A 56153-nucleotide genomic window follows, 5' to 3' on the forward strand; every position below is an offset into this window, starting at 1 on the left:
TGTCCGCCAGGGCCGACCGGGCCGAATCCAGCGCCTCGACATGGTTGTTACGAAGTTTGCCCGCCGATTCTTGCGCCTGCATCCTGCGCAGCCCCATCACGATCTTCGGCTCCCGCTTCTGCGCGAACATCTTCTTGCCGTACCGGTTTCGTCGATCCAGTTTGATTCGGGCTTCGGTCAACTCGCGACTTTGCCGTCGTACGTTGCGACGTGCGTCGGCGACCGCCGCCTGTGCGGCTTCTTGTTCGGCGTCGATGGCTTGCTCGTAGTCGGTGAAATTCCCGCCGAACTGGCGAATCTGGCCACTGCGCAGTTCCGCGATCGTGTCCATCCGATCGAGCAGTTCCCGGTCGTGGCTGACCAGCACAAGCACGCCGGTGAACTGTTGCACCGCGTCGTACAGCCGATGACGAGCGGACCGGTCCAGGTTGTTTGTCGGTTCATCGAGCAACAACACTGCTGGTTCAGCCAGCAGCAGCGCACTCAGCGCCACCAGTACCGTTTCCCCGCCCGAGAGGGTAGCGACTGTGCGGTCGAGATCGGCTGCGCTCCCGATGATCTGGTCGAGACCCAGCTGGGCGAGTACTGCTATCGCGCGTTCCTCGACATCCCAGCGACCGCCGACAACGTCGAAGTCATTCTCGTTGGTCGACCCGGCTTCGATCCGGTGCAACGCTTTCCGGTAGGGGGCGATGCCCAGCATTTCATCGATGCGCGTTCGGGAGCGCAGAATGATTTGTTGCGGTAGGTAGCCGACGTCGCCGGAAACGGTGACCGACCCGCGTTCAGGTTGCAGCTCGCCAGCGATCAGGCGCAAGAGTGTTGATTTACCGGACCCGTTGAGACCGACCAAGCCCGTCCGGACGGCGCCGAACATGGTGTTCAGGGAGTCGAACTGTCGTGTGCCGTCGGGCCAACTGAACCCGAGATTGGAAATTGCGATATGCGGCATGCGAATTCTCCAGAGGTTGCTGCGGATACAGCGCGCGAATGCGGCTGAGTGGCATCGACCACGCCGAGCGCGCGGTCACCTCTGAAAGAGCAAGTGTCCTTCTCCCTACACCGAACAATGACTTGAGCAACGGTACGCAGTGCCGAACAGGCCGGCAATCGAATTTTCAGCGTCGTGCCGTCTGGGTCGCGAGCTGTTCGATGATCCGGCCAGCGGTATCGCGCTGTTGCTGATAGAGCAGTCCGTAGGTGAACCCGTTTTCTCCCTCGACCGTGCCCGCGCGGGTGCCGAGACGCCGCAGCAGGTCCGCGGTACTCGTGGCGAGGTCCCAGGCGGCAAGCGCTTCGTGAATGTTCTTGTGCGACTTGCGCATCTTCCGTCGATTCTTCTTGTCGACGAGCCTCGCCGTCATGTCGCTGGCGTAGCGTGCAGACAGCAGCGCTTCGTAGCCGTCCCGGATCTCGCTGTCGTCGGGTGTCGTAAGAGCAGTCACGAGGCGATCCTCAGCAGCGCGAGCGAGCCGATTGACACGCTTGCGCAGTACTTTTCCGGTGAGCGCGTGATTCACCGGGGAGCGGCGTGACCAGTTCGACAGCATCGTCAACGTGTTCTGGTATCGGGAGGACTGCATCGCTTGGTGAAGCGCCGTCCGGTGATCGCGTTCACGAGCCGCCATCTCAGAGGAGACCCGGGCTCGCACCGGTCCGAGAACCAACTGGTCCCCGAGCGTGGCAACGGCCTCATCCAGCAGCTTCGACTGGGCGCGTTGGTGCCTGACGGCCCGCAGTAGTCCGCGTAACCAGGCAAGATCGGCCACTATGGTGGCGTGATCATCAGTCTCCAGCACATGATCACCCAATTGGACTGCGGCACTGAGATATTCAACTGCGGTCAGTTGCTGGGCAAAGCCGTCGTCGTCCCGACGGATCTGCAGGTCGGCGTGGAAGAACGCTGCTATCTGCGCAGCGACCGCAGCGCCGAGGTCGCGACACGTCCTGGTTTCGGCGTGCACCGGTGACGCGGCGGTGTAGCCGAGAGCGTGTGCAAGTTTCGACGGGTCTGGGGACGGTTCGGCGCCCGCGGTGCGGAGACGCTGCTGCACGGCACGGACGACCGTCGGTGCCGCGTGTCCAAGTTCGATCTCCACCTCACGCCACGAGCGCGCAGTCGCCGTCGGACCGACGACCGTGGCAGACACGCTGTCGTCATCGAGGTCGAAGAGCACCTTTCCGTCGGTGCCGCGGTAACGATGACGCGTGCGGTGGGTGCTGATGATCGCCACCAAGGAGAGCGGCTTGCCGAGGCGCGCGCCCCACAGTGGATCGGCGAGTTCCGCTGGAACTGCGGCGGCGGCGTCGGCGTTGACATGCAGCTCTTGGCGAGCGCTGGTGGTCTCCTCGTCCGTTACCGAGTTGGGTTGCGGAATCTTTGCCTGCCATCCGGTTTCCGCCTCATCGCCGCGCCGGAACCGCAGTGTGATGCCGTGCGCCAGCAGATCATGCTCGGCGGTGTCGTAGTACGAATTCTCTAATTCGAGGGTTTCGACCTCGGGTTGCACGCCATCCGTGATGTCGTCGAATGACGGAAGGACGGCGGCCGGGGCGATCGACCATTTGGACTCACGCTCGAGGTACATGCCGGAATTCATCACCTACTCCTGTGGCTGCGGCGTACCCATTGCCTCGCCGCGACTAACCCGGGATAAGTACCTCTGATTAAGAAGCGATCGGCTTGGGTACTACCGGCGCGCTGGGCGCAACGATGATGGTCGCGGAGGCAATCATGAGCGGAATGGACAAGGCCAGGAACAAGTTCGATGAACTGACCGGCAAGGCCAAGCAGAAGTATGGCGAGGCGACCGGCAATGCCAGCGTGGAAGCCAGGGGCCGGCGTCGGCGCGTCGGCGGGAACCTCCGGCAGGCCGGCCAGAAGATCAAGGACGCCTTCAAGAGGTAGCCTGCCGGAAAAGTTCGCACATAGACCGATGAGTTTCGATGCAAGGCCGAGTCATATGTGGTGTCCTTTCCCAAAACCAGGAGGCACACCATGTCCAGCACCAAGACCGGCCTTACATCGATCAGCCTCGTTTGCGTCCCCACGCCCGACCAGGACAAGGCCGTCGCGTTCTACGAGTCGCTCGGCTTCGAGAAGCGGACCGACGAGCCATTCGGCGGAGGCTACCGTTGGATTGAGGTGTACCTGCCGGAAAGCAACACCGGAATCGCCTTGGCGCCGCCACCCCCACAGGGCGGGCCGGTCGAGCCGGCGGAGACCGGAATTACGCTGACCACCAACGACATCGACGCGACCCACGAGGCGATGAAGGAGGTCGGTGTCGACGTGGACGCACAGGTGTCGCGGATGGGGGAGCCGGTGCCGCCGATGTTCTGGTTCCGCGATCCGACGGGTCACACGCTGATGGTCGTGGAGTCCTGATCGTCGACGCAGAAGCGGGCCGCGAGTTCACCGAACTCGTCGAGCAGCACCGGGCCGAACTCCATGCACATTGCTACCGCATGCTCGGCTCGGTGCACGACGCCGAGGATGCCCTGCAGGAGACCTTTATCCGCGCGTGGCGCGGTGCGGCTGGGCTGCGAGACGCCGACTCGGGTCGATCCTGGCTCTACAAGATCGCGACGAACGTCTGCCTCACCGAACTCGAACGCCGCCGCCGACGGGTGCTGCCGCACGACTTCTCCCCGGCCGCCGAGCGCGGGACGCCACCGGGGATGCCGGTTACCGAGTCGGTCTGGCTGGACCCGTACCCCGATCAGGCGATCGGCCTGCTGGCCGGCAAGGCCGGTCCGGAGGCACACTACGAGCAACGCGAAAGCATCGAACTTGCTTTCGTTGCTGCCCTGCAACATCTTCCGGCCAATCAGCGCGCCGTGCTGATTCTTCGTGATGTGCTTGGTTTCAGCGCTAACGAGGCCGCGACGATGCTCGCTACCTCGGTTGCCTCGATCAACAGCGCGCTGCAACGGGCCCGCGCCGCGGTGTCCGAACGGGTGCCTGAGCGCACCCAGCAAGCGAACCTCCGGGCACTCGGCGATCGCGCACTCCAAGATCTCGTCGACCGGTACGTGCTGGCGTGGGAACGCTGCGACGTCTCCGCGTTCACCGCCATGCTCGTCGAGGACGCGACCTTCGCCATGCCGCCGCTGGCCACTTGGTACACCCCGCGCGACGTCATCGCCGAATGGGCGCGAACGTCACCGCTGTCCGGGGCATGGCGGTGGAAGACCGTGCGCACGCAGGCGAACGGTCAGCCAGCGCTGGGCTTCTACAGCTGGGATGATGCGGCCGGCGCGTACTTGCCGTTCGCGCTCAACGTGTTGACGCTGCGCGGCGGGCTCATCAGCGACGTCACTGCCTTCATCGTCCGCTCGACCGAGGCTACCGAGCCCGAGGCGTACCAGAACTTCCCCAACGAGCCCTTCGACGCCTCGCGCTATTCCTCCGCGTTCACGAGATTCGGGCTGCCGGAGCGGATCGGCGCCTGATCAACCCTCAGATCGGCCGGAACCCGGCGCCCACGCCACCGCGGGCATTGATGTCGCCGATGATGGAGGCGATGTTCGTCCCCACTTCCGGGCCGAGACAGGCCACGAGAAGGTAGGCATTGACCATCGCGACCAACGTGGTGCCGTTGACGACGGGCGAGCCCGAGTCGCCTTCGATGACGCACATCTGCGAGTATGTTTCGGTCCCCGCGCCGAAGACGTCGCCATAGTCCAGCCCGCAGGTGCTCCCGGTGGTCCGGCCCTGCTTGCAGACGATGTTGCCGAACTGCGGCGGTCCGCCGATACCGGTAATGGTGGTGTTACCGATGCGGTTCACCGGCACAACCGCCGACGGGTTGAAGGTGATCACTGCATAGTCCAGGTCGGAATTGGTGTAGTCGAACGTGCCAACCGTGCCTGCGGACTGATTGGACTCGGACACCACCTGTGATCCGCCGTTGCCGCAATGGCCGGCAGTGATGCCGACAAGACGCCCAGCGTTGTCGTGGCCGATTGTGGTGAGAGTGCACTCGAATTCGCCGTCGATGATAATTCCGGAGCCGCCGCCGAGGACGGCCGGAGCAGCGTGCGCGGGCCCCATTCCCACCAGCAACATAGAACACAGAGCGACGGTGAAAACTGCGAGCCTGCTGAACATTTCGCGCTCCAGGGGTCAGCGTCGTGCACTCCGCACGGATTACAGATTAGGCGTTGCGCGTATTTCTCAAACCTAATCCAGCCGGCGACTTTGCGGCCCGCGTATTTTGTCCCGATTAATATTGCTGCGGATACTGCGCCTGCGCCGGTTGCTGCTGCTGGTGATGCTGCGGAGGCTGGTTTGCCGGCACGACATACACGGCAGTTCCGTAGGCCGCGATTTCGCTCGCGGTGCCTCCGATTTCATTGCAATCGAACCGCATGGCAAGCACCGCGTTGGCGCCCTTGGCCATGGCTTCCTGACAGAGCCTGCCGAGCGCCTCCTGCCGGGATTCGGCCAGCAATTTGCTCAGCCCCTTGAGTTCGCCACCGGCCATCGCCTTGAAGCCGGCGCCCATGTTGGAGAAGGCGTTTCGGCTGCGGACGGTGAGGCCGAACACCTCGCCCATGACGTGCGTGACCCGATAGCCGGGCACGTCGTTCATTGTGGACAGCAAGATCGGAAACTGTTGCGAATTCGGTTGTCCCATCGCAGCAGAATAATCACTCGAGACCGGACAAGTCAGGACAAACGTGCCCCCCGCTTTCACTGCGCCATCTTCAGCGAGCGACCGCGTTCTCGTAATAGGCTCGGAGGTCGAAGAGTTACTCTTTTCGGCAATGCGAGCGAAAGGCGCAGACGGTGGATTGGGACATCCCGCGTACGCCGACCAGCGTGCTCGTGCTGATCCAGCTTGCCGCCGACCATGGAGTGTCGGCCGAGGTGTGCCTGCGCGGTACCGGACTACAGGTGGACCAACTCCAGCAGCCCGACTTCGAACTCACCGCGCGCCATGAGCAGACCGTCATCGCGAACCTGCTCGCGGCGCTGCCGAACACCGACGGCCTCGGATTGGAGGCGGGCAGCCGTCATCACCTCACTACCTATGGCATCTGGGGCTTCGCATTGATCAGCAGTCCCACGCTGCGAAGCGCGGCCGAGGTTGGTCTGCGCTATCTCGATCTCACGTTCGCCTTCACCCGAGTACGCGCCCGGGAGGGCGACGACGAGTTCCAATTCGTCCTGGACACCTCTGGGGTGCCCGTGCAGACGCAACGATTCGCAGTCGAACGAGACGCTGCGTCCATCCGGCTACTGGAGCGCGAACTCTTTGCCGCACCGGTTCCCGTGCAGCGTGTCTCCTTTACCTTTCCGGCCCCCGCCCGCCTGGACCTCTATACCGAAACCTTCGGCGTAGAACCAGAATTCGATGCACCGGAAAACATCATCGCCATGCCGCCGGCCTTGCTCGACCGGCCGCTGCCGCAGGCCAACGAACACACCTCGGCGCTGGCCCAAGCCCAATGCCGCGATCTGCTGCAACAACGGCACGCCCGGGCCGGACTCTCCGGTCAAGTGCGCGACCTCGTGCTCGCCAACCCAGCCCGCCCGCCAAACGCCGAGCAGGTGGCGAGGCAGCTCAACATGAGTGCTCGGACGTTGCGGCATCGACTCGCCGGCGAGGGCACCTCGTTCCGCGACCTACTCGAAGAAGTGCGGCAACGCCTGGCGGAGGAAATGTTGCTCTCCGGCAGGCTGACCGTTGCCGAAACCGCCCAACGCCTCGGTTATCTCGAACTGTCCAGCTTCTCCCAAGCGTTTCGACGCTGGAACGGGGTGGGGCCTAGGGCCTACCGCGCGGCGCATCGCGTGACGGTCGCGCGCTGAACGCCACGCGTCAGTTTCGCAAATCGGGGTGTCGGGTACCTCTCGGCCAAGAGTCCATCCAACAGGCGTCAATGAAGGAGGCCGACGTGGACGCAGACACCGACTTCGAGTTGAGCCACCAGGCTGCGGAAGATCTCGATCAGCAAAAAGGAAAGTCAGCGGAATCCGGGGACGAGAAGGACCCGGTCGAGCAGACCATCGAGGTTCCCAAAGACGGCTCCGACGAGGAGGCCGTCAAGTCCGTTCAGCAGCAGTACAAAGAGAAGTCTGGACTGGAACTCGGCGACGACGTAGCGCGCGAGATCAGCGACGAGGTCCGGGGCAAACAAGACACTGAGACACAGGATAAAGAACCGAAGGACGAAGAATCCGCGAGCGACAAGGACGACTGACTCGGCGATTCCCCCCAGCGGAGGTCGTACCCGGATAGATTGAAGATCTCCGGAGCCGACGGTGAGGAATCGAAGATGGCCGATGCGGTGACGCCCAATGACGCGATCGCGGCGATCCGGGCGACCGGTGGTGCGCAGCCGGGTTACCGTGCGCTGCATGCCAAGGGCACGCTGTATCGCGGAACTTTCACGGCGACCGCCGAAGCGGCGAGCCTGTCACGCGCGGCGCACCTGTCGGGTGAACCTGTCGAGACTCTCGTACGGTTCTCCAACGGGTCTGGCAATCCGAGGCAGCGCGACGGGCTGCCGCACGTTCGTGGGATGGCACTGAAGTTCAGCTTGCCCGATGGCTCCACCACGGACGTATCCGCACAGACCGCACGCGTGTTCACCTCCAGCACGCCCGAGGGATTCGTGGAGCTGCTCAACGCGCTTCGACCAAGCATCTCCACGCCGATCCGGCTCACGAAGTACCTGGCAGGACACCGAGGGCTGTTCAAATCCGTCCGCGCGAATGGCGCGGTGACCCGAATTCCCGCCAGCTACGCCACGCTGGAATATCATGCGCTGCATGCCTTTCGGTGGGTTGACGCGAGCGGCGGTGCGAGATTTGTTCGCTATCATTTGGTTCCGGAGGCGGGGGAGCAGTTTCTGGCCTTGCGCGATGGCCTGCGCAGAGACGCAGACTTTCTCACCGATGAGCTCAACGAACGACTTCGCGACCAACCGGTGCGCTTTCAGTACCGCGTGCAGATTGCCGGACCGGACGATTCCACGGTCGATCCGTCGCAGCCGTGGCAGAGCACGCAGACCGTCACCGCCGGCCACCTCGATATCACCGGATTGGATACCGCACGCGAACACGGCGACGATATCGTCGTGTTCGACCCGATGCGGGTCACCGACGGAATCGAGCCGTCGGATGACCCTGTCTTACGATTTCGGACCCGTGCCTACTCCGAGTCGGTGAAGTTGCGCACGGGCGTGGAACGCGGGGCCGAAGCGCCGCAACTGTGAAGCGCCGTCACTCCATCAGGTGTCGGTAGCGGCCCTGTGCCTTCGGGGTGACCACGGTCGAGAGCACAAAGCGCAATTGAGCCCGGATGTATTGATCCAGGGTGTACAGCGGCCCGAAATGCCAGTGCTTCAGCGCCCAGCCGTGCGCCAGCATCAGCATGTCGAACACGACGAGGTCGGGATTCAGGTCGTTCATGACCTTGGCGTCGACACCCGCCTCGACGGCCGCGCGTAGCGGCGCAGCGGTGCCGACTTCGAGTTCCTTGATTTGTTCGCGCCCTTGCGCATCCAGCGTTCGGCTCTCGCGGTAGGTGAGCACCACGGCGTCGAGGTTTTCGTCGACGATTTCGACGTAACGGCGAAACCCCGCCGCCAGGCGCTCCACCGGATCAGTGCCGGCTGCGTCCATGGCAGGTTCGAGTTGATTGCGAAACGCGTCGAGGATGTCGACGATGGTCGCGAGCAGCACCTCTTCCTTGCCGCCGAAATATTTGTAAATGAGGCCCACGCTCACCTCGGCTTCGTCGGCAAGCGCCTGCATGGACATCTGATGAAACCCGGTGCGCTGCATGACAGTTACGGCGGCGTCGAGGACCTGGCGGCGACGCGAACTCGCACGGACCGCCCGCACGGCCTCCTCGAGCTCGATCGGTGTGCTGCTTCGTGCCATTGTTCCTCCACGGCGGTGAATGCCTGTTCGCTGCAACTGTAAAGGACGTCTACAGACCGAGGTCCTTAGCGACTATCGTTTTCATGATTTCGGTGGTGCCGCCGTAGATCGTCTGAATGCGGGCGTCGACGAATGCCCGCGAGACCGGGTACTCGCGCATGTAGCCGTAGCCGCCGTGCAGCTGCAGGCAGCGGTCCGCCACTCGGACCTGAAGTTCGGTGGCCCACCACTTCAGCCGGGCCGCGCGGGCTGCGCTCAGTTGCCCGGCCAGGTGTTCTGCGATGCAGTCATCGAGGAAGGTTCGGGCGAGATCCAGTTCGGTGGCCAGTTCCGCCAACACAAATTGGGTGTTTTGGAAGCTGGCAATCGGCGACCCGAAGGCCTTGCGTTCCTTGACGTAGGCGAGGGTCTGGGCGAACACGCCTTCGGCCGCCCCGACGGCGCCGACCGACAGCGATAATCGCTCCTGCGGCAGATTGTGCACCAGTTGGTAGAAGCCTTGCCCCTCGTCGCCGAGGCGGTTGGCGACTGGGACCCGCATGTCGGTGAAACTCAACTCACTGGTGTCCTGGGCGTGCAGACCGATCTTCGCCAGGTTGCGTCCGCGGCTGAAGCCGGAGGTGTCGGCCTCGACAACCAGCAGCGTCAGTCCCTTGTGTTTGTCCGCGGAGGTGCGCACGGCGACCACGAAGAGGTCGCCGTTCTGTCCGTTGGAGATGAAGGTCTTGGCGCCGTTGACCACGTAGTGGTCGCCGTCGCGGACCGCAGTGGTTCGGATGCCGGTCAGGTCGCTGCCGGCCCCGGGTTCGGTCATGGCGATACCGAGCACGGTCTCGCCGGTGACCACACCCGGTAGCCAGCGTGCCTGCTGCTCGTCGGTGGTCAGGTCGGTGAGGTAAGGCAGGACCACGTCGTTCTGCAGCGAGAAGGCGATGCCGGCCGCGGCCGCCCCAGCCCGGGTGACCTCGTCGACCAGGATCGCGTGGTAGCGGAAGTCGTGCACACCGGGGCCGCCGAACTGTTCGGCAACTGGGAATCCGAGCAGGCCCAGCTTGCCTGCTTCGGTGAACGGCGACCGGTCCAGGCGCCCGCCGTGTTCCCATTGCTCGTGTACCGGGGTGATGGTGTCGCGGACAAAACTGCGCACTACGTCGCGGAACTGGCGGTGTTCGGAGTCGTATTCCAGCCGTGCGTTCATGAGTGGGGCATTCTTTCAGCGAAAGGCGTTCTGGCCGGTGAAGGCCTGGCCGAGGACGAGCTGATGCATTTCCGGGGTGCCCTCGTAGGTGAGGACCGATTCGAGGTTCACCATGTGCCGGATGACCGGGAACTCGAGTGAAATGCCGTTGCCGCCCAGGATGGTTCGTGCCGTGCGGCAGATCTCGATGGCTTCGCGAGTGTTGTTCAGTTTGCCGAAGCTCACCTGCTCGGGTCGCAGCCCGACGGTGTCCTTGAGCCGGCCCAGATGCAGCGAAAGGAGTTGGCCCTTGTGCAGTTCCAGCGCCATGTCGGTGAGCTTGGCCTGGGTCAGCTGGAACCCGGCGATGGGACGGCCGAATTGGGTGCGCTGCATCGAGTAGTCGCGGGCAGCCTTCCACGCGGAGCGGGCGGCGCCCATTGCGCCCCAGACTATTCCGTAGCGCGCCTCGGACAGGCTCGATAGTGGTGCCTTGACGCCTTTGCCGTTCGGCAGCAACGCGTCGGCTGGCAGTCGCACATCGTCGAGCACCAGTTCGCTGGTGACAGACGCGCGCAGCGACATCTTGTGTTTGATGGTGTGGGCGCTGAAGCCCGCAGCGTCGGTGGGCACGATGAAGCCGCGGATGTGCTTGCCGGCTCGCTCCGTCCCTTCGCTTTCGACCTGTGCCCAGATCACGGCCACATCGGCGATGGATCCGTTGGTGATCCACATTTTGCGTCCGTTCAGGATCCAGTCGCCGCCATCGCGCTTGGCGTGGGTTTTCATCGACGCGGGGTCGGAACCGGCGTCGGGCTCGGTCAGTCCGAAGCACCCGATGATCTCGCCGGCCGCCATGCCGGGCAGCCATTGCTGTTTTTGTTCCTCTGACCCGTTGTTCCAGATGGAGAACATGGCCAGCGATCCCTGCACCGAAACCAGCGAACGGATTCCGGAGTCACACGCCTCGAGTTCGAGGCAGGCTAGGCCATAGTGCACCGCGGAGGATCCGCCGCAGCCATAGCCGTGCAGGTGCATCCCCAGCAGGCCGAGTTTGCCGAATTCCCTGGCCAATTCACGCGCGCCCGGGAGATCGCCCGCCTCGAACCACTCGGCGATGTGCGGACTGACATGCTCGGCGCAGAACCCGCGCACGCTGTCGCGCACGGCCAGCTCGTCATCGGAGTACAACGTGTCGATGTTGAGCGGATCGAGCGCGTTGAACGCGGAGAGTGTCGTGGTGCTCATGCATTGTCCTTTGTGACGCAGGTGAACAGGCCCGCCGCGACATCGTCGCGCGCCGCCTCGGCGGCCTTGTAGTGCAGCTTCTTTCCGGTGGCCGACAATGGCAGCGAGTCGACGAACCGGTATGCGCGTGGGCGCTTGAATTTCGAGAGCATCGGGTGCGAGCGGCAGTGGGCGTCGAGTTCGGCCACGGACGGCCGGGGTTCGGTGGCCACGATGTAGGCGACCACCACCTGACCCCACCGCTCATCGGGAATGCCGACGACCAGCGAGTCGCTCACGCCGGGATGCTCGTTGAGCGCCTCCTCGACCTGAACGGGGTGCACGTTCTCGCCGCCGGAGAGCAGCATGTCGTCCTTGCGCCCGACGATGGTGACGAATTCTTGCTCGTCCCAGGTGGCCAGGTCGCCGATGTGCAGCCAACCGTGGTGGAACTTCTCCGCCTTCTGGGCGGGGGAGTCGAAGTAGGTGTTGGCGCCCTTGGGGGAGCGCACGATCACTTCGCCGACCTCGGTGCCGTCCTTGGCGACCGTCTCGTGCGGCTCGGCGAGGCGGTCATCGAACAGCTTCACCACCGCAACGTCGTCGTCGATGCACGCCCGGCCGGCGGTGCCTGCCATGGCTGGTAGATCGGTGGGTCGCAGGAAGGTGTTCCAAAATCCTTCGGTGCTCCCATATCCGTTGAAGATGTTGGGATTCAAAACCTTCTGGTAGCGCAGCGCTGCCTCGCGTTCCAGGGGTGCGCCCATGGTGACGATGCCGCGCAGGCTGGACAGGTCGCGCCGGTTGGCTTCTTGAGCGCGGGCCAGCATGGCCAGGTTGGTTGGCGCGCCGATGAGGAAAGTAAGCCCGTAGCGCTGCACGTAATCGAGAGTGGTGTCCGCGTCGAAGGTGCGCATCGGCACCAGCGACGATCCGAGATAGAACGTGGGGTTGGGTCCCGCGCAATACAATCCGCCGCGGTGAAACCACGGTGTCATGTTGAGCGTCTTGTCCTCCGGCGCCAATGGGAAGTGCATGATCACGTCATGCGCGCTGAAGATCTCGACGAGGCTGTTGAGCGGAACGCCCTTGGGCATGCCCGTGGTCCCGGAGGTGTAGAGCCGGGTGGTCTCGTCCCACGCGGTGCGCTGCGTCGCGATGTCGCGAGGCGATGACGCGAGCAGATCCTCGAACCGGACTGCGCCAGGTAACGGTTGTCCGTTGCCGACCGCGACCAGTACGTCGGGACGAAAGTTGCTGCGTTCCAGCGCGGCCCGCACCATGTCGGTGAGGTCGGTGTCGTAGATGTAGACCTTCGGTCGGCTTGCGCCGAGGATGTAGGCGGTTTCACCGGGGGCTAGGCGGAAATTCATCGGAGAGCCCACGGCGCCTGCGGCCTGCGTGGCCAGGTACAGCTGGGCAAATTCGGGGCCGTTGAACAATTGATAGGCCACCACGTCGCCCGATTGAACTCCGGCATCCGCGAGTCCGGTCGCGAGTTGCGCGACCTGTCGACCGAGCTCGGCGTACGTCCAGGACTGGCCGGTCGTAGGGTCCTCGAGCGCGGTCCGGGCCGCGTAGCGATGCACGTTGCGGCGAAAGCCGTTGAGATAGGTGAAGTCGTTCTCGAAGTATCGCCGGTAGGCGCCGGCGTTGTAGGCGCACATGTCGATTCGTTCCTCGGAGCTTATCCGGCCATAGTGAGTCCGCCGCTGACGCTGATCACCTGGCCGGTGATGAACGATGCGTCGGGAGAGGCGAAAAAGATGACGGGCGCGGCGACTTCGTCGGGCCGTGCCAGCCGTCGGAAGGGAATTGCCTTGATCAGTGCGGCTTTGAGCCTTTCGTCTTGGGCCTGGAACAGCGGCGTGTCCGTCGGTCCCGGGCACACGCAGTTCACGGTGATGCCGTAGCGGGCCATCTCGCGGGCCAGTGACTTGGTCAGCGCAATCACGCCGCCCTTGGCGCCCGCGTAGATAGTCTCGCCGGAACTACCTACACGACCGGCGTCACTGGCCACATTGATCACCCGGCCGCCGTTGCCGGATTCGGTCATGCCGGGCAGGAACGCGCTGCACATGTGAACGGGGCCAAGGTAGTTAATGGCGACGACCTTTTCCGCGAATTCCGGGGTGGCGTTGAGGAATTGATCGGTGCGGTCCCACCCGGCAGCGTTGACCAGGATGTTCGGCACGCCCACCTCGTCATGAACCTGCGCGCGTAGCCCGTCCACCCGCGTCCGGTCGGCGACGTCGACATCCATGGGGAAGATTCGGTCCGGATTGTGTTCGGCGGTTTGCTTGGCGGCGTCGGGGTTCACATCCGCGGCCACCACCTTGTCGCCTTGCGCGGCGAACGCCAGCGCGATTGCCCGGCCGATACCTGAACCCGCTCCGGTGACCACCACGATGTTTGGCTTGCTCACTGTGTTGCCCCCTGTAGAGTCGATTCATATTGTGCGGAAGGGAAATTCGGCGCCCGCCTCTCGCGGATGGCGGTGTAGCCCTCCTTGACGTCGGGTCCCATGAAGCAGAGCATTTCGTAGGCCGCGGACTGGTCGAAGATCGGTCCTGCCTGCTTGAGCCAGTTGTTGAGCGCTTTTTTGGTCCATCTGATGGCCAGTTGCGAACCGGTCGCCAGCTTGTGCGCGACAGCCAGTGCGTCATCGAGCACCTGCTCGCGCGGAACCGCGCTGGTGACCATCCCGATCCGTTCCGCCTCAACCCCGCCGACCATTTCGCCGGTCAGCAGGTAATAGCGCGCCTTGGCCATTCCGGACAGCAGCGGCCAGATGATCGCGGCGTGGTCACCCGCTGCCACTCCGAGCTTCACGTGCCCATCGCCGAGCTTGGCGTCCTCGGCGCAGATCGAGATGTCCGAGAGCAGGGCCACCACGAGTCCCGCGCCCACCGCCACGCCGTTGATTGCGGCCACGACGGGCTTATCGCAGTTGATCATGTTGTAGACGAGGTCGCTCATTTCGGTGAGCATGTTCGCCACCCGATCGTGGTTGCCGGCCATCCGTTCGACCATGGCGAGGTCTCCGCCCGCCGAGAATGCCTTGCCCGCGCCGGTGATGACAGCGACCCGGGTTTGCGGGTCGTTCGAAACGTCGTTCCACACCCGCGCGAGTTCGGCGTGCATCTGCTCGTCGGCGGCGTTGTACTTGTCCGGTCGGTTGATGGTGATCAGGAGTACGCCGTTCTCGCGCCTTTCGAACACGAGTTGGGAGTAAGTGGAGAAATCCATGTCGGCTATCCCTTCCGAAGAGTTGCCAGATCGGCTATGAACTTGACTTCACACGCCATGAATCGGCGTTGCACTAGAAATGAATGTACGTTCACTCGGCGCTGTGGTCAAGGGTTGCGTCGGCGCAACACGCGACCCCCGGTGGATCACGCAGCGCAGCAAACTCACAGCCACGCGACAGCCTGATCGCAGTGCGCGCGACTTCCATGAGACCCATGAACGCGGAAGTCGAACCCGGCACTCCCTTTGAGCGCATCGCTCTCGTCCTCAACGCCCAGGGCGAGAAGGGGCGAGCGCTGACCCTGGCGCTTGTCGGTCAGGGTTACCGCGTTGTCCTCACTGCCCGGCACACCCGCGACCTCGCGCCGCTGCTGGTCGGGCTTTCCGCGCGCCAGGCGTACGCCGTCGCGGTCGACATCGCCAGTGGGTGGCAGGTCCAGCGACTGCACGAGATCATCCGGTCGCGCTGCGGGGCAGCGGTGGTGATGGTGGTCGATGCGTCCGCAGCGCCGCTGCCGGTTGCGTCCGCGGCAGCGTGAGGGGAACTAGGGTCAAGGGCTGGTGCCCGTCGCCCACGCCGGGGGCAAAACCAACAGTCAAGAGATGAAGTGCGCCCACGACCACGCCGTAGCCTCAAAGCCGCTGCCGCCCTAGCGACTCTTGTATTCGTTTGGCTGCCCGGGGCTTCCGCCGACGCGCCCGCGAACGCGAAGCTGGTGGTAGGTCTCGGGGATTCGGTGGCTGCGGCGACCAACTGCCCGGGTTGCCGTTCGTTTGTGGCGTTGTTCGCCGGAGCATTGTCAGCGAAGTACCGCACTGTGGTTCGGGAGTCGGACTTGGGAGTGGACGGTGCCACAACCGCAGATCTGCTCGACAGCCTCAACCGGCCCGGTCGGGTCGCGGCGGAAACTGCCGCCGCGGATTTTGTCACGGTCACGATCGGCGCCAATGATGTGGCGGGACTGAACGATACGTTGGCCAGGGGCGGATGTCCGCAGGGCAGTTGCGTAGATGCTGCCACGCTTTCCGGCATCCGGGACAGGCTCGACGAGGTGTTGACCAGGATCGCCGCACTGCGCGGTGGTAGGCGCAGCGACGTCTTTGTCACTGGATATTGGAACGACTATCCCGATGGCCAGGTCGCCGTGCAACAGTCCGGCCGCCTGTTCGTCATGCAAAGTGCAGCGGTCACGCGGGAGGTCAACGCGGTCATCGCCCAGGCCGCGTCGGACACCGGCGCCGTCTACGTCGACCTGGTTTCCGCCTTCAAAGGCATTGACAGCAGCCGTGATCCGACGGGCTTGCTCGCCGGGGACGGCGACCATCCGAATCAAGCCGGCCATCGGGCGATAGCGCGGCAGCTAGCGGCCGCCGAAGACGATAGTGCTGCGGGGTGACTGGGCCACGCCACCGCAATAGTGCTGTGCCGCTGCCCAGTCCCGCCGCGGCGATCTCAGATGCAGAGCGGAATCGTCATCGACCCGAGGTTCAGGTTCAGACACAACGAGGCCGAGCCGTCAACCGGTGTACGCCCGGGAAGTTCGGTGGCAGCCGATGCGATTGGCGCAACGAAGGCCCCGACACCGAGGGCGATGGCGGTGGCGGCAAGGGACGTAACAACTTTTCGACGCATGATTGTCTTCCTTTGCTCGTGAAAAACGGCGCACTTCAAGACACGCCACGAGCAGTTTGGCTGTGACGCGGCGTTCAACACAAGGCGATCTGTTACCGATCCGGTACCCACTCGGTAACGGAATTGTCGCGACGTACGCACGATTTGATGGCGAATTACCGTGTGACCAGCGGGTTTTCGATTACGCTCGGCGAGCGTCGGCGCGTTGCGGTATGTCGCTTTCGGCGCTGCCGAATCGAATAGCCTTGGCCTCCTTGCCGACCGCCGTGAGCAGTGCCACCGCTAGCAGCACGGGGACAACTGTCACGGCGAGGGCAAACGGATAGCCGTGGTGGGCGGCAACGCGCTCCTGGATGGGCAAATTCAAGGATGCGAGCAGGTTTCCCAGTTGATACGTCACACCCGGGTAAAAGCCTCGAATCGCATCGGGCGACAACTCGGTGAGGTGGGCGGGGATAACACCCCAGGCACCCTGCACTGCCACCTGCATGAGGAACGAGCCTAGGCACAGCATCGCCGCCGACTGCGAGTAGGCGAACAACGGCACGATGGGCAATCCGAGTAGCGCGCAGAAGATAATTGTGTAGCGGCGACCGTAACGTTGTGAGGCAGCACCGAATACCAGGCCGCCGATGATTGCGCCGATGTTGTAGGCGACGGCAATCCATTTCGCGGTCGTCGATGACAATCCCGCTCCGCCATGCCCGGTTGTCGAGAGGAATGTCGGGTAGACATCCTGAGTCCCGTGACTCATCCAATTGAATGCCGTCATGAGAATGACCAGATAGATGAACCGTCGAACGATCAGGGGGTTCACGATGATGTCGCGAAACGAGGTCTGGGTGAGCGCAATTCGCTCACGGCTCTTTTCCCACACCTCGGATTCCTCAGTGCGGGCGCGGATTATGAAAATGATCAAGGCCGGAATTATCGACAGCGCAAACATCCACCGCCACGACAGGCCGAGCCGGTCCATCACTATCAACGAGGCAATCGAGGCGAGCAGGTAACCAACCGAGTAGCCGGCTTGCAGCAGGCCGGAAAAGAAGCCGCGGCGTTCCGGTGGGATTTTTTCCATGGCCAGCGCAGCGCCGAGTCCCCACTCGCCGCCCATGCCGATTCCGTACAGCATCCGCAGAATCAGCAGCACGGTGAAGTTGGGCGCGAACGCGCAGAGGAAACCGACCACCGAATAGAAGGCCACGTCTGCCATCAGCGGAATTCGGCGACCGATCCGGTCAGCCAGCAGCCCGAACAACAGGGCCCCGACCGGACGCATGATGAGGGTCGCCGTGGTGATGAAGGCGACTTCGGCCTTGTTCATGTGGAACGTCGCGGCGATATCGGCGTAGACGAATACCACGAGAAAATAGTCGAACGCGTCCATGGTCCAGCCAAGTTGGGCTGCGATAAAGGAACTGCGCTGGTCAGCTGTGAGGCGTTGCCGTCCTGCGGTGGCCATTTCGGTAGCCAATCACACCGCCAATCCCCAGCGCGCGGTTACGAGCGGTGTTTCGCTTTTCGCGGTGCTGGGTAGACGGGAGCGACCACAGCGCAGAGACAGGAATTGGGCAATGACGAGTGACGCGGTAACGGCGAGAACGCCCGACCCATCGATGGCCTCGCCGGTCGGGCAATTCCCTCAGGTGATCGGGCGGTCGCTCATCGCCGTCTGCCGGTCTGTCGCACCGGGAATGCTGGTGATCGTCGCTATTGCCCTCGGACTCCTGATCATGCTGATACCGACGAGGTAGCCAGTAGCGCGCTTGGAAGCCCGTTGTGACGGGCCACACCCTTGCGGGGTCGGTGTTGTTCTGGTGACCATCGTCTTCGGATCTGGTTCACATCACCATGGATAACAGAAACCGACAGAACCGTCCGAAAGGGTCCCCGTGGCCACCTTGAGCTCAAATCTTGTTGCCTCGAAAAGCGCTCATCCTGACCGCATCGCGCTGCGGTGCGACGATCTGACCTTTACCTACGCGCAATTCCACGCTGCCGCGGCACGCGTTGCCACCCTGCTGGAACGTGCCGGCGTCGAACCGGGCGACCGGGTGGGGATCATGCTGCCGAACACACCAGCCTTCGGGATCGTCTTCTACGGCATCATGCACCGCGGCGCGGTGGCGGTACCGATGAACCCGCTGCTCAAGGCACGGGAAGTGGAGTTCTATCTGTCCAACACCAGCGCCAAGGCGTTGTTCGCCACCTCTGCCTTCGCGGAGGAAGCCAACGAAGGCGCGGCGGCGGTTGGGGCGCACGCCTGGATCATCGATGACGCTGCGCTCGCGGAGCTTATTGCCGATCTGCCCGAACAAGGGGAACCGGTCGAGCGTGACGACAACGACACCGCCGTCATCCTGCACACCTCCGGCACCACCGGCAAGCCCAAGGGTGCCGAGCTCACCCACGGCGGCCTCGGCCGCAACGCCGAAGTGACCGGGCGGACCCTGGTGCACCTCGGCCCCGACGACGTGGTGATGGGATGCCTGCCGCTGTTCCACGTCTTCGGTCTGACCTGCGGACTGAACACCTCGGTGCTGGCCGGAGCCACGCTCACCCTGCTACCGAGATTCGAACCGGGCAAGGCGCTCGAGGTGATCGAACGGGACGGCGTCACCGTCTTCGAGGGCGTGCCCACCATGTATTCCGCACTGCTCAGCGTCGCCGGAACCGCCTCGCCGACCGCGACAAAGACTCTGCGTGTCTGCGTGTCCGGCGGCGCGGCGATGCCGGTGCAGGTGATCGGCGACTTCGAAAAGGCCTTTGGCTGCGTGGTTTTGGAAGGATATGGACTGTCGGAGACGTCGCCCGTCGTGTCCTTCAACCACCCGGACAAGCCCCGCAAGGCCGGATCGATCGGTACTCCGATCGAGGGCGTCGAAATGCGCGTGGTGGCCGCCGATGGCGCGGAAGTCCCCCAGGGCGAGGCCGGTGAAATCCAGGTTCGCGGGCACAACGTCATGAAGGGCTACTGGAATCTTCCCGACGCCACGCTGGCGACCATCGACTCCGACGGCTGGTTGGCTACGGGCGACATCGGTCGCGCCGACGAGGACGGCTACTACTTCATCGTCGACCGAAAGAAGGACTTGATCATCCGCGGCGGATACAACGTGTATCCCCGCGAGATCGAGGAAGTGCTCTACGAGCATCCGGCGGTGGCCGAGGCCGCGGTCGTGGGCATCGCCCATGATTCGCTCGGCGAGGAGGTGGGCGCTGCCGTTGCGCTGAAGGAAGGCGCGAAGGCAGAGGCAGCCGAACTGCGTGACTTCGTCAAGGCCCGCGTCGCCGCGTATAAGTACCCGCGGCGCGTGTGGCTGGTGGATGCGTTACCGAAGGGGCCGACCGGCAAGATCCTGCGCCGCGAGGTCACCATTCCGGCCGACGAGAACGCCAAGTAGGACTCCGACATGACCATCGAATCCGTCACCGCTCCAGCTGATTTGGCCGAGCAGGTGAATCGTGTGAAGGCTGTGTTCGCCAGCGGGCGCACCCGTAGTTATGAATGGCGGCACCGCCAGCTCGAGGCTATTGCCCGCTTGTGTGACGAGTGCGAAGACGACATTGTCGCGGCACTGGACGCCGACCTGGGCCGCCAGCGCGCCGAGGCCTGGCTGGGTGACGTCGCTTCCACCAAGGGCGAAGCGGAATTCGCCCGGAAGCACCTGCGTAAGTGGATGAAACGCCGCAAGCGTGGTGTCCCGATGGCGCAGCTACCGAGCTCGGCGTGGGTGCAGTACGAACCGCTGGGAACGGTGCTGATCATCTCGCCGTGGAACTATCCGGTCTACCTCGCGCTGGGACCGCTGGTGGCCGCAGTCGCGGCGGGCAATTGTGCGGTGATCAAGCCGTCCGAACTGGCGCCGGCAACCTCGGCGCTGCTCGCGCGGGTGGTGCCGAAGTATCTGGACCCGGAAGCGGTCGTCGTCATCGAAGGCGGCGCCGAAGCAACCCAGGAGCTGTTGTCGCTGGGCTTCGACCACGCCGTGTTCACCGGCGGCACCGCCATCGGCAGCAAGATCATGGCCGCGGCGGCGGCGACGCTGACGCCGGTCACGCTCGAACTCGGGGGCAAGAGCCCGGTGGTGGTGACCGCCGATGCCGACCTCGATGTCGCTGCGCGGCGGATCGCCTGGGGTCGGTTGCTCAACTCCGGCCAGACGTGTGTGGCGCCGGATTACGTGCTCGCGGAGAAGTCGATCAAGTCCGACCTCGTTCGGCGAATCACCGAAAACGTCACCGCTTTCCGGGCCGGCAACGACATGGGCATGCGCGTCATCAACGATCGGCAGTTCGACCGTCTTACCGGCTACCTGGAAGCGACCAAGGGCGACATCGCCATCGGCGGCGGTACCGACCGCGCCGCCCTGACAATCGAGCCGACGGTGATCGTCGACCCGGATCCCAGTGAGCCCGCAATGACCGACGAGATCTTCGGGCCGATCCTGCCCGTACTGGAGATCGAATCTGCTGAGCAGGCAATACGGTTCATCAACGGTCGGCCCAAGCCGCTTGCCCTGTATGTGTTTTCCAATTCGAAGTCAACCAGTCGCGAGATCATCGACGCCGTTCCGGCCGGTGGTGCGGTGGTCAACCACGTCGCGATGCACTTGCTGGTGCCGCAGTTGCCGTTCGGTGGCGTCGGCGCCAGCGGAATGGGTGCCTACCACGGCGAGTGGGGATTTCAGGCGCTCAGCCACCGCAAGGCGGTGCTGGCCAAGCCCGCCAAGCCGGACCTGAAAATGATCTACCCGCCCTACACCGACAAGGCGATGCGGATGCTGCGCAAGCTGCTGTAGAAAGGACGGCAGCACTGGAGAGGAGCTCGCGACGTGGCTGAGGTACCGGTGGACGCCTTCTACCTGCCCGATCCCTCCGATTCGAGTCGCTTCACCTCCACCGAGCTCACTCGCGGTCCGTGGTCGCCGGACGCGCAGCACGCCGGCCCGCCGTCGGCGCTGCTGGGTTACGCGATCGAGCGATGCGAGCCGCGGCCCAGATTCCAGGTCGGTCGTGTTGCGGTCGAGATTCTCGGTCCGGTGCCGCTCGCGCCGCTGACGGTCGACGCCAAGGTCACCCGGAGTGGAAAGAGTGTCGAGCTGATCGAGGCCGTGCTCAGCAGCGACCGGGGGCCGGTGTTGAAAGCCAACGCCTGGCGGTTCCGGCTCGCCGAGCCGCCGCTGGACATCCCGCCGCCGGCGATGCCGACAGGGACCCGTCCCGGACCGGATACTGCAATGGGCCGCAACAGCTTTCCGTCAGCACATGCCGTCGGGTTCCATACGGGCGTGGAATACCGGTTTGTCACCGGCGGGTTCGACGAGCCGGGTCCGGCGGTGTGCTGGATTCGGCTGCGCTACCCGATCGTTGCGGGGCAGACCCCGAGTCCGCTGCAGCGCGCGCTGGCTGCCGCGGACTCGGGCAATGGCGTCAGTGCGGTACTCGACTGGAGTCGATACCTGTTCATCAACACCGACCTGACGGTCACGCTCTATCGGCAGCCGGTGGGGGAGTGGGTGTGCCTCGACGCGGTGACGTACCCGCAACCGCACGGCATCGGGATGGCGGAATCGGTGCTGTTCGATGAGCAGGGACCGATCGGCCGCAGCACCCAGACCCTGTTCATGGGGCCGCGTTGACCGTTATGCGATGGCGCTCGGATGACGGGTCAGCGCATTGATCTCGACTGTCATGTACGCGAACAGCGGTAGATTCCACAGTATTTCGTGCAGCTCGTCGGCGGAGTCGACGTCGAAGATGCTGATGTTGCTGTACTTGCCGACGATCCGCCAGATATGCACCCACTTGCCTTGGCGCTGCAGCTCCTGCGAGTAGGCCTTCTCGCGCGCGATGGTGTCATCGCGCACTGCGGGATCGAGATCGTGCGGAAGGTTGACGTCCATCCGGACGTGAAAGAGTGCCATCAGTTTCGACTCCAGGTCTTTACCGCGTCGGGGTTCAATTCGACGCCTAACCCAGGCCCGTCAGGCAGGTGTACTTGTCCATCCGCGTAGCGCAGCGGCGTCGTGAGCAGTTCCTCTTCGAACAGCAACGGCCCGAACAGTTCGGAGCCGAAATCGATTCCCGGTTCGGCGCAAGCGAAGTGGATCGATGCCGCGGTGCCGATCGGGCCCTCGATGGATGTGGCGCCGTGGCAGGCGATTCCCGCTGCGCGAGCTATTGCGACCGTCTCCCGGCTGCGGCGCAGGCCGCCGAGTTTGGTGGTCTTGATGGCGATGACGTCGGCCGCCCGCTGCCGCACGACGTCGAGCGCATTGTGTGGTGACTGCACGCTCTCGTCGGCCATCACCGGAACCGGCAGTAGTTGATTGAGTTCGGCGAGCACCTCGATCTGGTCACCGGGAGTCGGCTGCTCTATCAGTTCCACGCCGCCGTCGGCCAAGCGCGGTAGATACTTCAGCGCCGTGAGGCGGTCCCACCGGGCGTTGATGTCTACCCGCACACCGGCTTTGACGTGCAACGCCTGAGCGATCTGCACGACGCGCTGGGTGTCTGTCTCCGGGTCCAGCGCCCCCATCTTCAGCTTGAAACTGAAATGCCTTCGCGTCTCCAGCAGCTCGATGGCTTCGTCGATGATCTCCGCAGCCGGCGCGGCGCCGAGCGCCCAGGTCACGTCGATACTGCGCCGAAACGCACCGCCGAGCAGGGTGTGCACCGGCACGCCGAGAGTGCGCGCCCACGCGTCGTGCAGCGCAATCTCGACCGCAGCCTTGGCGAATTGTGCTCTTGCGACGACCTTTTCGATGTCGGCCATGATCGCGGTGATGTCATTGACGCGGCGGCCGGCGAGTACCGGGGCCATGTAGCGTTCGATCAGCGCCTGCATGGTCTCCACGGACTCGCCGCCCCACCACGGCCCGCCCGGCACCACGCCCTCGCCGTGGCCCACCGTGCCCGCTGCCGTGCGGATTGCGACCAGCAGCAGGGGCTGCGCGGTCATTTCGGTGGTGGCGAACTTGTGCGCGCGGACGAGCGGAACGTCGAGAATCGTGGTCTCGACGCCGACGATTGTCAGGTCGTTGCTCACGCCGGATCCAGGGCGAAGTTGTAGGTCACGTGGTTCTTGCCGTCGTCGCCGGGCTGCGGGTCCAGGATGAGCTCCGGCTTGACCGCCGAGGCGACATCGTTTGCCACCCAGTCGCCACCCTTGAAATACAGCTGGGTGGTCACCGACTCTTTGCCCGGTGCGGAGACGATCAGGTGTAAATGCGCGGGGCGCCACGGGTGGCCGTTCTGTGCCTCGATGAACTGGCCGGTAGGGCCGTCCGTCGGAATCTGGTATGGCGCAGGCTGAATCGTAGTGATCTCATAGCGGCCCTCGTCGTCGGTGACGATAGTGCCGCGCAGGTTCCACTTGGGCAGGTGCGGGGCGAACTGGGAGTAGTAGCCCTCTTCGTCGGCGTGCCAGAGTTCGATGATGGCGCCGCCGATGCCGTTTCCGTCGAGATCGGTGACCTGGCCGGTGAACACGAGCGGTGTCGCCTTCTTGTCCTCCTCGCGCATCGGCAGCGTGCAGACCGACGGCAGCTTGGGCGCGTTGGGCACGTAATAGGGGCCCTCGATGCTGCCCTTGGTGCCCTTGCGGCTGCGTGCCAGCACTTCCTCGACAGCATGCTCGATGAATACGTCGAGGAACAGCGGCCACTCGCCACCCTCGCCGACGTCGATCAGCCACTGCTTGAACACGCGGTACTCGGGGTAGGTGACGCCGTGGTCGAGGATCACCTTGTGCAGCGCGCCCAGCGCGTCCTTCGCGATTGCGGCCAACCGTTCCGGCGATGTGTCCGCGCTGACGCGCTCCCTCTTGAACTTGTCGGTGGCGGCAGTGCCTGACCCGGCGGCGGTCGGCGATTCGATGGTCGTCATCGTGATTCTCCTGTTGCGGGCTGAAAACCTGATGTACGCTATGCGTACGTCGATAACGCAGTGCGTACATCAACCACTGTGCGCGCAGTCACAGGCCGTTGTCAACAGGCACCGTGGGAGGAATTGTGAGCGAGCAGCCGGGCGAGAACGACCGCGATTACATTCAGAGCATCGAACGGGGATTTGCAGTGTTGCTCGCGTTCGACGCGGAACATCCCAACCCGACCCTGGCCGAATTAGCAGTCAAGACAAGTCTTTCCAGGCCGGCGGTGCGCCGAATCCTACTGACGCTGCAGCGACTCGGATACGTGACCGGCAGCAACGGACGGTGGTCGCTCACGCCTCGGGTCTTGAGCATCGGCCAGCATTACTCCGCCTCCCACGCGCTGCTCGAGGCCGCGATGCCGCGGTTGGTGCGGGTGGCCGAGACGACGGGTGAATCGGCGTCGCTGGGTGTACTCGACGGCACCGACGTCGTCTACGCGGCGCGCGTGCCGGTGCGCCGAATCATGAGTATCAACGTCTCGGTCGGTACCCGCGTGCCGGCATTTGCGACATCGATGGGCCGAGCCTTGCTCGCGTGGGCACCCGCCGACGTAGTGGCGCCGGTGCTGGCTCAGGCGCCGTTCGAAAGGCTGGTGGAGGGCACCATCAGCACTGCCGACGAGCTCGAGGCCGAGCTGGCCAAGGTCCGCGAACAGGGTTACGCGTTGACCGCAGAAGAGCTGGAGCCCGGCCTGATCTCGTTGGCCGCGCCGGTCCGCGACGCCTCCGGCACGGTGGTGGGCGTGGTCGCCTGCTCCACGTCGACTGCCCGAAACACCCCGGAAGAGTTTCGCGTGCAAGCGGTTCCATGCGTGCTGGAGGCGGCGGCCGCGCTCAGTGCAGACATGGGGTATCGGGGGTAGCGACAAGACCCCCGCCCCCGGCTGTGCGTGAATTTCCACCGCCCGCGGTGAAAATTCACGCACAGGGGAGCGGGGGCGCTAGGCGGTTGGGCCAGTGGCCAGTCCTAACCAGTACTAGGCAAATGCCTAGTGTGACTGCCGCCACAGGCTGCGAACGTGGACGTCATCGCCCCTATCTCCAGGAGTTCCCGATGACCGAAACTTTGGACCGAGTCAGCGCGCAGTTGGCAAACGCGTTGGTGGAGAACGCCGATGCCGGCCGCTATCAGGTGCGGCGGTCGATCTTCACCGACGAGGAGATCTTCGAACTCGAGATGAAATACATCTTCGAGGGCAACTGGATCTACCTGGCCCACGAGAGCCAGATCCCCAACCCTGGCGACTACCTCACGACGACCATCGGCCGCCAGCCCGTCGTCATCACGCGAAGCAAGGACGGCACGCTCAACTGCCTGATCAACGCCTGTGCGCACCGCGGGGCGATGATCTGCCGCCGCAAGACCGACAACCGGATGACGCTGACCTGCCCCTTCCACGGCTGGACGTTCCGCAACGACGGCACGCTGCTCAAGGTCAAGGACCCGGACGGCGCCGGCTACCCCGAATCGTTCGACACCGCCGGTTCGCACAACATGATCAAGGTCGCGCGCTTCGACAGCTACCGCGGATTCCTCTTCGGCAGTCTCAACCCGGACGTCAGCACGCTCACCGAGCACCTCGGCGACACCACCAAGGTCATCGACATGCTCGTCGATCAATCGCCGGACGGCCTGGAGGTGCTCCGCGGTTCATCGACCTACACCTACGACGGCAACTGGAAGCTGCAGGCGGAAAACGGCGCCGACGGTTACCACGTCACCGCAACGCACTGGAACTACGCGGCCACGACGTCGCGCCGCAACACCGGCGAGTCGGCGAACGCCACCAAGACTCTCGACGCCGGCAGCTGGGGCAAATCCGGCGGCGGCTACTGGTCCTACCCCAACGGCCACCTGTGCCTGTGGACGTGGGCCGGCAACCCGCAGGACCGGCCGCTGTGGAACCGGATGGATGAACTGAAGCAAAAGTTCGGCGATGCCAAAGGCGAGTTCATGGTCAAGGGTTCGCGCAACCTGTGCCTGTACCCGAATGTCTATCTGATGGACCAGTTTTCGACGCAGATCCGCCACTTTCGGCCGATCGCGCCGGACAAGACCGAGGTCACCATTTATTGCATCGCGCCGAAGGGGGAGAGCGCGGAGTCCCGGGCCTGGCGAATCCGCCAGTACGAGGACTTCTTCAACGCTTCCGGGATGGCCACACCCGATGACCTCGAGGAGTTCCGCTCCTGCCAGCTCACCTTCCGCGCGACGGCCGCGCCCTGGAACGACATGAGTCGCGGCGCCACCCACTGGCTTACTGGGCCCGACGAGGTCGCGAAATCGCTTGGCATGGAGGGAGTTATCTCGGCGGGCGTGAAGAACGAAGACGAGGGCCTCTATCCCGTCCAGCACGGCTACTGGCGCGAGACGATGTTGGCCGCCGTGGCCCGCGAGGAGGCAGCTGCCCGCCACAACGCTGCGAACGGAGACCGGAAATGACCACCACGAATGAGACCACCGCGAGCACCCGCCTGATCACCCAGAACGCGATCGAGCAGTTCCTCTACCGCGAGGCCCGCTACCTCGACGACCGCGAATACGAGAAATGGCTCGAGTGTTACGCCGACGACGTCGTCTATTGGATGCCCTCGTGGGGCGACGACGACCTGCTCGTGCAGAACCCGCAGACCGACATCTCGCTGATCTATTACCCCAACAAGGGCGGCCTCGAGGATCGGGTGTTTCGTATCCGCACCGAGCGGTCGTCGGCGACCTCGATCCCGGAACCGCGCACGAGCCACAACATCACCAACGTGGAGGTCATCGACCGGCGCGGGGACATCGTCGACGTGCGGTTCAACTGGCACACAATGTATTTCCGGTACAAGACAATCGACCCCTACTACGGCACGTCCTTCTACACGATCGACTTCTCCGGTAAGCAACCGCTGATTCGGCGCAAGACCGTCGTGCTGAAGAACGACTACATCCACCACGTCGTGGACGTCTACCACTTCTAACGGGCGCATCGGAGCAGCAAGCCATGACTATCGAGACTGCCGCTGGCGTCACCACGCATCAGGTGGCGCTGGCCTTCGAAGACGGCGTGACCCGGTTCATCACCTGCCGCGCCGACCAGACCGTCGCCGACGCGTCGTATCGCCAACGGATCAATATCCCGCTCGACTGCCGGGACGGTGCCTGCGGCACCTGTAAGGCGTTGTGTGAGTCGGGGTCCTACGACGGTGGCACCTATATCGATGACGCATTGTCGGCAGACGAGGCCGCTCGCGGCTATGTGCTGCCGTGCAGCATGCGCCCGCAATCCGACCTCGTGCTGCAGATAGCCAGCACCTCGGAGGTGGCAAAGACCCGGGCCGCCTCCTACACGGCTACCGTGACCGATCTGCGGCGGCTGTCTGCGACCACCATGGAGTTGGCCGTAGAGATTCCGAGCCGTGGCGAGTTGTCGTTCTTGCCCGGACAGTACGTCAACATCGCCGTCCCGGGCACAGATGTGACCCGGTCCTACTCCTTCAGCAGCGCACCGCACGAGGAGCGGTTGACCTTCCTCATCAAGATCAGTTCCGGCGGTGCGATGTCGAGCTACCTCACCGAGCGTGCGAAGGTGGGCGACGAGTTGACCTTCACCGGTCCGCACGGCTCGTTCTTCCTGCGGGAGACCGAACGGCCGGTGTTGTTGCTGGCCGGCGGGACCGGGCTGGCGCCGATCCTTTCCATGCTGCGTAAGTTGCGCGCCGACGGCAGCACCCGTGCCGCGCACCTCATCTACGGCGTCAGCACCGACGAAGACCTGGTCGCGCTGGACCAGATCGAGGCGGTCGCTTCCGCGCTGCCAGGGCTCACCTGGGATCACTGCGTGTCCGACCAGGCGAGCGCCGCCGCCAACAAGGGCTACGTGATGAGCCTGATCCGGCCCGAGCATCTCTACGACGGTGATGTGGCGATCTACCTGTGCGGTCCGCCGCCGATGGTGGAGTCGGTGCGCGCGCACGTCGCCGACGCGGGGATCGAGCCCACCGGCTTCTACTACGAAAAGTTCGCGCTCGCGCGCCCAGCAGCCGACACGGATTCGCTTGCCGGAGTGGATAAACCGGTCGAGGACCTCATCACGAATGGTGACGCACGGGCGATCGCGGGCCAAACCGTCCTTCCGGCAACCGAAATCGAGCGGTGGCAGGGCGCGACACCGACAAGCGAGCCGACGGACCTGGCACGAAGAGTCGCGGGTCAGCTGATTCTGCCGGGCGACAACACATCCGGCGCTATCGACCTCGACCCGGACGGCGACGTCCTCGCCGGATCTGCGTCCCGCACGGTCGCCGGCCAGGAAATGTTCCCCGCCGCTGTGCAGTCCGAGGCCCCGCGCGACACCGACGAGCCAGAACCGCCGACCACCGCACCCGACGGCTACCAGATCGGCGAGGAGCACCCGGACGTGCGGTCTTCGGATGCTCTCTTCGAGGCTCGGGAGGCGCTGGAACTCGGAGCGCTGGAGGTGACCATCGGACGGATGTCCTCGCAGCAATTGGCCGGTTATCGGTTGCTGGCCGATGCGACGCTGCCCTATGTCGAGGGCGAGCATTTCGTCGACGCCGCTGCCTACACCGAAACCAACGCCGCGTTCCACGACTACCTTTTTGTCCAGACCCGCAATTCGCATCTGTTGCAGGCGTATCAGGCGCTCGGGGTCAAGGGTCGCATGACCGACGTGCTGCGCAACGCCACCTGGTGCCACCCCCGCTGCGCGACCGACCATGTCGAGATCGTGGAGGCATTCGCCGCTGGAGACCGCGAGGCGGCCAGGGCGTTGATCATCGCCCACGCCGAACGGTCGAAGCAGACGATGCGCCGGGCCATGGCCGATGCCACCCGCCCAAAGTTCGTGACTCCGGGCCGGTTCAGCGGCAAGGTCGTGATCGTCACCGGTTCAGCGCAGGGCATCGGTGCCCAGGTCGCGCGCCGGATCGCGGCTGAGGGTGGCAACCTCGTCCTCGCCGACCGGTCACCGCTGGTGGCCGAGATCGCCCAGGAACTTGCGCGCCACGGCTCCGACGCAATCCCGGTCGAATGTGATCTGGAAACGTTCACTGGCGCTGCATCTCTCGTGGCTGCCGCAATGGCGCGGCACGGCCGGGTCGACGTGTTGATCAACAACGTCGGCGGTGCGATCAACTTCAAGCCGTTCACCGAGTTCACCGCCGAGGAGATCCGCGCCGAGGTGGATCGCTCCCTCCTCACGACGCTGCTTGCCTGCCGGGCCGTGCTGCCCGACATGGTCGAGGCGGGGTCGGGTGTGATCGTCAACGTGTCCTCGGCGGCGACCCGAGGCATCCATCGGATCCCGTACTCCGCGGCCAAGGGCGGCATCAACGCGATCACGGCCTCGCTCGCCCTCGAGTACGCCGAACACGGTATCCGGGTGGTTGCGACCGCGCCGGGCGGCACCGAGGGGCCGCCGCGCCGGATCTCGCGGGGGACACCCGAACCCCGTACTGATCAGGAGCGCGCCTGGTATCAGGCACACATCGACCAGACCATCGCTTCCTCGTTGATGCGGCGGTACGGGACGCTCGACGAGCAGGCGGCGGCCATCACGTTCCTCGCCTCGGATGAGGCGTCGTACATCACCGGAACCGTGTTGCCCGTTGCCGGCGGCGACCAGGGCTGACGGCGTTACGGTGGGTGCATGACCGCGAGTGGCCCACTGGTCGGGCGGCGCCACGAATTGGACCGGCTCGAAGCGATGCTCGGTTCCGGTTCCGCGCTGATCGCCGTGGTGGGCGCAGCCGGAATGGGCAAAACCGCTCTCCTCGAATACTTTCGGTCCACCCACGCCGAGCTGCCCAGCGCTGCGGCGGTGGGCACCGCGTGGGAGGCCGATCATCCATTTGGGGTTATCGAGCAGCTGACTAAGCGCTCAACCGCGGGCGCGGTCGATCGGGTCGCACGGGAACTCGTCGCCGACGGGATGCCGGCCCTGATCCTCGTCGACGATGCGCATCGGGCGGATGTGGAATCGATGCAGGCGCTCGCCTCGGCGGCCTGGCTCACCGACCGGCCGCTGCTGGTCGTGGCTGCCTACGATGCGGGCGCAGCGATGCCCACTGCGCTTCGCGGGTTGTTGGACGGCGTGGCCGATCGAATCGTGTTGCCGCCGTTGACCGTGTCGGATGTGCTGGAACTAGCACACCGCACGGCGCGGATCGAGTTGTCGCCGCCGAGGGCACGTGCACTGGTTGACCACACGTCGGGAATTCCGCGCCACCTGGTGGCAATTCTTACCGAAACACCGCGGAGAGACTGGGAAGGCTGGCAATCGGCGCTGCCGGTGCCGAAAGGTGTTGCGGCAGAGATCGAGTCCGGGCTAGCGGAATGCTCCGCGCATTCGCGTGCGTTGGTGGAGGCCGCCGCGGTGCTCGGAGAGCCGGCCTCGTTGGCTGAGGTGGCGGAACTGGGCAAGCTGGACGATCCGATCGCCGCCGCCGACGAAGCTGGGCAGCATTTTCGGATCATTCTGCGCGAGCGCAACGGCGACAACGTCATCGAATTCAGAAGCCCGCTGCAGCGTGCGGCCGTGCTGGCGGCGATGGGCCCGATTCGACGCCGCGAACTGCATCTGCGCGCGGCAAAGCTCACCACTGACCACGGCGCAGAGTTGCGGCACCGGGCCGCCGCGCAGGCGCTGCCCGACGCTGCGCTCGCCGCAGAGTTCGAGCGCCATGCCGCCGAGCAGGCAGATGTCGGCGCCTGGTCCGCTGCCGCCGATGCTCTGATCACGGCCAGTCGGCTCAGCACCGATCGCGCGGACCGTGAGCGACGGCTCATTCGCGCGGTGGATGCGATAGTCGGTGCGGGAAACCTACCGCGGGCAAAGGAATTTGCGCCCGATTTGGAGAGGTTCGCTTCCGGTCCGCTGCGCGATGCTGTGCTCGGTTACTTGGCGATTCAACTCGGCCGCAATACCGAAGCGGACGCCCTGCTGCGACAAGCGTGGGCGAAATGTGATCCGGACGCCGATCCCGAGATCGCGGCGATGATCTGCCAACGCCGGGTGCTGGACGCCCTGAGTCGCTGTCACGCAACTGATCTCGTCGAGTGGAGTCGGCGTGCGATCGCGCTGGTGAAACGCGACGATCCCGCGGCGGTCGAGTCCGCCGCTATCCTCGGCTTGGGGCTGGCCGCGTCGGGCCGCGCTGACGAAGCGCGCGTGGCCTATGCGGACCTGGCTGTGGTGCGTGGCGCGCAAACCCAACGCTTCCGAATGGGTAAGGGCTGGTTGGATCTGGCCTTGGACGATCCCGAGGCGGCCCGTCATGAACTGGAGTACGCCGTGCCGACGGTCTTTCGGTCCGGATCGGTGCGCATCTCGGTGTGGGCGGGAGCGTGGTTGGCGCGCACCTACTTTGCGCTCGGCGGCTGGGACGATGCCCTGCGGACGGTCGAGCGTACCGCTCGCTTGCTCGATGACGTCGGGATGGACTTGGTTCGCCCACTTGTGCACTGGACCGGCGCACAGATCAACGCACTGCGCGGCAACTGGGATGCGGCCGATGAGCACCTACGACGGTTGTCGGCGGATCGACACGATTACCAGATCATGTTCATCCCCGCCGCAATCGCGCGTGCCCAGTGCGCCGAGGTGCAGGCGGACTACGCGGGCGTGATCCGTGCGCTCGAGCCGGTGACGCGGCTAGAAATGCGGGACGGCATCGACGAGCCCGGATTCTGGCCATGGCCGGACATTTACTGCAACGCGCTGGTGATGGTTGGCCGAGTCGACGATGCCGACCGCTTTCTGCGGCCGCACGAGGCAACAGCGCAGGCACGGCAGCATCGTTCCGCGAGCGCGCGACTCGGCTACGTGCGCGGCCGGATCCTGGGCGCGCGCAACGATATCGACCGCGCGCGAAAAGTTTTCGAAGGCTCGTTGCAGGCCATCGCCGACCTGCCGCTGCCGTACGACCGCGCGCGAATCAACTTCGCCTACGGGCAGACCCTGCGTCGGGCCGGGAAGCGTCGTGCGGCGGACGCGGTCATGCACGCAGCGCGTGACGCCTACGCGTCCCTCGGCGCGACGTCGTACGTGCAACGGTGTGACCGCGAACTCAAGGCCGGCGGTCTCAACATGAAACGCAGCGCCGACCCGCTGGCCGACCTGACTCCGCAGGAGCAAGCCGTGGCCGCTCTGGTAGCGCGGGGCGCCAGCAACAAGGAGGCCGCGGAAGAACTGTTCCTGTCGGTGAAGACGGTGCAGTATCACCTGACCCGGGTGTACGCAAAAGTCGGCGTGCGGACCCGCAGCCAGCTCGCCACGGTGTTGAACGGTTAAGTTCGCCCGCGACGCAAGGTGTCCGACGGTGATTCACCGAACTTGCGACGGTAGGCCGCGGCAAAGCGACCGGTGTGCGTGAAGCCCCAGCGCATGGCGACCTCGGCGACGGTGAATCCAGTCGCGTCGCGCAGCAGATCCTCGTGCACGCGCGAAAGACGCAAATCCACGAGGTAGTCCCGCGGGCTCACACCTACGTAGTCGCGGAAACCCTCCTGCAGGCGTCGAACGCTCACGCCGGCAACCTCGGCCATGTCTGCCGCGGTCCAGGGGCGTGCTGGATCGTCATACATCTCGTCGATAACCCGCTTGACGATGCGCGGCCGCAGCGCCGCGGGCGGCTCCTCGGGGACCGCAGCGAGCACAAACGCCGCCGTCACCGCACCGGACAACTGCTCGTCCACCAGCGGGTTCCCGAAAGACTGCCCGGCCAGCGCCTGCACCAGTCGCAGCCAATTCACTCCGTTCCCGCGCAGGTCCAGATGGTCAGGAAGGCAGGTGGGTCGGGCCAGGATTCGCGTCACTTCGCGATCGAGGTATTCGCGTTCGAACCGCACACCGACGATCCGGCAGGATTCTGTCCACCGGGTGATGCTCGCTTGGGTATCCGGCGGATAGATCGTCGCCCGTTCGGGAGTCGCGACGAGTTCGCTGCGGCCTATCCGCGACTCCAGCGTCCCCGATAGCGGAATGTTGACGGCATATCCGCCGGGATGGTCGGTGTCGACGGTAACCGGTGCGCCCCAACTGATGTGGGCGATGCGAACTGGGCCGATGCGCGCACCGTCCACCGCGACACCCGCCGCCGTCGACGGCTGCTGCGGATGCAGCTGGTGCGGAAAATACGCATCCGACACCGCGTGCGATGCCTCGTCCCAGTCAGCTGTCACCTCGATCACCTCATCCCCAGTGTGACCCCGATCTCGAGCCGCCGCGCAAAACGGATCGAAACCGCGCTCACCGGATCGACGTCGCGTTCGCGCCGTCCTACGTTCGGTTCCCACGAAATATCGAAAGGAGGCCGACCATGGTCGAGCAGCGCGAGCTCCGAAACGTCTTCGGGCAGTTCGCCAGTGGTGTCACAGTCATTACCTGTCGCAACGGCGATGGAAGCCCGCACGGCGCTACGGTGACCGCGTTCACCGCGGTGTCGATGCAACCGCGGCTGTGTCAGATCACCATGACCCGAAAATCCAAAGCCTGCACGTACCTGCGCAACGCGCCGTTCGCCGTGAACGTACTCGCCGCCGACCAGGTCGACACCGCCATGCACTTCGCGGGTCGCCCGTGCATCCCGGAACCGAGCTGGGCCGAGGGGCCCACGGCGCCGATCATCTGCGGCGCGGCGGCGACCTTCTCGTGCGAGCCGTGGGCTGAATACGACGGCGGTGACCACATCATCTTCATCGGCCACATCGTCGACGCGGTCGCCACCGGCAAGCAACCGTTGATCTTCTACCGCAGCACCTTTCACGAGCTCGGCGTGCCGTCCGCGCACGTGCCGTGGAACGGGTCGTGCGATGACCCGCTCACCGGCTGGTTCGGCGCCACCGCATCTTTCACGCCCATGTATTCGCACACCCATTGATCCAGGAAGGAAATCGACATGACCATCACCGAACCCGCACCGACCGCTGGGCGCGAGCACTACGCGAGCAGGCCGATGATCGGCGACGAATACATCGAGTCGCTGCGCGACGGTCGCGAGATCTGGCTGCAGGGCGAAAGAGTCGCCGATGTCACCACGCATCCCGCGTTTCGCAACCCGATCCGGATGACGGCGCGACTCTACGACTCGATGCACGCCGGTCCCTACGTCGACGAGGTGACCGCTCCCACCGACACTGGAAACGGCGGGGTCACTATGCCCTTCTTCAAGGCCCCGACCAGCGCGGACGACCTGCTCAAGGAGCGCGACGCCATCGCCCGCTGGGCGCGGATGACCTACGGCTGGATGGGCCGCAGCCCCGACTACAAGGCCAGCTTCCTCGGCACCCTGCACGCCAACAAGGAGCTGTACGCGCCCTTTCAGGACAACGCCGAGCGCTGGTATAGAGAGTCGCAGGAGAAGGTCCTGTACTGGAACCACGCGATCATCAACCCGCCGGTGGACAGGCAGTTGCCGCCCGACGAAGTCGGTGATGTCTACATGAAGGTGGAAAAGGAGACCGACGCCGGGCTGGTCGTCTCCGGTGCGAAGGTGGTGGCCACCGGTTCGGCGATCACCAACTACAACTTCATCGCCCATTACGGCCTGCCGATCAAGAAGAAGGAATTCGCGCTGATCTGCACCGTGCCGATGGATTCGCCGGGCATCAAGCTGATTTGCCGGTCGTCGTTCACTCAGAACGCCGCGGTCATGGGCAGCCCGTTCGACTACCCGCTGTCGAGCCGGATGGATGAGAACGACACCATCTTTGTCTTCGACAAGGTGCTGGTGCCGTGGGAAAACGTGTTCATGTATGGCGATGTGGACAAGATCAACGCGTTCTTCCCGCAGTCGGGCTTCTTGCCACGCTTCACCTTCCAGGGCTGCACACGCTTGGCGGTCAAGCTGGACTTCATCGCCGGCCTGCTGATGAAGGCCCTCGAGGCCACCGGCGCGGGTGGTTTCCGTGGCGTCCAGACCCGCGTGGGCGAGGTGATCGGCTGGCGAAACCTGTTCTGGTCGCTGTCGGAATCGATGGCCCGCGACCCGGAGCCGTGGATCGGTGACACGGTGATCCCGAAGCTCGAATACGGTCTCACCTACCGGATGTTCATGATCCAGGGCTACCCGCGGGTGAAGGAGATCATCGAGCAGGATGTCGCGTCGGGACTGATCTACCTGCCGTCGAGCTCGCTGGACTTCAAGAGCCCGCAGGTGCGGCCGTACCTGGACAAGTATGTGCGCGGCTCGGACGGCATGCCCGCTGTCGAACGCGTGAAAATCATGAAGGCGCTGTGGGATTCGGTGGGCACCGAGTTCGGTGGACGACATGAACTCTACGAGCGCAACTACTCCGGCAACCACGAGAACGTCAAGGCCGAGTTGCTTTTCGCGGCGCAGAACCGTGGCGGCGTAAGCGCGATGAAGGGGCTGGCCGAGCAATGCCTGGCCGAATACGACCTGGACGGCTGGACCGTTCCCGACCTCATCGGGAACGACGACGTCTCCTACTTCACGCGCTGACATTCTCGAAGACCGCCGCGAGGCCCTGGCCACCGCCGATGCACATGGTCTCGAGCCCGTAGCGCGCCTCGCGGCGCTGCATCTCCCGCAGCAGCGTCGCGAGGATGCGGGCACCGGTGGCCCCGACGGGGTGCCCCAGCGAGATACCGGAGCCGTTCGGGTTGACCCGGGGATCATCGGCCTCGATGCCCCAACAGCTAAGCACCGCAAGGGTTTGCGCGGCAAACGCCTCGTTGAGTTCGATCACGTCCATGTCGGTGAGTTTCAGGTTCAGCCGCGACAGTGCCCGCTCGGTGGCGGGCACAGGCCCGATCCCCATGGTGGCTGGCGGGACACCTGCGACCGCCCAGCCGGCAAGCCTCGCCAGCGGACGCAACCCGAGTTCCTTCGCGCGTTCGGGAGTGGTGACGATACATACGGCGGCACCGTCGTTCTGCCCACTGGCGTTGCCAGCGGTGACGGTGGATTCCGGGTCGATCTTGGCGCGGATCGGGCGAAGCGCCGCCAGCGACTCCAGGGTGGTGTCCGCGCGCGGATGCTCGTCGGTGCTGACGATTAATGGGTCGGATCGACGTTGGGGTACCGGCACCGGCACGATCTCCTCGCCGAACCGTCCGTCGCGTTGCGCGGCGACCGCGCGCTGATGGGATTGCAGCGCGAGCGCATCCTGGTCGGCGCGGTTGATGCCGTATTCGGCGCGCAGGTTCTCAGCGGTCTCGATCATGCCGCCCGGCACGGGAAAGTCCTTGCCGCCGGCGGTCACCCGCGCTCGGGCCAGGCGGTCGTTGAGAGCGACGCCGTCCCCCTTGACGCCCCACCGCATACCGGTGGCGTAGAACTCGACCTGACTCATCGACTCGACCCCACCGGCGAGGACGAGGTCGCTGGCGCCGGTAGCAACCTGCATGCACCCCTGCACCACGGCCTGCAGTCCAGCGCCGCAGCGCCGGTCGACCTGCATGCCTGGGACCGTCACCCCGAGGCCGGCGTTGAGCGCGGCGACCCGCCCGATCGCGGGCGCCTCGCCGTTGGGGGAGCCCTGGCCGAGAATCACATCATCGATCTGGCTGCCGTCGATCCCGGTGCGCTTGACGATCTCGGCAATCACGGTCGATGCCAGCGTCTCGGCCGGAATGTCTTTGAACACGCCGCCGAAGCGGCCTACCGGAGTGCGCAGTGGTTCACAGATGACGGCGTCAGGCATGGTCGGTCCTTGTGGAGTTGATGCGGATCAGGTCTTGGTGGATGGCTTCGACGGTGGCCAGCAGCGGCGGCAGCAGGTCTTTGCGCACCGCCGCGGCCGGGTATCGCGCCGCCTGGGTCGAGATGTTCGCGGCCGCCACGACGGTGCCGGTGTGGTCGCGGATGGGGGCGGCCAGTGAGCGCAAGCCGGCCTCGAGTTCCTGGTCGACGATGCAGTAACCGTGGTGTCGAACCCGGGAGAGCTCCTCGCGCAGCGCCTTCGGGCTGGTAATGGTGCGGCCGGTGAGGGGGCTCAGTTCGACCTTCGCGAGGTAATCGGCGAGATCCGGCGCACTGAGTCCGGCGAGCATCACTCGGCCCATCGAGGTGGCGTAGGCGGGGAAGCGGGTGCCGATGGTGATCGACACCGTCATGATCCGGCTGACCGGGACCCGAGCGACGTAGACGATGTCGGCGCCGTCGAGGATCGACACCGACGCTGACTCGTTGACCTGTTTAGTGAGCGCCTCGAGGTGCGGGCCGGCTACCTCGGGGAGGGTCAGGCTGGACAGATAGCTGTAGCCGAGGTCGAGAACCTTGGGGGTCAGCGCGAACAGGGGACCGTCGGCGCGCACGTAACCGAGCTCGGAGAGCGTGAGCAGGAATCGTCGAGCGGTCGCCCGGGTCAGCCCGGTCACTTTCGCCACGTCGCTGAGTGTCTGTTGCGGATGCTCGGCGTCGAACGCGCGGATCACCGACAGACCCCGCGCAAGCGACTGAACGTAATCCGGTGTCGGATCGGTCATCGACTGTCAGCCTCCTGGACATGCTCGGTGATGAGTTTCGAAACGTGTTCGGGCTGTTCGACATTCACAAGATGGGCACCGGGATCGAGGATATGCAGTTTTGCATTGGGGATCGCGTCGGCGATGGTGGCGAGATCCGCCGGCGTGGTGGCTGGGTCCTGCCCACCGGCGATGACCAGCGTCGGCGCCGTGATCCGCCCCAGGTCGCCGCGGCCGTCCCAAGCGGCCAACGCCTCACAGCAGCGCGCATAGCCCTCGTTGTCGGTGTCGGCGACCATGGCTCGCGACCTGGCTATCAGGTCCTGGTCGTTCGCGGCCAACCCGGCGCTGAACCACCGGTCCACCACCGCGGCTGCCAGTGCCGCGGTGCCGTTGGCGCGCACGAACGCCGCGCGGTCGAGCCAGCCCTGCGGCTCGCCGAAGCGGGCGGCCGTGCACAGTAGCGTCAGGCTCGACAGCCGGTCGGGCGTATGGCTGGCGAGCCATTGTGCAATGGCTCCGCCCAGCGACAGCCCCACCACATGGGCTGCTTCGAGCGCGAGTTCGTCGAGCAACGCGAGCACCTCGGAACCGAACGTCGCGATGGTGGAACCGACCGGGGGAAGCGGAGATTCGCCATGGCCGGGCAGGTCGATGGCAACGACATCGTGCTCGCAGGCCAGGGATTCGACCTGCGGATCCCACATAGATCGCGTCGAGCCGAGCGAGCCAATCAAGACGATCGGCGTGCCCGATCGCGGCCCGGCGCGGTGGAAGGCAAGGTAAGTCATGAAACCTCGTGTTCGCTATAAGGACTTTCATGCGCAATGCGTACAGAATAGCCGAGGATGTATGTGTTCGCTATACGAACGATAGTTCATATTACGTACGACACGAGGTATGCTTGGTTCCATGATGGACAAGGTGATCTCCTCGGCCGCTGAAGCGGTCGCCGACGTACCGCACGGTGCGTCCCTGGCGGTCGGCGGGTTCGGGCTCGTCGGGGTGCCGGAAGTGCTCATCAACGCGCTCCTTGCTCAGGGCGCCAGCGACCTCGAGGTCGTCAGCAACAACTGCGGCACCGCCGGATTCGGTCTCGGGGTCTTGCTCGATGCGCACCGGATTCGTCGCACTATCAGTTCATACGTGGGGGAGAACAAGGAGTTCGCCCGGCAGTATCTGTCGGGTGAGCTGGAGGTCGAACTCACCCCGCAGGGCACGCTGGCCGAGCGGATGCGCGCCGGGGGCGCCGGTATTCCGGCGTTCTTCACACCGGCGGGCGTCGGAACCCAGGTCGCCGACGGCGGACTGCCGCTGCGTTACGACGGTAATGGGGGAGTAGCGGTGGCAAGCAAGCCGAAGGAGACCCGCGAGTTCGACGGCGTGACATACGTCCTCGAGCGAGGCATCGTGACCGACTACGCGCTGGTACACGCATGGAAGGGCGACCGGCACGGCAACCTCGTATACCGGCGCAGCGCACGGAATTTCAATCTGCCGGCCGCGACCGCCGGTCGAATCACGATCGCCCAGGTGGAAGAACTCGTCGAACCGGGAGTGCTCGACCCCGACGAGGTGCACACCCCGGGCATCTTCGTGCAGCGGGTGGTTCACGTCGGCAAGGTGAACGTCGGAATCGAGAAGCGGACGGTGCGAGGAGGCGAGCGGTGAAAAAGCTCACGCGTGACGAAATGGCGGCCCGCGTTGCGCGGGAACTGTCCGATGGGCAGTACGTCAACCTGGGCATCGGGATGCCCACCCTCGTGCCGAATCACCTGCCGTCCGACATCGCCGTCGTATTGCATTCGGAGAACGGCGTTCTCGGCGTCGGACCTTACCCTTACGAGGACGAACTCGACCCGGAACTCATCAACGCCGGCAAGGAGACCATCACCGTCCTACCCGGTGCGTCCTACTTCGACTCGGCCACCTCGTTCGGCATGATCCGCGGCGGTCACGTGGACGTGGCCGTGCTCGGTGCCATGCAGGTCAGTGCGCGAGGTGACCTGGCCAACTGGATGATTCCCGGTCACATGGTCAAGGGGATGGGTGGCGCAATGGATCTCGTGCATGGCGCGCGGAAGGTCATCGTGATGATGGAGCACGTCTCCAAGCGCGGTGAGCCGAAAATTCTGCAGCAGTGCACGCTGCCGCTGACCGGAATGCGTTGTGTGCAAAGAATAGTCACCGACATGGCGGTTCTAGATGTCACGGCTGACGGATTGCGGCTCGTCGAAACAGCACTCGGTGTCACCGTCGACGAGGTGCTCGCAGCCACCGGCGCGCCCGTCGACACGAGCGCGCTCATCGCTGCTTAACGGGGTTTACTCCCAGCCGCTCGAAGTAGTTCGAGATCGCGGTGGCAGTCCAGCCGTGCGTTTCCGCCAACCCAGCGGCGATCGTGTGCAGGTAGGGCTGTGATGGCCGTCGCCAGGCCACCGATTTTCGGCCGTGCTGGCCGGTGAAGGTGAGCATCGGAAATCCTTGATGCATACCGATTTCGAGCAGCCGGTCATAGACGGGTGGCTCTTGGGCACGGAGATCCGCGAACTGCTCGTTGGTGATCAGGTAGGCGCGCGCGGGCGTGGGCCCGGGGATTTCGGGATCATAGAAGGCGCGGCCGCCACCCCATGCGCGCGATTCGCCCGCGAAGAACAGCGACCCGGGCAATGTGATCGGGAGCGATGCCCGGGGTGGACTCGCATCGCGGGCACCTACGTAGGTCAATGTCGCGCCCGGCGGGCAGCCGCCCTCCAGATAGCACGCGAACCGGGCTATCGACATGTTGGAGGCGTAGGCGACGTACCAGGTGTAGTCGCCGTTGGTCCGCATCACCTCAACGTAGACCACGCCTGCTCTATGGTCATAGCAGCCGAAGCGACGACAAATGAAGGGGGAGTGGGTGCCCAGTCTGGGAAGCCGGATGATTCCGGTGGTGACCCCGACATCGGAAGGTCGGCAGGCACGTGCGGTGATCGTTGACCGCCTGACCGAGGCAAAGGGGTCGTAGTGGCTAGCCGTCGAAGCGTCACGCCGCTCGACCCCACTGCGATTGCGAGGCTTCGGGCCGCCGACTTCACCTACTCCGGGGTCGGCGCAACGAAAATCCAATTCCCCGTTGGCTATCACCATGCACGCCGCGAGGTATCCGTCGGCGCGGGCGAGCGGCGGTTGCGTGACCTGGGCGAAGCGATTCTCGGTTGGCAGGTTCAGCTGGGCTCGGGGTTGCGAGTTGCCAGTTCGGCGCCGCGAGTCGACACCGACGAAGTGGCTCTAGTTGGGATCGGTTTGGGACCGCTGCAAGTGATGGCTCCGGTGCGCGTTGTGTACGTCATCGACGAACCGGGTCAACGGTACGGATTCGCCTACGGCACGCTGCCCGGTCATCCGGTGGCCGGTGAGGAGATGTTCTGCGTCGAACGTCAACCGGACGACACCATTGTCTTTGTCGTGACCGCATTTTCGCGTCCGGACACGCTGCTGACAAAGGTCGCGGGACCAATGGGCAGGATCGGGCAGCGCGTGATGGCGGCGCGGTATATACGCGCCATGCGCTACTGGCACTGATCAGGGGCTATCGGCGACGTGCGGTCATCGCCAGAGTGGTGAAGCGAACCGTGATGTGATCTCCGATGGCGTCGATGGCCGCTCCGACGCCGTCGGAGATCTGAGCCAGTGCGTCCGTCGAAAGTCTCGTGAGCATGCCGGTGGTCGCGAGCAGATCGAGCCACTCGTCGCGGGTGTAGGCGCGTTCCCACTCGAGCTGGAAATGCTCTGGTTCCCCAAAAGCGTTCGTCTGCCCAACCGCGTCGCCGAAGTGGATGTACATAGCGCGGTAGGCATTGGCTGGGGTCGGTGGGCGCTCGTCGCCGGTCACTTGTGCAGCACCAAAAGGCAGATCTGGTGCAACGCGCTGCAACACCGTTCGGAGGGCATCCGAGACCGGGGGCGGTGGTTCGAAGACATGCGCAAACAGCGCGAGAATGCCATGCGGACGCAGTAACTGGGCGGCCTTGACCGCGCCCGCAACCGGGTCGACCCAGTGCCAGGCCTGGCCGGAAACCACAGCGTCAAAGCTGCGGTTAGCTGGGTCCCACTCCTCGAAACGACTCACTTCGACGTCGATGCCCGTGGTCCGCGCGAACTCGGCCATGCGTCGGTCGGGATCCACACCGAGGACGCGACATCCGGCGGCGTGGAACTGTCGGGCCTCGATCCCCGTCCCACAGCCCACATCGAGAACGTCGCGACCCGGAAACGTGCGCACGATGCGGTCGATCAGTCCCGCGGGGTACGCGGGTCGGGCGCGGTTGTATCGCTCCGGATCGACGCCGAACGACTCCGCAATCTCGCGGGCGCGATGCGATTGGTTCGACTGGGGCCCCGTCACGGGTTCACCTGCGCGAGGAGTGCCGGCAACGCGGTGGCCGCGGTGGCCCGCCAGCGAATGTCCACCTGACTAGATGCTTCCGTCTCTGCTGGATTTATTTCGGCGACGCTCGCGCCATTGCTTTGGGCGAGCTGAGCTAAACCTGCTGCGGGATAAACGATTCCGGATGTCCCAACGACAATCATCAGATCACACCGCTGCGCGGCATCGATCGCTCGTGCGAACGCGTCTTCCGGCAACATCTCGCCGAACCACACCACGCCCGGCCGAATGAGACCGCCGCAGGCGCACTTCGGGGGTGGTACGCGTTCGCCCGTGGGTTCTTCGACGTCAGCGGGATACGGGGTATGGCAGGAGTCGCAGTATGGGGTGAGGAGGCTGCCGTGCACGTGAATGACGTTGGTGCTGCCCGCGCGCTCGTGCAGATCATCGACGTTCTGAGTGACTATGCGAATGTCTTGAAACTTCGACCATGTGGCGAGTGCGAGGTGACCGGCATTGGGCTCGGCCGTCTGCAACATGGCACCACGCTTCTGATACCAGGCCCACACGAGCGCCGGGTCTTCTCGCCATGCTTCCGGAGTGGCTAGCGTCATCGGGTCATACCGCGCCCACAGTCCGGTCTGGGCGTCCCGGAAGGTCGGCAGACCGCTTTCGGCCGACATTCCCGCGCCCGTGAGCACGGTGATACTGCGTGCGGTGCGGGCTTTCTCGACCAGAGTGGGCGGGACCTCTATAACCGCAGACTAATCCTGTGTCGGCGCTGCTGTTCGGACGTGCGTCCATCGGCCGCCGGAAGTCAGTCGCCATTCCGTTGGATTGTCCTCGACGATGATGTGGTCATCGCGCAGCCAGAAGGTGGCATCTGGATCCCAGCCGCCGAGAACGGTGGCGCCGGGTTGGATGGTCATTAGCGGTCGAGTATCTGGGAGAACCGCACTGGATGTCCAAGAATGAGGCCGCACGCGCCGAATCCCTCGCGTCGGCGGCGAAGAGTGGACACCGAGTGCACAGAGGTCAGGTAGTCGCAGGCGCCGCAGCGCCGAACGACTTCGACAGGTGACCGTCGAGGTCCTGTTGCCCCGCCCCGACCCATGCAACATGACCGTCCGGGCGCAGCAGCACCGCGGGAACCTCGAGGTCGTCGCTGACGTCGACGACATGATCGACACGATCGGTCCAACCGGCCACCGAGAGCCGTCCGGTCTGGTCGAGCAGTAGCCCGCGGCCGTGCCGCATCAACTCGTAGAGGCGTCCGTCCTTCAGCGGCATATCCCGGATATGCCGGCCGAGCATGTCGTGCCCGTCGCCGAGGTCGTAGCGGACGCCGATAGCGGTGACCTTCTCAGTGAGGTAGCGGCTCACGTTCTCGAAGTCCATCAGTTCCGAGAGCAGCCTGCGCACCGCTTGCGCGCCGGGCTCGACCGAGATCAGCTGCATCTGTGCGCGGGTGTTGTCGAGCACATCGGCGGCAACCGGACGCCGTTCGGATTCATAGCTTTCGAGCAGACCCTGCGGCGCCCAGCCGTGCACCTCGGCGGCCAGCTTCCAACCGAGGTTGAACGAATCCTGAAGCCCGAGATTGAGTCCTTGTCCGCCCACCGGTGGATGAATGTGTGCGGCATCGCCGGCCAGCAGTACCCGCCCGGAACGATATCGCTCTGCGAGTCTGGTGGCGTCGCCGAACCGAGAAAGCCAACGTGGTGAGTGCACGCCGAAGTCGGTGCCGGCGACAGCCCGTAACTGCCGCTTCAGTTCGCCCAATGTCGGTGGTGCCGTGCGGTCTTCGGCCACCGCGTCAGCGGGGACTACCACGCGATGCAACCCGTTGGCGAGGGGACCGACGCCGAACCGCAGTTGGGTCTGGCGTACCTCGGCCACCACCGCCGCGACCGTCTCCGCGGGCACGGCCACCTCCATTTCGCCGATCAGTGTGTCGACCCTGGACGGCTCGCCGGGAAAGCCGATCCCGACCAGCTTGCGCACAGTGCTGCGGCCGCCATCGCAGCCGACCACGTAGCGCGACCGCAGGCGTGTGCGGTCGGCTAGCTCGACGGTCACTCCTTCCTGGTCCTGGTCGAGCCCAACCACTTCGCAGTCGCGTCGAATCTCGGCGCCGAGTTCGGTCGCGTGCTCGGCCAGCAGCCGATCGGTGTCGGGCTGAGGGATGCCAAGCACGTAAGGGTGCGCAGTGTCGAGCCCGTCTGGCTGCGGCTTGCGGATGCCCGCGAAGAAACCGCTGAGCGGATACTGGGTGCCGAGCGCGAGGAACCGCTCCAGCAGGCCGCGTTGGTCCAGCACTTCGATGCTGCGCGCGTGTAGGCCGAGAGCGCGGACGACCTCGGTCGGCTCGGCGTCTTTCTCCAGCACCACCACATTCACGTCCTGCAGCCGCAACTCGCTGGCCAGCATCAAGCCGGTCGGGCCACCGCCGACAACGATCACATCAAACATCGAGTCCCCTCAACGGATTTCGCAGGCATTTCACCTTGGTCCGCAGATTCTGCCGCAGGACCCGGGTCTTGCCGCAAGGCCCCGGTTGCGTTGTATGGTGAAGAAGGGAGGGAAAGTGCTGGGCAGTGCAGTAGTTGTCGGCGGCGGCATCGGCGGCTTGTCGACAGCGGTCGCGTTGCAGCGGCGGTCGTGGCAGGTCACGGTGTTCGAACGCCGGCCGGCGCTTTCCGAGTCTGGCGCTGGAATCACTCTGTGGCCCAATGCATTACGTGCGCTAGATGCACTCGGCATTGGAACGCGTATCCGTGGACTCGGACTGGCGCAAAGCTCGGGAGGGATGCGCGACAGTGATGGCCGCTGGCTTGTCCGCACCGACACAGCCGCACTTGCCAAGCGGTTCGGAGACGGAATCATCGTTCTGCAGCGCAGTGAGCTACTGACCGCGTTGCGGCAGGCTTGTACCGACATAGACGTCCGAGTGTCAACCGAAGTGCGCGGCGTTGACGCAAACGGCACTGTGACGCTTGGCTCCGGTGATCGGATGCAAAGCGATGTCGTCGTGGGCGCGGACGGTGTGTGGAGTGTTGCACGCCAAGCAGTTTGGCCCGATGCAGCCGTTCGTTCGACCGGCATGCTTGCTGCACGGCTGGTCGGTCGGGTTGGCGATCCCGCGTCAGTTGAAGGTGGAGAGAGCTGGGGCGCAGGGGATTACGCCGGCGTGGCACCATTGCCCGACGGCCGATTCTATGCCTACCTCGTCGTGCCGGTTACTGCTGAAGTGCCCACAGAGGCCGATGCGGCTCTGTGTTGGTGGCAGCGGCGATTTTCCCGCTGGCACGCCCCGTTCCCAGAGCTATTGGCAAACTTAGAACCGTCACAGTTGCTCTGCAACGAGATCTTTGAGTTGAAGCAATTGCCGACGCTAGCGCACGGTCGGGTCGCGCTCGTTGGCGACGCCGCGCACGCCATGACTCCGAATTTGGGGCAGGGCGCATGCCAGGCACTGGAGGACGCCGTAGAACTCGGCTCTGCTCTCGGCGTCCCGGGCGGCGTGGACGTCATGCACAAACTGGCCGTATACAACAAGCGGCGGCTCGCCCGTGTGCACAAGATTGCCAGGCGGTCGCATAGCGCCGGGTTAGCTGCGTCGTTGCGGGGACGCGTACCGACCTCAATTCGCAACACAGTTGTCAGGGCGTTGCCCGCTGCCGCGACCATGCGCGCTTTCGACACGGTCGTTGACTGGCACCCGCCGTTGGACTGACGGCACGCCGCAAACTAGGCGCCCTCGCGTCAAAGATCAGGACGGACGGTGCGGATCGCCGCGGCCACCAAACGAACGATTTCCTCGACCAGCTCGGCTCGCGACAATTCGATTCTTCCGTCCAGCCAATCACTGATGGCCTGTGCCGCCCCGACGATGAGAACCACCGCGGCCATGTCCAGACGAATGCGTTCTTTTTGACTCACTCGGATGTCTGCGACGACGCCGTCGATGAGCATCGCTGCGATCGCGTGCTCAGTCCGGTCGACGGTGTCGGTGCGTTCGTCGCCGCCCATCATGTCGACAAACAGCCGGGCGTTACGCGGATCCGAGATGAGAACCGAGACAACGCTTTCGACCACCTCTTGCACCCGGCTGAGCATGTCGGTGGCCGGCGTCGTCAGCGCCGTCCGGGCGGCCGCCGTGACTTGCTCGACAAGCCGATCGCCGAGGGCGACAAATAAATCATTGCGGGTATGAAAGTTCTCGTAGAAGTATCGCTTCGACAAACCGGCTCGTGCGATGACGTCATCAACGGTGACCGAGGCTCGACTTCCTTCCGCGAGCGCGCTCAGACCTGCGTCGAGCAGAGCATCGCGACGCTGCCGCACCCGCTCCGCTGCACTGACTCCCCGGAACGGTCGGACCACGGCTACTGAATCGTTCACTGTTTCATGTTGACACACGGCTTCGAGCAGCATAGCTTTTTAGGAACTGATTAGTTCCTAGTATTGCCCTGCGGGGGCGCAGGGGAGTAGGTCGCGCGGAAATTGGTGAGCACCACAATCTTCGAGCAAGGAGTTAGGACGTGAGAAAGATCATCGACGGCGCACGCCGAATTACGATGACGAGATGGTTGGCATGACGCCTGAGTGCCCGGCGGCGCCTGGCGTGCCAGGTCATGTCTTGTCGCCGAACGCGGGTGCCGATCGATCTCCCTGAATTCCAGCTATGACCCAGGACATCTTCACATCATCAGAAGGCGGACGAACCCCATGAACGTTCTCGATCAAGTAATCAACAAGGCCCAGGCAACCATCCCGATGGACCGGCAGGTTCAGGGTCTGCATATGTTCCAAAAGGCCAAGAAGCTGGTGCTCGGCGACAACCAGCCGGTCTTCGTCGAAGAGCCGATTCCCGACGTCAACGATGTGCCGCTGACCGCAATCGACGTCAGCAATCCGTTCATGTATCGGCAGGGACAGTGGCTGCCCTACTTCAAGCGCTTGCGGGACGAGGCGCCGGTGCACTACCAGGCGAACAGCCCCTTCGGCCCGTTCTGGTCGATTACCCGCTATGACGACATTGTCGCTGTTGACAAGAACTTCGAAGTGTTTTCTGCCGAGCCGCAGATCGTGATCGGCAATCCACCCGACGGCCTCGACATCGAGATGTTCATCGCCATGGATCCCCCGCGTCATGATCAGCAGCGAGGCGCCGTGCAGGGCGTGGTGGCACCCCAGAACCTCCAGGAAATGGAGGATCTTATCCGTTCGCGGGTGCAGGAAGTGCTCGATAACTTGCCGATCGGGGAGCCCTTCGACTGGGTCGATAACGTCTCGATCGAGCTGACCTCACGCATGCTCGCCACCCTGCTCGACTTCCCGTACCAGGATCGCCGCAAGCTGGTGTATTGGACCGACCTGGCAGCGGGCAGCGCCTCGGCCACCGGCGGTCAGAACGACCTGGACGAGATGTACAAGGGCATCGCCGAAATGGCGAAGAGCTTCAGTGCTCTCTGGCATGACAAGGCCGCTCGCTTGGCGGCGGGCGAGGCGCCCGGTTACGACCTCATCTCCATGATGCAAATGTCCGAGGACACCAAGGATTTGATCCATCGGCCGATGGAATTCCTCGGCAACCTCATCCTGCTCGTGGTGGGCGGCAACGACACCACCCGCAACTCGATGTCCGGCGGCGTGCTCGCGCTGAACCAGTTCCCGGACGAGTTTGCGCGACTGAAGGCAGACCACAAGCTCATTCCTAAGTTGGTCAACGAAATCATCCGCTGGCAGACACCGCTTGCCTACATGCGCCGCATCGCCAAGGAAGACACCGTCCTCAACGGGCAGTTCATCCGGAAGGGCGACAAGCTCGTCATGTGGTACGCGTCGGCCAACCGGGACGAGCGCAAATTCGAGAATCCGGACGATTTCATCATGGGCCGCTCCAACGCACGGCATCACCTCTCGTTCGGCATCGGCGTTCACCGCTGCATGGGCAGCCGTCTTGCCGAGTTGCAGCTGAGGATCCTCTGGGAGGAGCTGCTCGCGCGGTTCGACGACATCAAGGTGGTGGGGGAGCCGGAGTACTTGCAGTCCAACTTCGTTCGTGGATACACGAAGATGATGGTCGAGCTCACCCCGAAGCAGTCAGCCTGATCGACGCAAAACTCCGCCAGCCTGCAGCCGCAAGTTGGCGGAGTTTTTCGCGTTCCGGAGACGACGTACAGGTTGCCGACACCGATCACGGTCGCGAACTCGAGTAGGCCGTGAGATGTGACATCGCTGCGGTCGGTTCATCGCGCGGTGGGGTTATCGTGGATTTGTGGGCGTTTTCGGTGAGATGTTCCCGAGTAAAAAGCTGACGGATGAGTCGGGTGAGGACCAAGACGGTCAGACGCACCGCCCGCGCGTCGAACTCGATCTCGACGCCGGAGTGATCCGGGTGTCGGATCCGGCGGCGTCGCCCGAGAGCGTTGATCATCGCTGAGCTGCGTCGTGAGTATGGACAACGCAGCTCAGCCGGACGGCAGGGGAACGTCCCAGTGAGCGGCGGCCCAGACAGGTCCTGCCTAAGCGGCTTTCACTCATAGCCGGGTTATCCAAGTTCGGTCGTATTCATCCACCGACAGTGATCGCGGATCGCCAGCGTCAATTCGCGCTGGGTTCGAGTGTGTGACTTAGCCAACTGGCTGCCCGGCTAACCTTTTAATAGAGCACCTGCTCTGTTATGTTCTGGTCGTGCCCCGCCCACGCATCCATGACCTCGAACAGCTGATGGACGCTGCCGAGAGGCTGGCGGTCGAGTCCGGCGCTTCTGCCGTGACAGTCCGTGCGCTGTCGGAAGCCACCAACGTGTCCAATGGTGCGATCTATCACGCCTTCGGTTCGCGGGCGGGCCTCGTAGGGCGGGTCTGGCTGCGGGCGGCGCAACGCTTTCTCGACCTCCAACGCGAGGCTGTCGAACAGGCTTTTCGGCTAGGGGAGAACCCTCAGGCCAGCGCGGTTGATGCGGTTGTCGCTGCGGCTGACAGCCCCGCGAGATTCTTACTGGAGTTCCCGGTCGCAGGACGATTTCTACTGACCGTCCGCCGGGATGAACTGCTGGGGGCGAGCGAAATCCCGGACGAGATTGCCGTCGATCTCCGCATGCTCGACAGAACCCTCGTCGAACTCTTCGTCCGTCTGTCGCGGGCGCTGTGGGACCGGTCCGACCGCGAAGCGGTCGCGGTTGTTCGCGATTGTGTCGTCGAACTGCCCGCCGCTCTGCTGCTACGCGGGCGCCGTACACCCGACCCTGCGGTTCGTGAACGTCTTGCCGCGGCCGTGCGCGCAGTCGTCACACTTCCTCCACCGACCAGGACCCCTCGAGAAAAGGAACCCAAATAATGACTGCCACAGTCGAATACCGCGACAAGATCGCCGTGCTGAGTCTCGGAGACGGCGAAAACCGCTTCTCACCCGAGTGGCTGGAAACCGTCAACACCCTTCTTGACGGAGTGGAGAAGAACGCGCACGGCCTGGTCACCGTCGGGACCGGCAAGTTCTACTCCAACGGTCTCGACCTGGATTGGCTCATGGCCAACGGCGATCGAGCAGACTGGTACGTGGGCGAAGTTCAGGGTCTGTTCAACCGAGTCCTCACCTTCCCGCTACCGACAGTGGCCGCGGTCAACGGACACGCCTTCGGAGCCGGTGCCATGCTCGCGATCGCCCACGACTACCGGGTGATGCGCGAGGACCGCGGCTACTATTGCTTCCCCGAGGTCGATATCCACATCCCGTTCACCCCCGGAATGGCCGCTCTGATCCAGGCCAAACTCATGCCGCAGACCGCGATCACCGCCATGGCGACAGGGCACCGCTACGGCGGCAACGAAGCCCTCCTCGCGGGCCTGGTCGACGGCACCGCAACCGAAGCAGAGATCGTCAACACGGCGGTCGAACGATTGACTCCTATCGTCGGCAAGGACCCCGGCACGCTGGGCGCGATCAAGGCCACCATGTACCGCACCGTCACCGAGGCCTTGCGCCAGGGCCGGTCGTAAAAGCCAGAAATCCAAGGAATTGATCATCACATCCCCGAATTCACCGATGAACCCACCGAACTAACAGTTCCGGTCGACGTTGCCGACTCCGACGGAAACGTCGTTGTCAGCGCCGAAATCACGATGCACGTGTCGAAGAAGCGCGCGAAATAGGTCTCGCTGCAAGCTTTTTCGCGCTTGTCCGCCGGGTCGTTCAGATCGATGTCCGCAGTCCGCCCGACGATCGCCGGCGAGGAACTCGCCTGAGACGGCGAGGAGTCGCGCCAGAATGTCGATTAAGCAAGAATCCGAATTGTGAAGACAGCGAGGAACTCAGCCCCAAAGCCCTTCCGGTTTGGAGTCGTTGCCCCGGTGCTCACAAGCATGCAGGTATGGCGAGACGAGGTACGTCGGATCGCCGACAACGGATATTCGACATTGCTGATGCCCGATGTGCCGGCCATGCAACCTGCGCCCGCTCCCACGCTTGCCGCAGCGGCGACCGTGGCCGACCTACGCGTCGGTACGTGGGTGTACGCCGCTCCGGTACGTCCTGCATGGACCACCGCTTGGGAAGCACATTCCCTGTCCGTCCTGACCGAGGGGCGCTTTGAACTGGGCATCGGCACCGGCAGGCCAGGCATCGAAGATCAATTACGTGAACTCGGGCTGCCGGTGGTCGCGTCCGGCCAGCGCCTAACGGAGATTCGCAAGACAGTCACCGCATTACGGGAGCTCGACGGTCCGGAGCGGTACACGCCAGTGGTCATGGCTGTGCGCGGGCCGAAGGCTCAAGCGTTGGCGGCAGAACTGGCCGACACGGTCACCTTCGTGATTCCGCCGGGGGAGACAGGAGCCGAGAGCAGGCGATTGGTCAGCGGCTTCGGGGCTAACCGCGACATCGAGCTTGCCCAACACGTATCGGTTGTTGGAGATAAAGTCGCGCCATTCATGGCACCTCCATGGACTGACCCGACTGCGCTTCGCGCCGTGGATTCATTGCTTGTGTTGCCGAGCGACCCAGCAGCCGCAGCGGATGAGATTCTGCGCCGTCGGGAAGAACTCGGCTTCTCGTACTTCATCGTCGGCTCCAACGCTGCAGACTTGCTTGCGGACGTCGTCGCCGATCTTGTGGGCAGACCTTGAAGTCCGCCTGCGAGAACCAAGGCGTCATCAGCACTGGGGGCGCTCGGTCGTCGTGTGCTTGCGCGAGCAGGCGCTCGACGATGTTCCCTAAACCCCGCTGAGGTGACAGGTGTGGACGGTCAGGTCGTGTCGTCGCGCAGGAGGGTGTTGATGAGGAGGTTACGAATCTCGGTGCGGTAGCGCCTGGGTGACCATCCGCGTTCGGTCACGAGTAGCCGGTACAGGTCCGTGCTTTCCAGGGTCCAGAGCAGATCGGCCGCCTCGCGGACGGTGCGGTCGTCCCGGAGGTGTCCGCGTTCGGCCAGCTGCTGGATGACTGCGATATTGCCGCGCAGTCGGCTGGCTTCAGCGCTGTGCCAGGCCGCCGCGACGTCGGCATCGGAGCCGGACTCGGCGCGAACGATATCGACCAAGTCCGCGCCGGCCTCTGCCCATCGCTGGGTGAGCTGGACCGTGAGATCGAGCTGGCGGCGCGGGTCGCTTTCGGCCATCAGTTGGTCGAAAGCGGGGCCGACGTCGGCCGAAGCCTTGGCGCGGGAAACCAGCTCCAGCAGGATTCCCCGTTTGCTGGTGAAGATTGCGTACACGGTCTGTACGGCGACCCCGGCGCTCTCGGCGATGGCGGTCATCGTGGTGCCGCGGTACCCGCGTGCCCGGAACAGGTCGGCTGCGGCGGTGGCAATCACTGTGCGGGTCGACTCTGCGCCGGCCGATCGCGTCGCGGAACGGTAGCGGCGCGGGGTGGGCTTGACGTTCTGAGTCACCGTTGTAGAGTAGCATCTATCGAATTAGAGCCTGATCTATTTGGAGGTCGGCCATGTCCACCGCACACACTCTCGCCCGTCGCTTCGTCGAGGAGTTCCTCAACACTGGCGACCCCGCCGCCTTGGACGACCTCGTCGCGCCGGGCTACCTCGATCACAACCTGCCCAGCGGCGTGACCCCCCGCGACTCCATCACGGCCTTCCGTGCCGGCTTCCCGGACGCCAACTTCCAGGTCCGCGACATCGTCGCCGAAGCCGACCGGGTCGCCGTCCGCTACAGCATTGACGCCGTCCACACAGGCAGCTTCTACGGAGTGCCACCGACCGGTCGCGTCGTACATATCGAAGGAATTTCGATCTACCGCATCATCGATGGCAAGCTCGCCGAAGCCTGGGTCCAGTACGACCAGGCCGGCCTGATGCACCAGATTGCACCCGCGCAATGACCGGTGCATAGATCGGCTACTTCACTCAGTGCCACTCATAGGCGTTACTCACATGTGGTGGCGTTATCGAAATGCCAATGCCAGGTGGAAGACGTTGCAAGACAACGGTTGTAGCCGACATCGTCCCGCGGATCAGGACTCGAGCATCCGGAGGAGCTCCCGCCGGGTTGCCAGCCAGCGGTCGGGCATGGGGGCTTCGCCCGGTTTGTAGGTCTCCAGGAGGCTGAGGCCGCGGATCGCGTCGAGCGCTACGTTCACCCGCCGTATCCAGTCGGCGGCGCCCAGGCCGGCAGGCGCGAACGGCGGCAATACTCGCGCGAGGTTCTCCGACATCCGCCGATCCGCTGCCGCGACCGCCACATGGAGGTCCGGGTCGGCGGCGGCGGCGAGCCAGACCCGCACCCAGACGACGAACGACTCGCCCGTGAAGTTGCGCCACAGGACGTCCAGGAGCGCCCCGAGGTCTTGGGCGCCGCCCTCGAGGGCTGCTGCCTCCTCCTTGATGGCGCCGACCACGCGCGTGGCGACATGGTCGAGTGTTGCTGCGATCAGGTCAGCCCGTGTCGGAAAGTGGTGCGCCACTGCGCCCAGCGATACCCCTGCGTACTCGGCCACCCGGCGCGTCGTTGCCGCCTGGTAGCCGTCGTCGCGGATGGCGCGGATGGCCGCCTCGACGAGGAGGCTTCGCGTGCGCTCGGTGCGTTCGGCCTGAGTGCGGCGGGTGAGCTGCGGCATGAGAAGACTATAGACAAACAGATCACGCGACCGGTAACATTCTCACTTACCGGACACATGACCGGTTTTGTTCGAGCGAAGCGCGTGCCGCTTGGAGCGCCTTCATCGAGAAGCACCGCCCCGTTCCATGCCGGGCGCTGAGGGAGGACTGAAGTGAAGCGCACCATCTACGACACCGACCACGAGGACTTCCGGGCGATGATCCGTGATTTCCTTGCCGCCGAAGTGGTCCCGCACTACGAGGACTGGACCCGGACCGGGACGCCGCGGGAGCTGTTCAACAAGCTGGGCGACCTGGGGATCATGGGCTTCGGCATCCCGGAGGAGTACGGCGGTCCCGGGGCTGTGAGCTACAAGTATCAGGCGATCATCTCCGAGGAGACGACGCGTGTCGGCGTGGAGCTCGGCCATTACATGGTCACCACCGGGATCGTTCTGCCGTATTTCCTGAACCTCGCCACCGAGGACCAGCGGAAGGCGTGGTTGCCGCGGATCGCGAGCGGCGAGATCGTGCTGGCTATCGCCATGACCGAACCGGGTGCGGGATCCGATCTCGCGGGCATCCGCACCACCGCGACCCTCTCGGCTGACGGCAGGCACTATCTGCTCAACGGAGCCAAGACATTCATCACCGGTGCACGCAACGCCGACCTGACAATCGTCGTAGCGCGTACGTCGCCTGCCACCGACGACCGGCGCGCCGGGCTCTCGCTCCTGGTGGTGGAGAACCGGTCCCCGGGCTTCGAGGTCGGGCGTCAGCTCGAGAAGATCGGGCAGCACGCGATCGACACCTGCGAGCTGGCGTTCTCGGACGTCGTCGTACCGGTGGAGAACGTGCTCGGTGAGGAGGGCCGCGGCTTCTGGTATCTGGGTCAGAACCTGCCACGCGAGCGCCTCGCCATCGCCAACCACGCAGTGGCCAGTGCGGCGGCCGCTGTGGAGTTCGCCCGGACCTATGTCCAGACCCGCGAAGTGTTCGGTCACTCGCTGGCCGAGTTCCAGAACACGAAGTTCGTCCTCGCCGAGTGTGCAACCGAGGTGGAGGCCGCCCAGGCGCTCGTGGACAAGGCGCTCGAGTTGGACGACGACGAGGAACTGGGAGTCGCGGACGCGGCACGAGCCAAGCTCTTCTGCACCGAGGTCGCCGCACGCGTGATCGACAAGTGTCTGCAACTGCACGGTGGCTACGGCTACATTACCGAGCACCCGATCGCCCGGCTCTACGCCGATACCCGGGTCAACCGGATCTACGGCGGCACGAGCGAAGTGATGAAGACGATCATCGCCAAGGAACTCGGACTCTGAGGCCCGCGATTCGATGACTGCCGTTCCCCAGTCTCCACCCGGACCCGGCCTCACCACTCCCTCGGGCGTCGACCGCCGGCAGGCGATCGAGTTTTCGTGGAAGCGGTCGTGGCTCAACGGCATCCAGCCGGCCGGGCCGCAACCCGCGGAGGTCACGGTCGAGCAGGTCGACCCTTCCAACCACCTCATGCGAGCTGCCGGGCCGGTCCTCGACATGTTGACGAGCAAGCTCAGCGGTACCCGTTACAGCCTGCTCCTCGCCGATCGGGACGGCCGGATCCAATGCCGCTGGTTCGACGACCCCCGGCTGGAAACGGTCCTCGACTCCCTGGGGATCCGTCCCGGTGCCAGTGCGTCCGAGGACGTGCTGGGCACCAGCGCGATCGGCATTGTGCTCGAGACGCGACGCGGGATCGCCGTACACGGCGAGGAGCACTTCATCGAGCCGTTCCAGGCGTTCTCCTGCTACGCACACCCGATCATCCATCCGGTGTCGAAGCGGTTGGTGGGGGTGCTCGACATCAGTGGCACGACTCGCGACGCCAACCCGCTCCTGGCTCCTTTCTTGGTCCGGGCGGTGGAGGACATCGAGTTCCGTCTCCTCGACCAGGCCCGGGCCTCGGAACGATTGCTGTTGGCTGCGTTCCAGGCCGAGTCACGCTACCGAGACCGTGCCGTCGTGGCGCTGGGCGACGACGTCGTCCTGACGAACCGTGCTGCCGGTGATCTCCTGGCGCCGGCCGACTTCGCAGCATTGCGCCTTCTCGCGAACGACCTGGACTCTGCGGAGGAACAGCGGACACGACTGACCCTTGCGTCCGGGACCGACATCGAGGTCTGTCTGGCTCCGGTGCAGGGCGCGCGAGCGGCCACCCTGTTCCGTTTCGCACGGCCGCACGGGCCGGTGCGCAGGCGTACGGCGTCCTCGCGTCCGGAGCCGGTCGACCGACCGCTCCTCATCGAGGGCGCAACGGGCACCGGCCGGAGTACCGAAGCACGGCGGATCGCCCCGGATGCCGTCTTCCTGCATTGCGGGGAGGGCTCGTTAAGGGACGAAGCGGAGTGGACGGCTCGGTTGCGTGACCAGTTGTCCGGCTCGGGCGCCTTGTGCGTGGAGCACATCGAACTCCTCTCCGATGCCGCGGCTTGTGCCCTCGTGGACGCGATCGCGAACGGTAGGTCGATGGTGCTGACGTCGAGCCCGGTAGACGAGCTGACGGGACCTCGGGCGGCCCTGGCGGCGATGGTAGTCGACCGCATCTCGCTCCCGCCCCTTCGTGACCGCTGCCGCGAGATCGGAACCCTGGCGATGAGCATCATCCGAGAGGTCGATCCCGCGGCCGACGTTCGCCTGATCCCCCGTGTCGTCGAGGCGCTGGCCAGCCACTCGTGGCCGGGGAACTTCCACGAACTGCGCGCCGTGCTGACGCATGTCCTTCGCAACCGCACTGCAGGCGATGTGACGCTTCGAGACCTGCCGGAGGAGTACCGGACCGTCCGCCGAGTACGGCTGCTCGCCGGGCGCGAGCGCGCCGAGCGCGAAGCGATCGTCGAGGCCCTTCGGGCGCACGACGGCAACAAAGCGCGCGCGGCAGGCGAGCTCGGGATCAGCCGCACCACCCTCTACGCCCGGATGCGAGCGCTGAAGATCATGCCCTGACGCGAGCGCTTGTTCGCTTCCTGAACAGTCGTTCGCCTACGGGACTTTCTACGGTGAGGCACGGCGCATGTCCCTGTGCAGACGCTCGGCACCGACCACCCGCCGCACCGTCCAGAAACTGAACACCGGCGCCGCCGAGACCTCACTAGCGTGGCTAGCGCGACCGACGATCGGCTCGCAGGAT

General features: G+C 64.6%; 57 protein-coding genes (1 of these 57 cut by a window edge). 30 read left to right on the forward strand and 27 right to left on the reverse strand.

Annotation, left to right across the window (positions count from 1 at the left end; translation table 11 throughout):
- Positions 1 to 952: the 5' portion of an ATP-binding cassette domain-containing protein gene (locus FOS14_RS03110; protein WP_143768797.1), read on the reverse strand. Its footprint begins 632 nt before the window's first position; the window shows 952 of its 1584 coding nt (coding positions 1–952); the start codon lies at positions 950 to 952; its stop codon lies off the left edge, out of view.
- A gap of 166 nt (positions 953 to 1118) precedes the next feature.
- Complete coding sequence (locus FOS14_RS03115) at positions 1119 to 2600, reverse strand: CYTH and CHAD domain-containing protein (protein ID WP_143768798.1); 1482 nt, start codon at positions 2598 to 2600, stop codon at positions 1119 to 1121.
- Positions 2601 to 2683: 83 nt separating this feature from the next.
- Between FOS14_RS03115 and FOS14_RS03120 the strand changes: the two genes are divergently transcribed.
- The 3 genes from FOS14_RS03120 (at position 2684) to FOS14_RS03130 (ending at position 4455) form a co-directional block, all read left to right on the forward strand.
- Positions 2684 to 2908 (forward strand): CsbD family protein, encoded by a 225-nt coding sequence (locus tag FOS14_RS03120; RefSeq protein WP_255450027.1) that lies wholly within the window; start codon positions 2684 to 2686, stop codon positions 2906 to 2908.
- 90 nt (positions 2909 to 2998) lie between these two features.
- The gene (locus FOS14_RS03125; RefSeq protein WP_143768799.1) at positions 2999 to 3388 is read left to right on the forward strand and encodes a VOC family protein; all 390 of its coding nucleotides are present in this window, start codon (positions 2999 to 3001) and stop codon (positions 3386 to 3388) included.
- Complete coding sequence (locus tag FOS14_RS03130) at positions 3388 to 4455, forward strand: sigma-70 family RNA polymerase sigma factor (RefSeq protein WP_255450054.1); 1068 nt, start codon at positions 3388 to 3390, stop codon at positions 4453 to 4455. Before FOS14_RS03125 ends, FOS14_RS03130 begins: the two co-directional genes overlap by 1 nt.
- Before the next feature lie 7 nt (positions 4456 to 4462).
- Here FOS14_RS03130 and FOS14_RS03135 read toward each other — a convergent pair whose 3' ends face one another.
- Both FOS14_RS03135 and FOS14_RS03140 read right to left on the reverse strand, forming a co-directional pair.
- Entirely contained in the window at positions 4463 to 5113 is a 651-nt protein-coding gene (locus FOS14_RS03135; protein ID WP_143768801.1) for a serine protease, read from the reverse strand.
- Positions 5114 to 5228: 115 nt separating this feature from the next.
- Positions 5229 to 5612 carry a YbjQ family protein gene (locus FOS14_RS03140; RefSeq protein WP_143768959.1) on the reverse strand — a complete coding sequence of 128 codons (384 nt, stop codon included), beginning with the start codon at positions 5610 to 5612 and terminating at the stop codon, positions 5229 to 5231.
- A 182-nt stretch (positions 5613 to 5794) separates the two neighbouring features.
- On the opposite strand from FOS14_RS03140, the gene FOS14_RS03145 reads away from it, so the two are divergent.
- The 3 genes from FOS14_RS03145 to FOS14_RS03155 all read left to right on the forward strand — a co-directional run bounded on the left by FOS14_RS03145 (position 5795) and on the right by FOS14_RS03155 (position 8229).
- Complete coding sequence (locus FOS14_RS03145) at positions 5795 to 6820, forward strand: AraC family transcriptional regulator (RefSeq protein WP_221936649.1); 1026 nt, start codon at positions 5795 to 5797, stop codon at positions 6818 to 6820.
- Positions 6821 to 6906: 86 nt separating this feature from the next.
- A complete protein-coding gene (locus FOS14_RS03150) occupies positions 6907 to 7212 on the forward strand; it encodes a hypothetical protein (protein WP_143768802.1) in 306 nt (101 codons plus the stop codon).
- 75 nt (positions 7213 to 7287) lie between these two features.
- On the forward strand, positions 7288 to 8229 hold the full coding sequence (locus tag FOS14_RS03155; RefSeq protein ID WP_143768961.1) for a catalase family peroxidase: 942 nt from the start codon (positions 7288 to 7290) through the stop codon (positions 8227 to 8229).
- A 7-nt stretch (positions 8230 to 8236) separates the two neighbouring features.
- Here the strand turns inward: FOS14_RS03155 and FOS14_RS03160 are convergent, their stop codons facing one another.
- From FOS14_RS03160 to FOS14_RS03185, 6 genes are read right to left on the reverse strand one after another with little or no spacing between them, the layout of a single operon-like run.
- Positions 8237 to 8899, reverse strand: a complete 663-nt coding sequence (locus FOS14_RS03160; protein ID WP_143768803.1) for a TetR/AcrR family transcriptional regulator — start codon at positions 8897 to 8899, stop codon at positions 8237 to 8239.
- A gap of 49 nt (positions 8900 to 8948) precedes the next feature.
- Complete coding sequence (locus tag FOS14_RS03165) at positions 8949 to 10097, reverse strand: acyl-CoA dehydrogenase family protein (RefSeq protein ID WP_143768804.1); 1149 nt, start codon at positions 10095 to 10097, stop codon at positions 8949 to 8951.
- Positions 10098 to 10112: 15 nt separating this feature from the next.
- A complete protein-coding gene (locus FOS14_RS03170) occupies positions 10113 to 11324 on the reverse strand; it encodes an acyl-CoA dehydrogenase family protein (protein WP_143768805.1) in 1212 nt (403 codons plus the stop codon).
- Positions 11321 to 12970: a class I adenylate-forming enzyme family protein gene (locus FOS14_RS03175; protein WP_143768806.1), complete on the reverse strand. Its 1650-nt coding sequence runs from the start codon at positions 12968 to 12970 to the stop codon at positions 11321 to 11323. Before FOS14_RS03175 ends, FOS14_RS03170 begins: the two co-directional genes overlap by 4 nt.
- A gap of 20 nt (positions 12971 to 12990) precedes the next feature.
- Positions 12991 to 13728, reverse strand: coding sequence for an SDR family NAD(P)-dependent oxidoreductase (locus FOS14_RS03180; protein WP_143768807.1), 738 nt, complete (start codon positions 13726 to 13728; stop codon positions 12991 to 12993).
- Positions 13725 to 14552, reverse strand: coding sequence for an enoyl-CoA hydratase/isomerase family protein (locus FOS14_RS03185; protein ID WP_143768808.1), 828 nt, complete (start codon positions 14550 to 14552; stop codon positions 13725 to 13727). Before FOS14_RS03185 ends, FOS14_RS03180 begins: the two co-directional genes overlap by 4 nt.
- Positions 14553 to 14767: 215 nt before the next feature.
- Here FOS14_RS03185 and FOS14_RS03190 point away from each other — a divergent pair, with 215 nt between their 5' ends.
- Both FOS14_RS03190 and FOS14_RS03195 read left to right on the forward strand, forming a co-directional pair.
- Positions 14768 to 15091: a hypothetical protein gene (locus tag FOS14_RS03190; protein ID WP_143768809.1), complete on the forward strand. Its 324-nt coding sequence runs from the start codon at positions 14768 to 14770 to the stop codon at positions 15089 to 15091.
- Positions 15092 to 15268: 177 nt separating this feature from the next.
- Positions 15269 to 15949, forward strand: a complete 681-nt coding sequence (locus FOS14_RS03195; RefSeq protein ID WP_255450055.1) for an SGNH/GDSL hydrolase family protein — start codon at positions 15269 to 15271, stop codon at positions 15947 to 15949.
- 56 nt (positions 15950 to 16005) lie between these two features.
- Here FOS14_RS03195 and FOS14_RS03200 read toward each other — a convergent pair whose 3' ends face one another.
- Together FOS14_RS03200 and FOS14_RS03205 are read right to left on the reverse strand one after the other, a co-directional pair.
- The gene (locus FOS14_RS03200; RefSeq protein ID WP_143768811.1) at positions 16006 to 16185 is read right to left on the reverse strand and encodes a hypothetical protein; all 180 of its coding nucleotides are present in this window, start codon (positions 16183 to 16185) and stop codon (positions 16006 to 16008) included.
- Between the two features lie 181 nt (positions 16186 to 16366).
- Positions 16367 to 17647, reverse strand: coding sequence for an MFS transporter (locus FOS14_RS03205; protein ID WP_143768812.1), 1281 nt, complete (start codon positions 17645 to 17647; stop codon positions 16367 to 16369).
- Positions 17648 to 18077: 430 nt separating this feature from the next.
- Here FOS14_RS03205 and FOS14_RS03210 point away from each other — a divergent pair, with 430 nt between their 5' ends.
- Genes FOS14_RS03210 through FOS14_RS03220 form a run of 3 tightly spaced genes read left to right on the forward strand, consistent with a single transcriptional unit; the run spans position 18078 to position 21827 of the window.
- Entirely contained in the window at positions 18078 to 19589 is a 1512-nt protein-coding gene (locus tag FOS14_RS03210; RefSeq protein WP_143768813.1) for a long-chain fatty acid--CoA ligase, read from the forward strand.
- Between the two features lie 9 nt (positions 19590 to 19598).
- Positions 19599 to 20987: an aldehyde dehydrogenase family protein gene (locus FOS14_RS03215; RefSeq protein WP_143768814.1), complete on the forward strand. Its 1389-nt coding sequence runs from the start codon at positions 19599 to 19601 to the stop codon at positions 20985 to 20987.
- Between the two features lie 33 nt (positions 20988 to 21020).
- On the forward strand, positions 21021 to 21827 hold the full coding sequence (locus FOS14_RS03220; protein WP_255450028.1) for a thioesterase family protein: 807 nt from the start codon (positions 21021 to 21023) through the stop codon (positions 21825 to 21827).
- A 3-nt stretch (positions 21828 to 21830) separates the two neighbouring features.
- Here FOS14_RS03220 and catC read toward each other — a convergent pair whose 3' ends face one another.
- From catC to catA, 3 genes are read right to left on the reverse strand one after another with little or no spacing between them, the layout of a single operon-like run.
- Positions 21831 to 22112 carry a muconolactone Delta-isomerase gene (catC, locus tag FOS14_RS03225; RefSeq protein ID WP_143768815.1) on the reverse strand — a complete coding sequence of 94 codons (282 nt, stop codon included), beginning with the start codon at positions 22110 to 22112 and terminating at the stop codon, positions 21831 to 21833.
- Positions 22112 to 23236 (reverse strand): muconate/chloromuconate family cycloisomerase, encoded by a 1125-nt coding sequence (locus FOS14_RS03230; RefSeq protein WP_143768816.1) that lies wholly within the window; start codon positions 23234 to 23236, stop codon positions 22112 to 22114. Before FOS14_RS03230 ends, catC begins: the two co-directional genes overlap by 1 nt.
- Positions 23233 to 24075, reverse strand: a complete 843-nt coding sequence (catA, locus tag FOS14_RS03235; RefSeq protein WP_143768817.1) for a catechol 1,2-dioxygenase — start codon at positions 24073 to 24075, stop codon at positions 23233 to 23235. Before catA ends, FOS14_RS03230 begins: the two co-directional genes overlap by 4 nt.
- A gap of 122 nt (positions 24076 to 24197) precedes the next feature.
- On the opposite strand from catA, the gene FOS14_RS03240 reads away from it, so the two are divergent.
- The 5 genes from FOS14_RS03240 (at position 24198) to FOS14_RS03260 (ending at position 32417) form a co-directional block, all read left to right on the forward strand.
- On the forward strand, positions 24198 to 24983 hold the full coding sequence (locus tag FOS14_RS03240; protein ID WP_185981604.1) for an IclR family transcriptional regulator C-terminal domain-containing protein: 786 nt from the start codon (positions 24198 to 24200) through the stop codon (positions 24981 to 24983).
- A 191-nt stretch (positions 24984 to 25174) separates the two neighbouring features.
- Complete coding sequence (benA, locus tag FOS14_RS03245; protein WP_143768819.1) at positions 25175 to 26563, forward strand: benzoate 1,2-dioxygenase large subunit; 1389 nt, start codon at positions 25175 to 25177, stop codon at positions 26561 to 26563.
- Positions 26560 to 27084 carry a benzoate 1,2-dioxygenase small subunit gene (gene benB / locus FOS14_RS03250; RefSeq protein ID WP_143768820.1) on the forward strand — a complete coding sequence of 175 codons (525 nt, stop codon included), beginning with the start codon at positions 26560 to 26562 and terminating at the stop codon, positions 27082 to 27084. The genes benA and benB overlap by 4 nt, the downstream gene beginning before the upstream one ends.
- Before the next feature lie 23 nt (positions 27085 to 27107).
- Entirely contained in the window at positions 27108 to 29756 is a 2649-nt protein-coding gene (gene benC / locus FOS14_RS03255; RefSeq protein ID WP_143768821.1) for a benzoate 1,2-dioxygenase electron transfer component BenC, read from the forward strand.
- A gap of 18 nt (positions 29757 to 29774) precedes the next feature.
- Positions 29775 to 32417 (forward strand): LuxR family transcriptional regulator, encoded by a 2643-nt coding sequence (locus FOS14_RS03260; RefSeq protein WP_143768822.1) that lies wholly within the window; start codon positions 29775 to 29777, stop codon positions 32415 to 32417.
- Here FOS14_RS03260 and FOS14_RS03265 read toward each other — a convergent pair.
- Entirely contained in the window at positions 32414 to 33307 is an 894-nt protein-coding gene (locus FOS14_RS03265; protein ID WP_255450029.1) for an AraC family transcriptional regulator, read from the reverse strand. The genes FOS14_RS03260 and FOS14_RS03265 overlap by 4 nt on opposite strands.
- A gap of 137 nt (positions 33308 to 33444) precedes the next feature.
- Here FOS14_RS03265 and FOS14_RS03270 point away from each other — a divergent pair, with 137 nt between their 5' ends.
- Positions 33445 to 34005 carry a flavin reductase family protein gene (locus FOS14_RS03270; protein WP_143768824.1) on the forward strand — a complete coding sequence of 187 codons (561 nt, stop codon included), beginning with the start codon at positions 33445 to 33447 and terminating at the stop codon, positions 34003 to 34005.
- An 18-nt stretch (positions 34006 to 34023) separates the two neighbouring features.
- Complete coding sequence (locus tag FOS14_RS03275; protein ID WP_143768825.1) at positions 34024 to 35589, forward strand: 4-hydroxyphenylacetate 3-hydroxylase family protein; 1566 nt, start codon at positions 34024 to 34026, stop codon at positions 35587 to 35589.
- Here the strand turns inward: FOS14_RS03275 and FOS14_RS03280 are convergent.
- From FOS14_RS03280 to pcaD, 3 genes are read right to left on the reverse strand one after another with little or no spacing between them, the layout of a single operon-like run.
- Positions 35579 to 36793 (reverse strand): acetyl-CoA C-acetyltransferase, encoded by a 1215-nt coding sequence (locus FOS14_RS03280; protein WP_143768826.1) that lies wholly within the window; start codon positions 36791 to 36793, stop codon positions 35579 to 35581. The two genes, FOS14_RS03275 and FOS14_RS03280, sit on opposite strands and share 11 nt — an antisense overlap.
- Complete coding sequence (locus FOS14_RS03285; protein ID WP_143768827.1) at positions 36786 to 37577, reverse strand: IclR family transcriptional regulator; 792 nt, start codon at positions 37575 to 37577, stop codon at positions 36786 to 36788. The genes FOS14_RS03280 and FOS14_RS03285 overlap by 8 nt, the downstream gene beginning before the upstream one ends.
- Positions 37574 to 38347, reverse strand: a complete 774-nt coding sequence (gene pcaD, locus FOS14_RS03290) for a 3-oxoadipate enol-lactonase (RefSeq protein ID WP_143768828.1) — start codon at positions 38345 to 38347, stop codon at positions 37574 to 37576. Before pcaD ends, FOS14_RS03285 begins: the two co-directional genes overlap by 4 nt.
- 124 nt (positions 38348 to 38471) lie before the next feature.
- Here pcaD and FOS14_RS03295 point away from each other — a divergent pair, with 124 nt between their 5' ends.
- Positions 38472 to 39227: a CoA transferase subunit A gene (locus tag FOS14_RS03295; RefSeq protein ID WP_143768963.1), complete on the forward strand. Its 756-nt coding sequence runs from the start codon at positions 38472 to 38474 to the stop codon at positions 39225 to 39227.
- 20 nt (positions 39228 to 39247) lie between these two features.
- The gene (locus tag FOS14_RS03300; RefSeq protein WP_143768964.1) at positions 39248 to 39874 is read left to right on the forward strand and encodes a CoA transferase subunit B; all 627 of its coding nucleotides are present in this window, start codon (positions 39248 to 39250) and stop codon (positions 39872 to 39874) included.
- Here FOS14_RS03300 and FOS14_RS03305 read toward each other — a convergent pair.
- A complete protein-coding gene (locus FOS14_RS03305) occupies positions 39861 to 40388 on the reverse strand; it encodes a hypothetical protein (RefSeq protein WP_143768829.1) in 528 nt (175 codons plus the stop codon). The genes FOS14_RS03300 and FOS14_RS03305 overlap by 14 nt on opposite strands.
- A gap of 177 nt (positions 40389 to 40565) precedes the next feature.
- Between FOS14_RS03305 and FOS14_RS03310 the strand changes: the two genes are divergently transcribed.
- Positions 40566 to 41123: a DUF1990 family protein gene (locus tag FOS14_RS03310; RefSeq protein ID WP_143768830.1), complete on the forward strand. Its 558-nt coding sequence runs from the start codon at positions 40566 to 40568 to the stop codon at positions 41121 to 41123.
- 7 nt (positions 41124 to 41130) lie between these two features.
- Here FOS14_RS03310 and FOS14_RS03315 read toward each other — a convergent pair whose 3' ends face one another.
- The 4 genes from FOS14_RS03315 to rox all read right to left on the reverse strand — a co-directional run bounded on the left by FOS14_RS03315 (position 41131) and on the right by rox (position 44400).
- Positions 41131 to 41946 (reverse strand): bifunctional 2-polyprenyl-6-hydroxyphenol methylase/3-demethylubiquinol 3-O-methyltransferase UbiG, encoded by an 816-nt coding sequence (locus FOS14_RS03315; RefSeq protein ID WP_255450030.1) that lies wholly within the window; start codon positions 41944 to 41946, stop codon positions 41131 to 41133.
- Positions 41943 to 42683, reverse strand: a complete 741-nt coding sequence (locus FOS14_RS03320) for an NAD-dependent deacylase (RefSeq protein ID WP_143768831.1) — start codon at positions 42681 to 42683, stop codon at positions 41943 to 41945. The genes FOS14_RS03315 and FOS14_RS03320 overlap by 4 nt, the downstream gene beginning before the upstream one ends.
- A gap of 9 nt (positions 42684 to 42692) precedes the next feature.
- Positions 42693 to 42857 (reverse strand): hypothetical protein, encoded by a 165-nt coding sequence (locus tag FOS14_RS24590; RefSeq protein WP_185981586.1) that lies wholly within the window; start codon positions 42855 to 42857, stop codon positions 42693 to 42695.
- A 106-nt stretch (positions 42858 to 42963) separates the two neighbouring features.
- Positions 42964 to 44400, reverse strand: coding sequence for a rifampin monooxygenase (rox, locus tag FOS14_RS03325; RefSeq protein ID WP_143768832.1), 1437 nt, complete (start codon positions 44398 to 44400; stop codon positions 42964 to 42966).
- A gap of 115 nt (positions 44401 to 44515) precedes the next feature.
- On the opposite strand from rox, the gene FOS14_RS03330 reads away from it, so the two are divergent.
- Positions 44516 to 45664, forward strand: a complete 1149-nt coding sequence (locus FOS14_RS03330) for an FAD-dependent oxidoreductase (RefSeq protein ID WP_255450031.1) — start codon at positions 44516 to 44518, stop codon at positions 45662 to 45664.
- Positions 45665 to 45693: 29 nt separating this feature from the next.
- On the opposite strand, the gene FOS14_RS03335 is transcribed toward FOS14_RS03330, so the two are convergent.
- Complete coding sequence (locus FOS14_RS03335; RefSeq protein ID WP_143768833.1) at positions 45694 to 46332, reverse strand: TetR/AcrR family transcriptional regulator; 639 nt, start codon at positions 46330 to 46332, stop codon at positions 45694 to 45696.
- A gap of 204 nt (positions 46333 to 46536) precedes the next feature.
- Between FOS14_RS03335 and FOS14_RS03340 the strand changes: the two genes are divergently transcribed.
- The 5 genes from FOS14_RS03340 to FOS14_RS03355 all read left to right on the forward strand — a co-directional run bounded on the left by FOS14_RS03340 (position 46537) and on the right by FOS14_RS03355 (position 51059).
- Positions 46537 to 48045, forward strand: coding sequence for a cytochrome P450 (locus FOS14_RS03340; protein WP_304944896.1), 1509 nt, complete (start codon positions 46537 to 46539; stop codon positions 48043 to 48045).
- A 166-nt stretch (positions 48046 to 48211) separates the two neighbouring features.
- Positions 48212 to 48376 (forward strand): hypothetical protein, encoded by a 165-nt coding sequence (locus tag FOS14_RS24595; RefSeq protein WP_185981587.1) that lies wholly within the window; start codon positions 48212 to 48214, stop codon positions 48374 to 48376.
- Positions 48377 to 48627: 251 nt separating this feature from the next.
- Positions 48628 to 49275, forward strand: coding sequence for a TetR/AcrR family transcriptional regulator (locus FOS14_RS03345; RefSeq protein WP_143768834.1), 648 nt, complete (start codon positions 48628 to 48630; stop codon positions 49273 to 49275).
- Positions 49275 to 49934: an enoyl-CoA hydratase/isomerase family protein gene (locus FOS14_RS03350; protein WP_143768835.1), complete on the forward strand. Its 660-nt coding sequence runs from the start codon at positions 49275 to 49277 to the stop codon at positions 49932 to 49934. Before FOS14_RS03345 ends, FOS14_RS03350 begins: the two co-directional genes overlap by 1 nt.
- Positions 49935 to 50297: 363 nt before the next feature.
- Positions 50298 to 51059, forward strand: coding sequence for an LLM class flavin-dependent oxidoreductase (locus FOS14_RS03355; protein WP_143768968.1), 762 nt, complete (start codon positions 50298 to 50300; stop codon positions 51057 to 51059).
- A 119-nt stretch (positions 51060 to 51178) separates the two neighbouring features.
- Here the strand turns inward: FOS14_RS03355 and FOS14_RS03360 are convergent, their stop codons facing one another.
- The gene (locus FOS14_RS03360; protein WP_143768836.1) at positions 51179 to 51823 is read right to left on the reverse strand and encodes a TetR/AcrR family transcriptional regulator; all 645 of its coding nucleotides are present in this window, start codon (positions 51821 to 51823) and stop codon (positions 51179 to 51181) included.
- A 53-nt stretch (positions 51824 to 51876) separates the two neighbouring features.
- Between FOS14_RS03360 and FOS14_RS03365 the strand changes: the two genes are divergently transcribed.
- Positions 51877 to 52269: an ester cyclase gene (locus tag FOS14_RS03365; protein WP_143768837.1), complete on the forward strand. Its 393-nt coding sequence runs from the start codon at positions 51877 to 51879 to the stop codon at positions 52267 to 52269.
- 132 nt (positions 52270 to 52401) lie between these two features.
- Here FOS14_RS03365 and FOS14_RS03370 read toward each other — a convergent pair whose 3' ends face one another.
- The gene (locus tag FOS14_RS03370; RefSeq protein ID WP_143768838.1) at positions 52402 to 53004 is read right to left on the reverse strand and encodes a TetR/AcrR family transcriptional regulator; all 603 of its coding nucleotides are present in this window, start codon (positions 53002 to 53004) and stop codon (positions 52402 to 52404) included.
- Positions 53005 to 53157: 153 nt separating this feature from the next.
- On the opposite strand from FOS14_RS03370, the gene FOS14_RS03375 reads away from it, so the two are divergent.
- Positions 53158 to 54309, forward strand: a complete 1152-nt coding sequence (locus tag FOS14_RS03375) for an acyl-CoA dehydrogenase family protein (protein WP_143768839.1) — start codon at positions 53158 to 53160, stop codon at positions 54307 to 54309.
- Positions 54310 to 54322: 13 nt separating this feature from the next.
- Positions 54323 to 55969: a sigma-54-dependent Fis family transcriptional regulator gene (locus FOS14_RS03380; protein WP_143768840.1), complete on the forward strand. Its 1647-nt coding sequence runs from the start codon at positions 54323 to 54325 to the stop codon at positions 55967 to 55969.
- Positions 55970 to 56153 lie beyond the last annotated feature (184 nt).

The sequence above is a fragment of the Skermania sp. ID1734 genome, assembly GCF_007489285.1.
Classification (GTDB): domain Bacteria; phylum Actinomycetota; class Actinomycetes; order Mycobacteriales; family Mycobacteriaceae; genus ID1734.

What these genes read in the sequence shown, in the direction of transcription:
- FOS14_RS03115 (WP_143768798.1), bottom strand. Translation starts at nt 2,600, where the DNA reads ATGAATTCCGGCATGTACCTCGAGCGTGAGTCCAAATGGTCGATCGCC.
- FOS14_RS03125 (WP_143768799.1), top strand. Translation starts at nt 2,999, where the DNA reads ATGTCCAGCACCAAGACCGGCCTTACATCGATCAGCCTCGTTTGCGTC.
- FOS14_RS03135 (WP_143768801.1), bottom strand. Translation starts at nt 5,113, where the DNA reads ATGTTCAGCAGGCTCGCAGTTTTCACCGTCGCTCTGTGTTCTATGTTG.
- FOS14_RS03155 (WP_143768961.1), top strand. Translation starts at nt 7,288, where the DNA reads ATGGCCGATGCGGTGACGCCCAATGACGCGATCGCGGCGATCCGGGCG.
- FOS14_RS03160 (WP_143768803.1), bottom strand. Translation starts at nt 8,899, where the DNA reads ATGGCACGAAGCAGCACACCGATCGAGCTCGAGGAGGCCGTGCGGGCG.
- FOS14_RS03165 (WP_143768804.1), bottom strand. Translation starts at nt 10,097, where the DNA reads ATGAACGCACGGCTGGAATACGACTCCGAACACCGCCAGTTCCGCGAC.
- FOS14_RS03170 (WP_143768805.1), bottom strand. Translation starts at nt 11,324, where the DNA reads ATGAGCACCACGACACTCTCCGCGTTCAACGCGCTCGATCCGCTCAAC.
- FOS14_RS03175 (WP_143768806.1), bottom strand. Translation starts at nt 12,970, where the DNA reads ATGTGCGCCTACAACGCCGGCGCCTACCGGCGATACTTCGAGAACGAC.
- FOS14_RS03185 (WP_143768808.1), bottom strand. Translation starts at nt 14,552, where the DNA reads ATGGATTTCTCCACTTACTCCCAACTCGTGTTCGAAAGGCGCGAGAAC.
- FOS14_RS03190 (WP_143768809.1), top strand. Translation starts at nt 14,768, where the DNA reads ATGAACGCGGAAGTCGAACCCGGCACTCCCTTTGAGCGCATCGCTCTC.
- FOS14_RS03200 (WP_143768811.1), bottom strand. Translation starts at nt 16,185, where the DNA reads ATGCGTCGAAAAGTTGTTACGTCCCTTGCCGCCACCGCCATCGCCCTC.
- FOS14_RS03205 (WP_143768812.1), bottom strand. Translation starts at nt 17,647, where the DNA reads ATGGCCACCGCAGGACGGCAACGCCTCACAGCTGACCAGCGCAGTTCC.
- FOS14_RS03215 (WP_143768814.1), top strand. Translation starts at nt 19,599, where the DNA reads ATGACCATCGAATCCGTCACCGCTCCAGCTGATTTGGCCGAGCAGGTG.
- catC (WP_143768815.1), bottom strand. Translation starts at nt 22,112, where the DNA reads ATGGCACTCTTTCACGTCCGGATGGACGTCAACCTTCCGCACGATCTC.
- catA (WP_143768817.1), bottom strand. Translation starts at nt 24,075, where the DNA reads ATGACGACCATCGAATCGCCGACCGCCGCCGGGTCAGGCACTGCCGCC.
- benA (WP_143768819.1), top strand. Translation starts at nt 25,175, where the DNA reads ATGACCGAAACTTTGGACCGAGTCAGCGCGCAGTTGGCAAACGCGTTG.
- benB (WP_143768820.1), top strand. Translation starts at nt 26,560, where the DNA reads ATGACCACCACGAATGAGACCACCGCGAGCACCCGCCTGATCACCCAG.
- benC (WP_143768821.1), top strand. Translation starts at nt 27,108, where the DNA reads ATGACTATCGAGACTGCCGCTGGCGTCACCACGCATCAGGTGGCGCTG.
- FOS14_RS03260 (WP_143768822.1), top strand. Translation starts at nt 29,775, where the DNA reads ATGACCGCGAGTGGCCCACTGGTCGGGCGGCGCCACGAATTGGACCGG.
- FOS14_RS03270 (WP_143768824.1), top strand. Translation starts at nt 33,445, where the DNA reads ATGGTCGAGCAGCGCGAGCTCCGAAACGTCTTCGGGCAGTTCGCCAGT.
- FOS14_RS03275 (WP_143768825.1), top strand. Translation starts at nt 34,024, where the DNA reads ATGACCATCACCGAACCCGCACCGACCGCTGGGCGCGAGCACTACGCG.
- FOS14_RS03280 (WP_143768826.1), bottom strand. Translation starts at nt 36,793, where the DNA reads ATGCCTGACGCCGTCATCTGTGAACCACTGCGCACTCCGGTAGGCCGC.
- FOS14_RS03285 (WP_143768827.1), bottom strand. Translation starts at nt 37,577, where the DNA reads ATGACCGATCCGACACCGGATTACGTTCAGTCGCTTGCGCGGGGTCTG.
- pcaD (WP_143768828.1), bottom strand. Translation starts at nt 38,347, where the DNA reads ATGACTTACCTTGCCTTCCACCGCGCCGGGCCGCGATCGGGCACGCCG.
- FOS14_RS03295 (WP_143768963.1), top strand. Translation starts at nt 38,472, where the DNA reads ATGGACAAGGTGATCTCCTCGGCCGCTGAAGCGGTCGCCGACGTACCG.
- FOS14_RS03300 (WP_143768964.1), top strand. Translation starts at nt 39,248, where the DNA reads ATGGCGGCCCGCGTTGCGCGGGAACTGTCCGATGGGCAGTACGTCAAC.
- FOS14_RS03305 (WP_143768829.1), bottom strand. Translation starts at nt 40,388, where the DNA reads ATGCGGACCAACGGCGACTACACCTGGTACGTCGCCTACGCCTCCAAC.
- FOS14_RS24590 (WP_185981586.1), bottom strand. Translation starts at nt 42,857, where the DNA reads ATGACCATCCAACCCGGCGCCACCGTTCTCGGCGGCTGGGATCCAGAT.
- rox (WP_143768832.1), bottom strand. Translation starts at nt 44,400, where the DNA reads ATGTTTGATGTGATCGTTGTCGGCGGTGGCCCGACCGGCTTGATGCTG.
- FOS14_RS03350 (WP_143768835.1), top strand. Translation starts at nt 49,275, where the DNA reads ATGACTGCCACAGTCGAATACCGCGACAAGATCGCCGTGCTGAGTCTC.
- FOS14_RS03355 (WP_143768968.1), top strand. Translation starts at nt 50,298, where the DNA reads ATGCAGGTATGGCGAGACGAGGTACGTCGGATCGCCGACAACGGATAT.
- FOS14_RS03365 (WP_143768837.1), top strand. Translation starts at nt 51,877, where the DNA reads ATGTCCACCGCACACACTCTCGCCCGTCGCTTCGTCGAGGAGTTCCTC.
- FOS14_RS03370 (WP_143768838.1), bottom strand. Translation starts at nt 53,004, where the DNA reads ATGCCGCAGCTCACCCGCCGCACTCAGGCCGAACGCACCGAGCGCACG.
- FOS14_RS03380 (WP_143768840.1), top strand. Translation starts at nt 54,323, where the DNA reads ATGACTGCCGTTCCCCAGTCTCCACCCGGACCCGGCCTCACCACTCCC.